Annotated in this window: 48 protein-coding genes (1 of these 48 cut by a window edge); 28 read left to right on the top strand and 20 right to left on the bottom strand. The window is 52.1% G+C overall.

What is annotated here, in order from left to right:
- Nucleotides 1–286 precede the first annotated feature (286 nt).
- Complete coding sequence (locus IEX86_RS21105) at nucleotides 287–1,582, top strand: MFS transporter (RefSeq protein ID WP_188868124.1); 1,296 nt, start codon at nucleotides 287–289, stop codon at nucleotides 1,580–1,582.
- A gap of 49 nt (nucleotides 1,583–1,631) precedes the next feature.
- Here IEX86_RS21105 and IEX86_RS21100 read toward each other — a convergent pair whose 3' ends face one another.
- From IEX86_RS21100 to ppsR, 6 genes are all read right to left on the bottom strand, one after another.
- Nucleotides 1,632–2,252, bottom strand: coding sequence for a phosphoadenosine phosphosulfate reductase domain-containing protein (locus IEX86_RS21100; RefSeq protein WP_188868123.1), 621 nt, complete (start codon nucleotides 2,250–2,252; stop codon nucleotides 1,632–1,634).
- A 23-nt stretch (nucleotides 2,253–2,275) separates the two neighbouring features.
- The gene (gene pabB, locus IEX86_RS21095; protein WP_188868122.1) at nucleotides 2,276–3,679 is read right to left on the bottom strand and encodes an aminodeoxychorismate synthase component I; all 1,404 of its coding nucleotides are present in this window, start codon (nucleotides 3,677–3,679) and stop codon (nucleotides 2,276–2,278) included.
- 6 nt (nucleotides 3,680–3,685) lie between these two features.
- The gene (locus IEX86_RS21090; RefSeq protein ID WP_188868121.1) at nucleotides 3,686–4,678 is read right to left on the bottom strand and encodes an alpha-L-glutamate ligase-like protein; all 993 of its coding nucleotides are present in this window, start codon (nucleotides 4,676–4,678) and stop codon (nucleotides 3,686–3,688) included.
- A 1-nt stretch (nucleotide 4,679) separates the two neighbouring features.
- Complete coding sequence (gene rloB, locus IEX86_RS21085; protein WP_188868120.1) at nucleotides 4,680–6,215, bottom strand: osmotic stress tolerance membrane protein RloB; 1,536 nt, start codon at nucleotides 6,213–6,215, stop codon at nucleotides 4,680–4,682.
- 16 nt (nucleotides 6,216–6,231) lie between these two features.
- Nucleotides 6,232–6,753 carry an ATP-dependent zinc protease family protein gene (locus IEX86_RS21080; RefSeq protein ID WP_188868119.1) on the bottom strand — a complete coding sequence of 174 codons (522 nt, stop codon included), beginning with the start codon at nucleotides 6,751–6,753 and terminating at the stop codon, nucleotides 6,232–6,234.
- A 128-nt stretch (nucleotides 6,754–6,881) separates the two neighbouring features.
- Nucleotides 6,882–7,700, bottom strand: coding sequence for a posphoenolpyruvate synthetase regulatory kinase/phosphorylase PpsR (gene ppsR, locus IEX86_RS21075; protein WP_188868118.1), 819 nt, complete (start codon nucleotides 7,698–7,700; stop codon nucleotides 6,882–6,884).
- A gap of 207 nt (nucleotides 7,701–7,907) precedes the next feature.
- Here ppsR and ppsA point away from each other — a divergent pair, with 207 nt between their 5' ends.
- The 9 genes from ppsA (at nucleotide 7,908) to IEX86_RS21030 (ending at nucleotide 16,145) form a co-directional block, all read left to right on the top strand.
- Nucleotides 7,908–10,277 carry a phosphoenolpyruvate synthase gene (gene ppsA, locus IEX86_RS21070; RefSeq protein WP_188868117.1) on the top strand — a complete coding sequence of 790 codons (2,370 nt, stop codon included), beginning with the start codon at nucleotides 7,908–7,910 and terminating at the stop codon, nucleotides 10,275–10,277.
- A gap of 55 nt (nucleotides 10,278–10,332) precedes the next feature.
- The gene (locus tag IEX86_RS21065; protein ID WP_188868116.1) at nucleotides 10,333–11,301 is read left to right on the top strand and encodes an alpha/beta hydrolase; all 969 of its coding nucleotides are present in this window, start codon (nucleotides 10,333–10,335) and stop codon (nucleotides 11,299–11,301) included.
- A 39-nt stretch (nucleotides 11,302–11,340) separates the two neighbouring features.
- Nucleotides 11,341–11,658: a Rieske (2Fe-2S) protein gene (locus IEX86_RS21060; RefSeq protein ID WP_308423909.1), complete on the top strand. Its 318-nt coding sequence runs from the start codon at nucleotides 11,341–11,343 to the stop codon at nucleotides 11,656–11,658.
- Between the two features lie 19 nt (nucleotides 11,659–11,677).
- A complete protein-coding gene (rraA, locus tag IEX86_RS21055) occupies nucleotides 11,678–12,169 on the top strand; it encodes a ribonuclease E activity regulator RraA (RefSeq protein WP_188868127.1) in 492 nt (163 codons plus the stop codon).
- 19 nt (nucleotides 12,170–12,188) lie between these two features.
- A complete protein-coding gene (gene cmaX / locus IEX86_RS21050) occupies nucleotides 12,189–13,190 on the top strand; it encodes a divalent cation transporter CmaX (protein WP_188868114.1) in 1,002 nt (333 codons plus the stop codon).
- A 55-nt stretch (nucleotides 13,191–13,245) separates the two neighbouring features.
- Complete coding sequence (locus IEX86_RS21045) at nucleotides 13,246–13,494, top strand: CrfX protein (RefSeq protein WP_188868113.1); 249 nt, start codon at nucleotides 13,246–13,248, stop codon at nucleotides 13,492–13,494.
- Between the two features lie 2 nt (nucleotides 13,495–13,496).
- A complete protein-coding gene (locus IEX86_RS21040) occupies nucleotides 13,497–14,321 on the top strand; it encodes a mechanosensitive ion channel family protein (RefSeq protein ID WP_188868112.1) in 825 nt (274 codons plus the stop codon).
- Nucleotides 14,322–14,400: 79 nt separating this feature from the next.
- Nucleotides 14,401–14,985 (top strand): RNA polymerase sigma factor SigX, encoded by a 585-nt coding sequence (gene sigX, locus IEX86_RS21035; protein WP_188868111.1) that lies wholly within the window; start codon nucleotides 14,401–14,403, stop codon nucleotides 14,983–14,985.
- Nucleotides 14,986–15,089: 104 nt separating this feature from the next.
- Nucleotides 15,090–16,145 carry an OmpA family protein gene (locus IEX86_RS21030; RefSeq protein ID WP_188868110.1) on the top strand — a complete coding sequence of 352 codons (1,056 nt, stop codon included), beginning with the start codon at nucleotides 15,090–15,092 and terminating at the stop codon, nucleotides 16,143–16,145.
- A gap of 94 nt (nucleotides 16,146–16,239) precedes the next feature.
- Here the strand turns inward: IEX86_RS21030 and gltA are convergent, their stop codons facing one another.
- Nucleotides 16,240–17,523 (bottom strand): citrate synthase, encoded by a 1,284-nt coding sequence (gene gltA, locus IEX86_RS21025; protein WP_188868109.1) that lies wholly within the window; start codon nucleotides 17,521–17,523, stop codon nucleotides 16,240–16,242.
- Between the two features lie 340 nt (nucleotides 17,524–17,863).
- Between gltA and sdhC the strand changes: the two genes are divergently transcribed.
- The 10 genes from sdhC to brnQ all read left to right on the top strand — a co-directional run bounded on the left by sdhC (nucleotide 17,864) and on the right by brnQ (nucleotide 30,732).
- Entirely contained in the window at nucleotides 17,864–18,250 is a 387-nt protein-coding gene (gene sdhC / locus IEX86_RS21020; RefSeq protein ID WP_188868108.1) for a succinate dehydrogenase, cytochrome b556 subunit, read from the top strand.
- Nucleotides 18,244–18,612: a succinate dehydrogenase, hydrophobic membrane anchor protein gene (sdhD, locus tag IEX86_RS21015; RefSeq protein ID WP_188868107.1), complete on the top strand. Its 369-nt coding sequence runs from the start codon at nucleotides 18,244–18,246 to the stop codon at nucleotides 18,610–18,612. Before sdhC ends, sdhD begins: the two co-directional genes overlap by 7 nt.
- Before the next feature lie 3 nt (nucleotides 18,613–18,615).
- The gene (sdhA, locus tag IEX86_RS21010) at nucleotides 18,616–20,388 is read left to right on the top strand and encodes a succinate dehydrogenase flavoprotein subunit (RefSeq protein ID WP_188868106.1); all 1,773 of its coding nucleotides are present in this window, start codon (nucleotides 18,616–18,618) and stop codon (nucleotides 20,386–20,388) included.
- 11 nt (nucleotides 20,389–20,399) lie between these two features.
- Nucleotides 20,400–21,104 (top strand): succinate dehydrogenase iron-sulfur subunit, encoded by a 705-nt coding sequence (locus tag IEX86_RS21005; RefSeq protein ID WP_010797804.1) that lies wholly within the window; start codon nucleotides 20,400–20,402, stop codon nucleotides 21,102–21,104.
- A 195-nt stretch (nucleotides 21,105–21,299) separates the two neighbouring features.
- Nucleotides 21,300–24,131 carry a 2-oxoglutarate dehydrogenase E1 component gene (locus IEX86_RS21000; RefSeq protein WP_188868105.1) on the top strand — a complete coding sequence of 944 codons (2,832 nt, stop codon included), beginning with the start codon at nucleotides 21,300–21,302 and terminating at the stop codon, nucleotides 24,129–24,131.
- A gap of 36 nt (nucleotides 24,132–24,167) precedes the next feature.
- On the top strand, nucleotides 24,168–25,391 hold the full coding sequence (odhB, locus tag IEX86_RS20995; RefSeq protein WP_188868104.1) for a 2-oxoglutarate dehydrogenase complex dihydrolipoyllysine-residue succinyltransferase: 1,224 nt from the start codon (nucleotides 24,168–24,170) through the stop codon (nucleotides 25,389–25,391).
- Between the two features lie 65 nt (nucleotides 25,392–25,456).
- Complete coding sequence (gene lpdA, locus IEX86_RS20990; RefSeq protein WP_188868103.1) at nucleotides 25,457–26,893, top strand: dihydrolipoyl dehydrogenase; 1,437 nt, start codon at nucleotides 25,457–25,459, stop codon at nucleotides 26,891–26,893.
- Between the two features lie 151 nt (nucleotides 26,894–27,044).
- Nucleotides 27,045–28,211, top strand: coding sequence for an ADP-forming succinate--CoA ligase subunit beta (gene sucC / locus IEX86_RS20985; RefSeq protein WP_188868102.1), 1,167 nt, complete (start codon nucleotides 27,045–27,047; stop codon nucleotides 28,209–28,211).
- Nucleotides 28,211–29,098: a succinate--CoA ligase subunit alpha gene (gene sucD, locus IEX86_RS20980; RefSeq protein WP_188868101.1), complete on the top strand. Its 888-nt coding sequence runs from the start codon at nucleotides 28,211–28,213 to the stop codon at nucleotides 29,096–29,098. Before sucC ends, sucD begins: the two co-directional genes overlap by 1 nt.
- A gap of 314 nt (nucleotides 29,099–29,412) precedes the next feature.
- Nucleotides 29,413–30,732 carry a branched-chain amino acid transport system II carrier protein gene (brnQ, locus tag IEX86_RS20975; protein WP_188868100.1) on the top strand — a complete coding sequence of 440 codons (1,320 nt, stop codon included), beginning with the start codon at nucleotides 29,413–29,415 and terminating at the stop codon, nucleotides 30,730–30,732.
- A gap of 55 nt (nucleotides 30,733–30,787) precedes the next feature.
- Here brnQ and IEX86_RS20970 read toward each other — a convergent pair whose 3' ends face one another.
- Nucleotides 30,788–31,072 carry a hypothetical protein gene (locus IEX86_RS20970; protein WP_188868099.1) on the bottom strand — a complete coding sequence of 95 codons (285 nt, stop codon included), beginning with the start codon at nucleotides 31,070–31,072 and terminating at the stop codon, nucleotides 30,788–30,790.
- A gap of 278 nt (nucleotides 31,073–31,350) precedes the next feature.
- On the opposite strand from IEX86_RS20970, the gene htpG reads away from it, so the two are divergent.
- Together htpG and IEX86_RS20960 are read left to right on the top strand one after the other, a co-directional pair.
- Entirely contained in the window at nucleotides 31,351–33,249 is a 1,899-nt protein-coding gene (gene htpG / locus IEX86_RS20965) for a molecular chaperone HtpG (RefSeq protein WP_188868098.1), read from the top strand.
- A gap of 62 nt (nucleotides 33,250–33,311) precedes the next feature.
- The gene (locus IEX86_RS20960; RefSeq protein WP_188868097.1) at nucleotides 33,312–34,046 is read left to right on the top strand and encodes a dienelactone hydrolase family protein; all 735 of its coding nucleotides are present in this window, start codon (nucleotides 33,312–33,314) and stop codon (nucleotides 34,044–34,046) included.
- A 91-nt stretch (nucleotides 34,047–34,137) separates the two neighbouring features.
- Here IEX86_RS20960 and bfr read toward each other — a convergent pair whose 3' ends face one another.
- The 4 genes from bfr to pyrC form a co-directional block, all read right to left on the bottom strand.
- Complete coding sequence (gene bfr, locus IEX86_RS20955) at nucleotides 34,138–34,614, bottom strand: bacterioferritin (RefSeq protein ID WP_019365389.1); 477 nt, start codon at nucleotides 34,612–34,614, stop codon at nucleotides 34,138–34,140.
- Between the two features lie 186 nt (nucleotides 34,615–34,800).
- Nucleotides 34,801–35,016: a bacterioferritin-associated ferredoxin gene (locus IEX86_RS20950; RefSeq protein WP_188868096.1), complete on the bottom strand. Its 216-nt coding sequence runs from the start codon at nucleotides 35,014–35,016 to the stop codon at nucleotides 34,801–34,803.
- Nucleotides 35,017–35,141: 125 nt separating this feature from the next.
- Entirely contained in the window at nucleotides 35,142–35,789 is a 648-nt protein-coding gene (gene rnt / locus IEX86_RS20945; RefSeq protein ID WP_373290470.1) for a ribonuclease T, read from the bottom strand.
- Between the two features lie 29 nt (nucleotides 35,790–35,818).
- Nucleotides 35,819–36,862 carry a dihydroorotase gene (gene pyrC, locus IEX86_RS20940; RefSeq protein WP_188868126.1) on the bottom strand — a complete coding sequence of 348 codons (1,044 nt, stop codon included), beginning with the start codon at nucleotides 36,860–36,862 and terminating at the stop codon, nucleotides 35,819–35,821.
- Nucleotides 36,863–37,106: 244 nt separating this feature from the next.
- Here pyrC and IEX86_RS20935 point away from each other — a divergent pair, with 244 nt between their 5' ends.
- On the top strand, nucleotides 37,107–38,057 hold the full coding sequence (locus tag IEX86_RS20935) for a flagellar protein MotY (RefSeq protein WP_188868094.1): 951 nt from the start codon (nucleotides 37,107–37,109) through the stop codon (nucleotides 38,055–38,057).
- Between the two features lie 109 nt (nucleotides 38,058–38,166).
- Nucleotides 38,167–39,384, top strand: coding sequence for an argininosuccinate synthase (locus IEX86_RS20930; protein WP_188868093.1), 1,218 nt, complete (start codon nucleotides 38,167–38,169; stop codon nucleotides 39,382–39,384).
- A gap of 72 nt (nucleotides 39,385–39,456) precedes the next feature.
- Here the strand turns inward: IEX86_RS20930 and IEX86_RS20925 are convergent, their stop codons facing one another.
- The 7 genes from IEX86_RS20925 to metG form a co-directional block, all read right to left on the bottom strand.
- Nucleotides 39,457–39,636, bottom strand: a complete 180-nt coding sequence (locus IEX86_RS20925) for a PA3496 family putative envelope integrity protein (RefSeq protein WP_188868092.1) — start codon at nucleotides 39,634–39,636, stop codon at nucleotides 39,457–39,459.
- 142 nt (nucleotides 39,637–39,778) lie between these two features.
- A complete protein-coding gene (gene nth / locus IEX86_RS20920) occupies nucleotides 39,779–40,417 on the bottom strand; it encodes an endonuclease III (RefSeq protein ID WP_188868091.1) in 639 nt (212 codons plus the stop codon).
- Between the two features lie 44 nt (nucleotides 40,418–40,461).
- Nucleotides 40,462–41,835, bottom strand: coding sequence for an electron transport complex subunit RsxB (gene rsxB, locus IEX86_RS20915; protein ID WP_188868090.1), 1,374 nt, complete (start codon nucleotides 41,833–41,835; stop codon nucleotides 40,462–40,464).
- Between the two features lie 141 nt (nucleotides 41,836–41,976).
- The gene (locus tag IEX86_RS20910) at nucleotides 41,977–42,759 is read right to left on the bottom strand and encodes an ABC transporter ATP-binding protein (RefSeq protein WP_188868089.1); all 783 of its coding nucleotides are present in this window, start codon (nucleotides 42,757–42,759) and stop codon (nucleotides 41,977–41,979) included.
- Nucleotides 42,759–43,832 (bottom strand): FecCD family ABC transporter permease, encoded by a 1,074-nt coding sequence (locus IEX86_RS20905; protein WP_188868088.1) that lies wholly within the window; start codon nucleotides 43,830–43,832, stop codon nucleotides 42,759–42,761. The genes IEX86_RS20910 and IEX86_RS20905 overlap by 1 nt, the downstream gene beginning before the upstream one ends.
- A complete protein-coding gene (locus IEX86_RS20900; protein ID WP_188868087.1) occupies nucleotides 43,829–44,977 on the bottom strand; it encodes an ABC transporter substrate-binding protein in 1,149 nt (382 codons plus the stop codon). The genes IEX86_RS20905 and IEX86_RS20900 overlap by 4 nt, the downstream gene beginning before the upstream one ends.
- Before the next feature lie 132 nt (nucleotides 44,978–45,109).
- On the bottom strand, nucleotides 45,110–47,155 hold the full coding sequence (gene metG, locus IEX86_RS20895) for a methionine--tRNA ligase (protein WP_188868086.1): 2,046 nt from the start codon (nucleotides 47,153–47,155) through the stop codon (nucleotides 45,110–45,112).
- Nucleotides 47,156–47,317: 162 nt separating this feature from the next.
- Here metG and apbC point away from each other — a divergent pair, with 162 nt between their 5' ends.
- The 4 genes from apbC (at nucleotide 47,318) to IEX86_RS20875 (ending at nucleotide 51,304) form a co-directional block, all read left to right on the top strand.
- On the top strand, nucleotides 47,318–48,412 hold the full coding sequence (apbC, locus tag IEX86_RS20890; RefSeq protein ID WP_188868085.1) for an iron-sulfur cluster carrier protein ApbC: 1,095 nt from the start codon (nucleotides 47,318–47,320) through the stop codon (nucleotides 48,410–48,412).
- A gap of 124 nt (nucleotides 48,413–48,536) precedes the next feature.
- Nucleotides 48,537–49,103, top strand: a complete 567-nt coding sequence (dcd, locus tag IEX86_RS20885) for a dCTP deaminase (protein ID WP_188868084.1) — start codon at nucleotides 48,537–48,539, stop codon at nucleotides 49,101–49,103.
- Nucleotides 49,104–49,468: 365 nt separating this feature from the next.
- On the top strand, nucleotides 49,469–50,404 hold the full coding sequence (locus tag IEX86_RS20880; protein WP_188868083.1) for a chemotaxis protein CheV: 936 nt from the start codon (nucleotides 49,469–49,471) through the stop codon (nucleotides 50,402–50,404).
- A gap of 93 nt (nucleotides 50,405–50,497) precedes the next feature.
- A complete protein-coding gene (locus IEX86_RS20875; RefSeq protein WP_188868082.1) occupies nucleotides 50,498–51,304 on the top strand; it encodes an MOSC domain-containing protein in 807 nt (268 codons plus the stop codon).
- A 44-nt stretch (nucleotides 51,305–51,348) separates the two neighbouring features.
- Here the strand turns inward: IEX86_RS20875 and rapA are convergent, their stop codons facing one another.
- Nucleotides 51,349–52,439: the 3' portion of an RNA polymerase-associated protein RapA gene (gene rapA / locus IEX86_RS20870; RefSeq protein WP_188868081.1), read on the bottom strand. 1,732 nt of this gene lie beyond the right edge of the window; the window shows 1,091 of its 2,823 coding nt (coding positions 1,733–2,823); the start codon falls outside the window, past its right edge; its stop codon occupies nucleotides 51,349–51,351.

Below are 52,439 nucleotides of genomic sequence, written 5' to 3'. Positions count from 1 at the left end.
TGAAACTCATGGTCCGGGATACCCTGGTTCTTCATCCAGCTGCGGTACATAAAGCCGTTCTTGTCGGCATTGCCAAACCACTGGGCCGAGCGCAGGGTGGTTTTCTTTTCAGGCATATTGTTGACTCTTATTTGTCATACTAAACGTAAGCATTGGTCAGAATTTAGACTTAATAAGCTTTTGTGTGAAGTGTTGTTGAGTAAAAAGTATTACTTTATAGTCCATATCACCCAGTGCGGCTGTTACTCTCAGGTCGTACATAACAAAAACAATCGGAGACTTGGCTATGAGCCCAGAAATGCGGCTGATCCGCCTCATTACACTCAAACTCATTCCTTTCCTTATCTTGTTGTATCTTGTGGCTTATGTAGACCGTTCCGCTGTTGGGTTTGCCAAGCTGCATATGGGTGCTGACATTGGCATCAGCGATGCAGCTTATGGGATGGGGGCAGGGTTGTTTTTTATTGGTTACTTTTTGTTCGAAGTACCCAGTAACCTGTTCCTGACACGGTTTGGGGCCCGCCGTTGGTTTGCCCGGATTTTGATTACATGGGGCGCGATTACCATTGGTATGGCGTTTATCCAGGGGCCGACTAGTTTCTATGTAATGAGGTTTCTGCTGGGTGTCGCCGAGGCGGGATTTTTTCCTGGGGTTCTGTTCTACATCACGCAATGGTATCCAATACGCCATCGCGGCAAGATCCTGGGCTTTTTCATTCTTTCCCAACCTATCGCCATGATGGTAACGGGGCCGCTTTCCGGGGCGCTCCTAGGCATGGATGGTGTGATGGGGCTGCATGGCTGGCAATGGCTATTCATCATTATCGGTACGCCTGCGGTTCTACTGGCATGGCCGACCCTGCGCTTTCTCCCGGATGATCCGGCCAAAGTGAAATGGCTATCTGCCGATGAAAAGAGCTGGCTGGCAAATGAGCTTGAAAAAGATTCGCAGGAGTATGGTCAGACCAGTCATGGCAATCCGCTTCATGCACTTAAAGACAAGCGCGTTCTGCTGCTAGCCCTGTTTTATCTGCCAGTGACTTTGAGTATTTATGGTTTGGGCCTCTGGCTGCCAACACTGATTCATCAGTTTGGCGGAAGCGATATCATGACCGGGTTTGTATCCTCAGTGCCTTACCTGTTCGGTGCCATCGGGCTTTTATTGATTCCACGCAGTTCGGATCGTCTGAATGATCGCTACGGGCACCTGGCCGTTCTCTATGCACTAGGTGCCATAGGGTTCTTTTTCAGCGCCTATTTGAGTGCACCGGCCCTGCAATTAGGTGCTCTGTGCCTGGCTGCCTTTAGTCTGTTTTCCTGTACAGCGGTCTTTTGGACTTTGCCGGGTCGCTTTTTCTCGGGTGCCAGTGCTGCCGCTGCTATTGCATTGATTAACTCGGTAGGAAATCTGGGTGGCTATATTGGGCCGTTTGGTATCGGTGCACTTAAAACCTACACTGGTACGCTATCGTCCGGCCTGTATTTCCTGGCAGGCGTACTGTGCATAGGCCTTCTGATGACATGGGTTGTGTATAACCAGCTAGAGCGCCGCCTCTCGCTCAAGACTGCCTCGTCCTCCTGAACCCTGCCGTATAAAAAAAGCCACTCCGCTGGAGTGGCTTTTCGCTTTATCAGTGCTGGGTATGCAAACCGCATTCACGATTCTCTTCGCCCTTGGTAGGGTCGAAGTAGTCGAAGTTGTTTGGCAGGTTATGCTCGACTAAATACTGGTACAGGTCTTTAGACGTCCAGCTCAGTAGAGGGGCAACTTTGATTAGACCGTCCTGATTGATGCTGACCGGCTGCATCTGTGCACGTACAGCGGTGTCGCTTGCGCGCAATGCAGTAAACCAGACGCTGGGAGCCATCTCACGCAGTGCGCGAGCAAACGGCTCAAGCTTTACTTCTTCGGTAAATGCGTCATGACGCGGGTCGTCCAGTCCAGGTACAGGACCGTCAATCGCTTCGCGATGAGCTCGGGACCGCTTGGGCAGATAAGTGATCAGGTTCAGGTCTAGTGCCCGGGTAACCTCATCGGCAAAGCGATAAGTCGCTTCGGTATTGTAGCCATTGTCCATCCATACCACAGGAATGTCGGGCTTCACCCGCGTTACCATGTGAAGAATAACCGCCTCAAACGGACGAAAGTTGGTTGTGCAGATAGCCGGCTTGCCAAGGCTCAATGCCCAGGCAACGAGCTGCTCTGGCTGATTGGCGAACTCGGCATTGATGCGGTCCAGATCAAGTGACATGACAAGGCTCCAGCGCTAATAAGTCAAGGCGAGCATGGTAACAAAGCCCCGTCTGGGCTGCACGGCGTAGCGCCATTCGTCAGCACCTGTGCTTCCAGGGTGCTCAACAGTACGCGTACTTTGGCAACCGACTCGTCGTATTCATCCTGCCACTCTGAATCCCTGACGATCGCTCCTCCCCCCCAACAACTGGCCATGCCATCTTTGATCAGAACACTGCGAATGGCGATGGAGCTATCCATTTCGCCTCGTACATCGATATAGAGCAGGGACCCACAATAGATAGAGCGACGAGTTGGCTCCAGCTCATCAATGATTTCCATTGCCCGGATCTTGGGAGCCCCCGTGATTGAGCCTCCTGGAAAACTTCCGGCCAACAGATCGAATACATCGCAATTAGCTGCCAACTCACCCGTCACGCTGCTAACCAGGTGATGCACATTGGGGTAGCTTTCCAAAGTAAATAACTCAGGAACCTTTACTGAGCCAACTCGACAGCTACGACCTAAATCGTTGCGCAAGAGATCAACAATCATCACGTTTTCAGCGCGGTCTTTGGGGCTGGCTAATAGCGCGTCTGCGAGTGCTGCATCCTCTGCTGGATTCAGGCTTCGTGGTCGTGTGCCTTTGATAGGCCGTGTTTCCACGTGTCCATTACGCACTTGAATGAAGCGCTCGGGCGAATGGCTGAGAATAGCGCCCCCTTCGATCGGCAGGTAACCGGAAAAGGGGGTAGGGCAGGCGGCTCGCAGTGCACGATAGGCATGCCAGTCTGAGCCTGAGCAGGGTGCCTGGAAGCGCTGGGTGAAATTGATTTGGTAGCAATCTCCAGCCGTGATATAGGCTTGAGTCCGCTCGATTTGCTTCCGATAGTGCTCTTTAGTCAGATTTGCCTGAAAAGGCCCTTCAAGACGGAACGGCACGCTTTGGCTTGAAGTAATCGGCTGGGTAAAGAGATCAGTCAGGCGCGAGCATTCAGCCTTACTTAATGTTGGGTGAAATACCAGCTGACTGGTCTGCAGTTCATGATCGGTAATTAACGCCCAGCCATACAAGCCTAACCGGGCATCAGGCAGCATCAGGTCATCCTGGGCCTGAGTGGGAAGACGCTCCAGGCGGCGGCCAAAGTCGTAGTTCAGATAACCCATGATACCGCCCGCAAAAGGCAGATCTACCCCGGCGGGAAGCTGTGCCTTGCCGAGCGTGGCAAGTGCTCGACGAAGGCGATCGAAAAAAGCATTGCCTGACTCTTGCGGTGCTGGAACGAGATTTTCCAGTGGCCAGGCGCTAAGCAGGTCATATCGTCCACGAGTGGCTACAGGTCTGCCTGAATCCAGCAGAATGGCGCCGTCCGCCTTACGGATACGCTCGAAAAAATCACCAGGATCCGCTTGATAGGGAAGAGAATAGAGCGTGCAGGTACACATGTCTGTCTAGAGAGTCGCTGTGGGTCGAGAGACGTGGCCAAACAAGCCTTGAGAAAAGGCCACGCGCTCTTCTGCAGTTTCAACGATACCCTGGGCCTGCATCTCGGCGAGGCGGGCTTCTACCGCTTGGGCCCGCAAGGTAAGACCGCTGTCATTGGCAATTTGAATATTCAGGCCAGGCCGTGCATTAAGCTCAAGAATCAAGGGGCCTTTATCCTTGTCGAGTACCATATCGACACCAATGTAACCTAGCCCAGACAGCTCATAGCAGGAAGCGGCCAGGCGCATAAACCCATCCCAGTCCGGCAGTTGTACACCGTCTACCGGGTGGGCTGTATCCGGATGCTTTTCGATCTTGGCATTCAGCCACGTACCACGAAGCGTGAGCCCGGTTGCCAGGTCTACGCCCACGCCAATAGCGCCTTGGTGCAGATTGGCCTTGCCCCCGGACTGCCGCGTCGGCAAGCGTAGCATGGCCATGACCGGATACCCCATCAGGACAATGATACGAATGTCCGGCACGCCCTCATAACTGATGTTACGAAACAGCTCGTCAGGAATGACACGGTATTCGATCAGCACCCGATCCCTGTGTCCGCCGAGTGAATAGAGGCCTGAAAGGATGCTGGAAATGTGATACTCCATATCCGATCGGCTGACGATCTTGCCGGACACTGTTTTCAGGCGGCCTTCGAAACGGTCGGCAATAACCAGGATTCCATCGCCGCCTGCACCTTGTGCCGGTTTAACTACAAAGTCCTGGTGCTGCTCGATAATAGTGTCGATCTTCCCTATATCGTGCTCCGTCGAGATGATCCCGTACAAATCGGGGACATTAATGCCTGCCTCGATTGCTCTCTGCTTGGTCAGGATCTTGTCGTCTACAACAGGATATAGGCTGCGCTTGTTGTACTTGAGTACATAATCGGCGTTACGCCGATTGATACCCATGATCCCGCGAGCTGAAAGCGCCTTCCATGTTTTGATCAGGCCGAACATGTCAGTCTTCCTTCAGCAGAGCCTTGAAACGAACAAGCTCGGTCAGGCGGTAGCCGCGATAACGGCCCATTGCCAGCATAAAGCCCACGAGAATCAACAAGACGGCTGGGAACGTAAATACAAAGTACACCAATTGTGGAATCTTCATTAGAAGATAAGCCAGCGAACCGGCGAACAGCGTGCCAATGGCGACCTTGAGAGCATGATTGGCGCCACGCTCCTCCCACGTAATCGAGAGTCGTTCGATAGTCATGGTCAGAATCACCATGGGGAAGAGTGCAACTGAAAGCCCGCTTTCCAGACCTAGTTTGTGACTGAACAGGCTAATGGCTGCAATCATTACGACTACGAACGTCAGCACAACGGACAGGCGCGGCAGCATCTGCAGGCGCAGATGCTCAAGGTAGGATCGCAGTGAGAGGCCCATTGCAGTGATTACTGTAAATAACCCAATGCCCCATTGCAGGCCTGTCTCGCGGAAAGCCAGTGCAATCAGTACAGGGGTAAAGGTGCCAAGTGTTTGCAGGCCGATCAGATTTCGCAGCACCAGAATCACGAGTACGCCAAGCGGAATCATAATCATCGTCTGGTAGGTCTGCTGTGTCTGAAGGGGCAGGCCGTACAAGGAGTAGTCCATGAAGGCCGTCTCGACACTTGAATTCGTCAGTTGAGCCAGACGAATAGCATTCATCTGGCTGCTGTCCAATGTGAAGGTCACGTTAGCCTTGCGACCGCCATCCAGGGTCAGTAGCTGGCCATCACCACTCCACCAGATCATGCGATCGGAAGGCAGTCCACGCTCACCTGTTTCGGGATTGAAATAAATCCAGTCCTTGCCGTTATAGCTGCGCAACCAAAGTTCCGGGTTTTGCTGGATATGCGCAGCAAGGCGCAGGGTGTGAACCTTTTCCAGTGGAACGCGTGCCAGTGAAACTAGTAGGTCAACAATCTGCGCGCGCTTGGAGGTGCTGGTATCGCCATTGAGTAGCAGCTTTACGTTGTCGTCGTTAACGTTATTGACGCGCCTGATGGCTTCGCTGATGAACGTTTCCACGTCGGCTGAGTGTTGGCGAATAGGTGCCACCAAAGCCTCGGCAGCCAGACGCTCAGGGCCCTCGGGAAGCACTATGGGGTCGCGAGTGATAGCCCCCTTTTCCTCGCGCGGCTTGTCGCTTCCAAACCGTTTTGTCATGACCAGGCGGTAGTACAGGGTCTGGTCACCTTTAGCGCGTCGTGCGGACCAGGTCAGCTGACGGTTGCCTTCAACGCGACTGACGTTAACGCCGTAATTATTTGAGACGAAGCTCTCATTAAGGCTGACGTAGCCTTGCGTCAAGGGTGGTACGAACAGTTGTACCTTGACCGGCACATGAGGCGTGGCAGTAAACGTTACCTTGGCATCGATACTCCATAACTCATCCGTTTCGTCTTGCGTGATCGGGATGCCCAGCCCAAAAATCTGGTAAGCAGTAATGGACGCGCCGAGTAGAACCAGAACGGCAATAAGTATCTTTAGATGCAGGTTGATGGAGCGCATGCAGGTTACTCGACTTTCAAATAGGGCATGCCGGAGTACCGGCTATATAAGAGCGGGAAACGTCGATCAGGGCGTCATAGCGCCTGAGCGCCTTGCTGCCAATCAGCAGGGGATAATCGAAGTGGCTACGATCCGTGAGATTGACCTCAATCGTATGCCTCTGCTTTCCCATGCAAATTACCATTGGAATAACAGGGCGACTGGTATGCATCTTGGGCTCGACCCCCGGTGTATGGTCTGCATGACGACGCTTAATGTGGCTTACGCGTAGCAACGGACGCTCCAGCGTAAGGTCATGTGCCTGATCAATGGCCAGGGAGAAGCGTACCCATTGCTCCCCGTTACGCGTAAACGTGTGGATACGATGTGCGCTCAGGGAAGCTGTCTCCGCACCTGTATCAAGTTTTGCCTTGAGATGTATATTCAACTCTGGCAAATACGCATGCTCGTGTAAGCCATAGATTCGCTTCTCTGCCGAAAAGCACAAGGTGCACCATAGCAGGGGCAAGCTAAACAGTAGATAAATTACAGATTTCATCAAGCTAATGCAGGGCCAGGCATGTGCCACCCATTACAGGTTTCTGGCACATCGCGTAAGTCAAAAGGGCGCATTCTAACATGGGCCCCTTTCTAAACCAGTAAGGTCTGCAAAGGTGCAGGGCTGAATTACTTCAGGCGACGCTCGACGCCTTTCTCTACCAGTATCTTGGCCGCTATTTCCTCAACGGAAAAATGGGTTGAGTCGATAGAGGGAATATTTTCCCGTCGAAACAGGCTTTCCACCTCCCTGACTTCAAATTCGCATTGGGCAAAGCTGGCATAGCGGCTGTTAGGACGGCGCTCGTGCCGAATTGCGGATAGGCGGTCTGGATCAATCGTTAGGCCGAACAGCTTGTTCTTATGTGCCTTGAGAGAGGCAGGGAGCTGCAAGCGCTCCATGTCTTCTTCCGTTAAAGGGTAGTTGGCTGCCCGAATTCCAAACTGGAGCGCCATGTAAAGGCAGGTGGGCGTTTTGCCGCACCTGGAAACACCGACCAAAATCAAATCGGCCTTGTCGTAGTGTTGCGTACGCGCGCCATCGTCGTTTTCCAGGGCAAAATTCACGGCCTCGATACGCTGCATGTAATTAGCGTTATGCATCATAGAGTGTGATTTACCGACCGAATACGACGATTCAGCACCTAACTCCTGCTCAAGCGGGGATAAAAAAGTAGAAAAGATGTCAATCATGAATCCATTCGACTGGTCGAGAATCGCACGTATTTCCCGATTGACGATGGTGTCGAAAATAATGGGTCGCGCGCCGTCCGAAACGGCGGCGTAGTTGATTTGCTGTACCATGGCCCGGGCTTTTTCAACGGTATCGATGTACGGCCGGGTAAGTTTTGTAAAGCTGATGTTCTCGAATTGAGCGAGTAAGCTTTGACCGAGGGTTTCGGCTGTAATGCCGGTACCGTCAGAGATAAAGAAGGCGGTTCGTTTCATCAGGGTGAAACTCCCGAGGCAGTGGTGTTTGGTCTTATCGTAAGGTGTGCTGTAAAGGCTGCCGGCAAACCGACAACCTTTCAATAATGCCTGGAGCTTATTAGTAGGCAGATAAATCGAATTCTACCGTTTCTGGAGTAAAGACCTAATGTAAACGTGCCAGTTGCGTACGAGCTTTCCCACAAATACAAATATGGAGAGATCACCTTGGACGAGTACGTAGTTTCCCTGGATAAACTCGGGGTGCACGATGTTGAGCACGTGGGCGGCAAAAACGCATCCCTTGGCGAGATGATCAGTAACCTGGCGAGCGCAGGTGTTTCGGTTCCTGGCGGTTTTGCTACAACTGCACAGGCTTACCGGGATTTCCTCGAGCAAAGTGGGCTGAACGACCGTATCCACGCTGCTTTGGACGCGCTCAATGTAGACGACGTAAACGCGTTGGCTAAAACGGGTGCTGAAATCCGACAATGGATCATGGATGCCGAATTTCCAACTCGACTGGACGCTGAGATCCGAACGGCCTTTGCACAGCTGTCAGCGGGAAACGACAATCTGGCTGTTGCCGTACGGTCTTCCGCTACAGCAGAGGATTTGCCGGATGCTTCCTTTGCCGGCCAGCAGGAAACCTTCCTGAATATACGTGGTGTAGATAACGTCATCCGGGCGACCAAAGAAGTGTTCGCTTCGCTTTTCAATGACCGTGCCATTGCTTACCGCGTACACCAAGGCTTTGATCATAAGCTTGTTGCGTTGTCGGCAGGGGTGCAACGCATGGTCCGCTCTGAAACAGGCGCGGCAGGCGTTATGTTTACGCTTGATACCGAGTCGGGTTTCCGGGATGTGGTCTTTATTACCGGCGCTTATGGCCTGGGCGAGACAGTGGTACAAGGGGCGGTCAACCCTGACGAATTCTATGTGCATAAATCCACGCTGGAAGCGGGGCGCCCTGCAATTCTTCGTCGAAATCTTGGTAGCAAGGCTATCAAAATGGTCTACGGCGAGGAGGCCAGGGCTGGGCGCTCTGTCAAAACCGTTGATGTTGACGCTGCTGATCGTGCCCGCTTCAGTATTACTGATGATGAGGTAGCTGAGCTTGCCAAGCAGGCTCTTATCATTGAAAAGCACTACGGCCGCCCAATGGATATCGAATGGGCTAAAGATGGAGACGATGGCAAGCTTTATATCGTCCAGGCGCGCCCTGAAACCGTCAAAAGCCGTGCCAGTGCAACCGTTATGGAGCGCTACCTACTCAAGGAAAAAGGTCAGGTTATCGTTGAAGGTCGTTCAATCGGACAGCGTATCGGCGCCGGTCCGGTCAAGGTTATTCGCGACGTCTCCGAAATGGACCGTGTTATGCCTGGTGATGTGCTGGTTTCCGATATGACCGACCCAGACTGGGAGCCAGTCATGAAGCGCGCCAGCGCTATCGTGACTAACCGCGGCGGCCGGACCTGCCACGCTGCCATTATTGCTCGTGAGCTAGGTATTCCGGCTGTGGTTGGATGTGGCAATGCCACAGAACGTCTTCGTGACGGACAAACCGTAACCGTTTCCTGTGCGGAAGGTGATGCCGGCCTGATCTATGAAGGCGAGCTGGACTTTGATATTCGTCAGAGCTCGGTAGACGCTATGCCTGATCTGCCGTTCAAGATCATGATGAATGTTGGCAATCCTGATCGTGCATTCGACTTTGCGCAGCTGCCCAATGCCGGGGTTGGATTGGCGCGTCTTGAGTTCATCATCAATCGCATGATTGGTGTGCATCCCAAGGCATTACTCAATTACGACAGCCTGCCGCTCGACATCAAGGAAAATGTCGACAAGCGTACGGCTGGCTACAGTGACCCGGTTGGGTTCTATGTCGAAAAGTTGGTCGAAGGCGTTAGTACGCTGGCTGCAGCGTTCTGGCCAAAGAAGGTTATCGTTCGCTTATCCGACTTCAAATCCAACGAGTACGCCAACCTGATTGGTGGCAAGCTCTACGAGCCTGAAGAAGAAAACCCGATGCTGGGGTTCCGCGGTGCTTCTCGTTATATCAGCGAGTCTTTCCGGGATTGCTTCGAGCTTGAATGCCGCGCCATGAAAAAAGTGCGCAACGAGATGGGGCTGACCAACGTCGAGCTCATGGTTCCTTTCGTTCGTACCCTCGAAGAAGCCGCTCAAGTCATTGATCTGTTGGGCGCTTATGGGCTTAAGCGGGGTGAAAACGGTTTGCGCGTCATTATGATGTGCGAGCTGCCCTCGAATGCCATTTTGGCGGATGAGTTCCTTGAGTACTTTGATGGCTTCTCCATTGGCTCCAATGACATGACTCAATTGACGCTGGGGCTAGATCGTGACTCTGGCATCATTGCTCATCTTTTCGATGAGCGTAATCCGGCGGTCAAAAAGCTCTTGGCTCAGGCCATTGCAGCCTGTAACAGGGCGGGTAAATACATTGGTATTTGCGGTCAAGGCCCCTCTGATCACCCAGACCTCGCCAGGTGGTTAATGGAGCAGGGAATCGAAAGCGTGTCGCTCAATCCAGACTCGGTGCTCGATACATGGTTCTTCTTGGCAGAGGGACAGGCTTAAAATAGCGCGTCATTCACAGGCGGGGGCAACCCCGCCTTTTTATGTAACGGTAATCATGCAAAGCAGTAGTCAGCTTTTCCCTGTTGCGCTCGTGCGCGCCGAGCTTTACGGGGACTTAATCGAAGACGTCTATCTTCTCAAACCCAATAACAGTCCTGACCATAGTGTTGAGCTGTCTCTAACGCGTCTAGGGCGGCTGCATCAGCAGACTCCTTACAGGCCTCCCGTCATTCTTGTTCATGGTGCCTTTGGTAACCGTTTTACTTGGTATGCCCCAAGAGGATCCGGGCTGGGCATTGAACTTGTTGATGCCGGGTTCGATGTCTGGATTGCCGAGATGCGCGGCCATGGTTGCTCACCGCGCAATCTTGAGTACAGGAATAATCAACTGTCTGATTATGCACACCATGATCTCCCGGCGATTGCTGCTTTTGTAGAAGAGCAGTCTGGGCTGGCCAGTCATTGGATAGGGCATGGCCAGGGCGGACTTGCTGTCATTTTAGGGTTGCTAAACGAATGGTTAACTGAGCGCTCAGTCAGGTCATTGGGATTGTTGGGGGTGGCGGCCTCTGATCGGCTTTGGAGTCTTCTGTCATGGCGCGAGAAGATGCGCGCGATTATCTCCGGCTGCGGAGTAGGCGTCGGTCCTGAAGATGAGCCAAAGGCTTTATTAAAGGGGCTTCAGGAGGAGCGGATATTTGGTAAAGATCGTTCTGAGCGAGAGCATTTATTATCACGACTATCTTCGCTTTCCATGCCTGTGCTTAGCCTGGCAGCCACCAATGATCCCCAGGTGAATGCTGAGGCATGCCAAGCATTATTTAACCGTTTCGGGGCCCAGCAAAAGGAGTTCATATCATTAGGTCATGCCCTTTCTCGCGAAGCCGTCATGAGCTATGGATCTCCCTTTATGGCTCGAGAGGCTCATCAACATTTTAGCGGACTGATTACGCAGTGGCTGAAGGCTATTGAAAACACTTCCCAGGGGCAGGACGTTGCACCTAGTATCGAGCTGATTGAATAATCGTCCTGGCCTCACTCAAGGCCCGATACGTAGCGGGTTATGGTGTTGGGAGAGCTTATGTTCGTTCCGCTTGAAAGGTTGTTAAATCTTGAAGAGGGGTATCGACAGCGTTTCCTTGTCAGGGGAGTGCCCGTCGTACTCGTTGTTGCTCATGGCAAACACATCCTGTTTGAAGATAGGTGTCCTCATCAGGGTGCATCGCTTTTTCAAGGCGCCATAACGCCAGACTTAGTGCGATGCCCGAAGCATGGTTTTGAGTTCGACTTGCATACAGGTAGAGCGGTTAACGCTCATTGCACCGGGTTGAGGCTGCTTGATCCTGCGTATGAGCAAGATCGTATCGGTGTTGACGTTTAATATTCTTGAGGGCTCCTTCATGCGCTACATAACGCCTGACCTCTGTGATGCTTATCCTGACCTGGTTCAGGTCGTAGAGCCGCTCTTTAGTAACTTTGGTAGCTACGATTCGTTTGGTGGTCAAATTGTCACGATTAAGTGCTTTGAAGATAATTCGCTCGTAAAAGAGAGAGTAGAAGAAGACGGCACCGGAAAGGTCCTGGTAGTAGATGGCGGCGGCTCCATGCGCTGTGCGCTATTGGGCGATATGCTGGCTGAGAAGGCTGCAGCCAATGGCTGGGCCGGTATTGTGATCTATGGGTGTGTCCGGGATGTGGATGTGTTGGCTGAGACGGGTTTGGGTATTCAAGCATTGGCTTCGTATCCTAAAAAATCTGAGAAGCACGGGGTAGGTCAGCGTGATGTTCCTCTTGCCTTTGGAGGGGTGACCTTTGAGGTGGGGCATTACCTATACGCTGACAATAACGGCATTGTTGTCTCGTCAAAGCGGCTGGAGATGCCGGGCGAATAAAGGGTAACGAGAGTCTGTAATGCAGGATTACGAAAGTGGTAACGAACGCGGTCTCGTATATGGCTATGTGTTAAATGGACGAGGTGGCGCCCGCCGTATTCAGCGCAACGAGCTGGATATTCTTGATCTCCAGCCCGAGGAGACCCTGTGGCTGCATTGGGACAGAGGCGTACCTGAGGCGCAGCAGTGGCTTCGTCAGTCCAGCGGTTTGAATGAGTTTGCCTGTGACCTTTTATTGGAGGAGGCAACCCGTCCTCGCATTGTTCCTTTAAGTAGCGAGAGCCTTCTTCTTTTTCTGCGTGGTGTAAATCTAAATCCCAATGCTGTGCCTGAGGATATGGTGTCGCTGCGTGTTTATGTCGAGGCCCAGCGTGTCTTTTCCATACGGTTAAGGCCTCTCAAGGCCGCCGCAGAAATTCAGGAGGATCTTGAAGCAGGTGTGGGCGCTGAAAACGCCCGAGCGCTCATTCTTCAGCTCGCGACCTACATGACGAGTCGCGTTGATACGCTGGTTGTTGAGCTTGCTGAACAGCTCGATGAGATAGAGGAGCGAGTAGAGGCAGACGAAACGGACTTGCCTGAGCATAATTTGATTCTAGGTTTACGCAGGCGCGTCGCCAGTCTCAAGCGCTATCTGGCTCCACAACGTGAAATTTATTCTGATCTGTTACGTCAGAAGCCAGCCTGGCTGGTAGCTGAGGGTGATGCAGAGTACTGGAGTGAGCTTCACAATAGTTTGACTCGAAACCTGGAGGAGCTTGAGCTTATGCGTGAGCGAGTAAGTTTCTTGCAGGAAGTGGAGCAGCGCAGTGTGGCTGAGCGGACTAATCGCACCATGTATTTGCTTGCCATCATTACCGGTTTCTTTCTACCTATGAGCTTCGTGACAGGTTTGCTAGGTATGAATGTGGGGGGAATTCCTGGGTCGGACTTTTCTCTGGGGTTTGTTGTGGCATGTGCCGGCATTCTATTGATTGCGCTGTTTCAGTGGTGGCTCTTCCGGCGGCTGCGATGGTTGTAAGTGTGACTTGCTGTTTTGGACAGCCGTCTAGCATGAAAGTGGTGAGAGGTGCGCTATGCCTGATCCTTTCGAAGAATCATTAAAAGATATGCTGAGGTCCAGAGCCGAGGCTCCGACTGAGTACGACAGACTGGACCGCGTCCTAAAGACCGCCAACCGGCAGGTGGGCGCAGGCGATCTGTTCGGGTTGATGGGGCGCTGGGGATCGGCTGTCCTGATGGCCATCAATAATGGCTCAGGACATGTTAAGCCTGTGTGTGGCTCTTCTCGTAGAGCTCGTTCTTCTTCCAAACAAGCCGAGTAATCATGGAATTTGATATCTGGACGCAAAGCCTGCTGTCAGCGATGACGACATTATGGAGCAAGGTGGCGGGCTTCATTCCCAACCTTCTGGGTGCTTTGCTGGTTGTCATCCTAGGGTTCTTTTTTGCGAAACTGCTTGATCATCTTCTTTCCAAGCTGTTAGCGAAATTGGGTCTGGACAGGCTGATGACCGGGACCGGGCTGACCAAGATGCTTGCCCGGGTAGGCATCAAGGTACCCGTTAGTACGCTTATTGGGCGTATCGTCTACTGGTTCATTCTGCTGGTGTTTCTGGTGTCTGCTGCAGAGTCGCTTGGTCTTCAGCGTGTTTCGTCTACGCTTGATGTCATGGCCTTGTATTTACCTAAGGTCTTTGGTGCCGCTCTGGTTCTGGTCATAGGTGTACTGCTGGCGCAGTTAGTCAACGGCATCGTCCATGGCGCTGCCGAGGGTGTCGGGCTTGACTATTCTGCCGGTCTTGGGCGGGTCGCTCAGGCGCTGGTCATTATTATCAGTATCTCTGTAGCTATCGGACAACTTGAAATAAAGACCGAGCTGCTCAATACCGTCATTGCTATTGTGCTGGGGTCGCTTGGCCTTGCAGCTGCATTGGCATTGGGTTTGGGTAGTCGTGATCTAGTCGGCCAGATTTTGGCTGGAATCTATGTACGAGAAATTTTCGAAGTGGGTCAAGTCGTACAGGTCGATGAGGTTGAAGGGGTTATTGAAGAGATAGGCACGGTGAAAACACTGCTGCTTACAGCGGATGATGAGCTAATATCGATTTCGAACAAACGCCTTCTCGATCAGCGTGTAAAGGCTCGCTAACAAGTGAAAAAGTTGCCGACAGCGAGCTGTGAGATGGATATCATGCCGCCCATTGAACGGCAGTCCGGCACCGTCCGCTTTGAACGAAACCTTGTCTACAGCCTATGACCCCCGCCAGCTCACCGATGAAGAGCTGGTGCAGCGTGCACATACTGAGTTGTTTCATGTGACGCGTGCTTACGAAGAGCTAATGCGGCGCTACCAGCGCACGCTGTTCAACGTATGTGCGCGTTATCTGGGGAACGACCGTGATGCAGATGATGTCTGTCAGGAGGTCATGCTAAAGGTGCTGTATGGACTTAAAAACTTTGAGGGTAAGTCAAAGTTTAAGACCTGGCTCTATAGCATTACGTACAATGAGTGCATAACCCAGTACCGGAAGGAGCGGCGTAAACGTCGTCTGGTAGATGCCCTGAGTCTGGAGCCGATTGAAGAGGCCTCGGATGAAAAGGCACCAGGGTTAGAAGAGCGGGGTGGTTTGGATCGCTGGCTGGCCCATGTGAACCAAATTGATCGTGAGATTCTGGTGTTACGCTTTGTGGCGGAGCTCGAGTTCCAGGAAATTGCAGACATCATGCATATGGGGCTCAGTGCTACCAAGATGCGTTATAAGCGGGCACTAGATAAGCTGCGTGGCAAGTTCGCAGAGGAAGTTGAGGGTTAGGTAACATCCTAGCCCCCTGTTTTTTATGAACTTCTGAAAAACTTGTTGTCAAAGCCTCCGGAGATTGCCGGAATACTAATATCATTAAGATGGGGATACATAGGATGAAATTGAAGAGCACCTTAGGCGTCGTCATTGGCTCCCTGGTCGCCGCTTCTTCTCTGAGCGCGATGGCTCAGGGTCAAGGCGCGGTAGAAGGCGAGCTGTTTGGCAAGCGCTACTTCACCGACAGCCAGCGTGACATGAGCAATGCCAACCTGTATGGCGGTTCGGTGGGTTACTTCCTGACTGACGACGTCGAGCTGGCGCTGTCCTATGGTGAGTACCACGACGTACGTGGTGATCGCGATGAAGGCCACAAGAAGATTCATGGTAGCCTCGCTGCTCTTGATGCCTACTACCACTGGGGTACTCCTGGTGTAGGTCTGCGTCCTTACGTTTCCGGTGGTTTCGCCCACCAGTCTCTGACTGATGCACATGCTGATCATCATGGCCGCAACCACACTACCTTCGCTAACGTAGGTGCAGGTCTGAAGTACTACTTCACTGAGAACCTGTACGCTCGTGGCGGCCTGGAAGGCAACTACAACATTGACGATGACCAGGGTGAATGGTCTGCTGTAGTTGGTGTGGGTGTGAACTTCGGCGGTTCTTCCCGTCGTCAAGAAGCTGCACCTGCACCGGAGCCGGTTGCTGACGTATGCACCGACTCTGACGGCGATGGTGTTTGCGATAACGTTGACCAGTGCCCAAATACTCCAGCTAACGTAACTGTTGATGCTAATGGCTGCCCGGCTGTTGCAGAAGTTGTTCGCGTTGAACTGGACGTGAAGTTTGACTTCGACAAGGCTGCTGTGAAGCCAGAAAGCTATGGTGATATTAAGAACCTGGCTGACTTCATGCAGCAGTACCCACAGACTTCTACTACTGTAGAGGGTCACACTGACTCCGTTGGTACTGATGCTTACAACCAGCGTCTGTCCGAGCGTCGTGCAAACGCTGTTCGTAACGTTCTGGTTAACCAGTACGGCGTTTCCGGCGATCGCGTAAATGCTGTAGGTTACGGTGAGAGCCGTCCTGTTGCTGATAACTCCACTGAAGCTGGCCGCGCTGTTAACCGTCGCGTAGAGGCTGAAGTTGAGGCTCAAGCTAAGCAGTAATTAATTACTGTCTAGTAAAAAGCCCGCATCTTACGATGCGGGCTTTTTTATGTTTATTGATTAATAAAAAAAGCCCCTTGCGGGGCTTTTTTTATTAGCGATTAGTAATGGGATCAATGTCGCGCTTAATTGGGCCGGTATAAAGCTGACGAGGACGTCCAATTTTATAAGGTCCAGAAAGCATTTCCTGCCAATGGGAAATCCAGCCTACTGTTCTCGCAAGAGCAAAGATAACAGTAAACATGCTGGTAGGGATGCCGATGGCTTTTAGGATAATGCCTGAGTAGAAGTCAACATTGGGGTAAAGATTTCTCTCAATAAAGTAAGGATCTTTACGCGCAAGTTCCTCTAATTGCATGGCGAGCTCAAGTTGTGGGTCATTAATGCCAAGTTCAGCAAGCACTTCGTCACACGTTTGCTTCATAACTTTGGCGCGAGGGTCAAAGTTCTTATAAACGCGATGGCCAAAGCCCATTAGTTTGAATGGATCATTTTTGTCTTTAGCCTTGGCCACAAACTTATCAATATTGCTAACGTCACCAATCTCATCCAGCATCCGCAATACTGCTTCGTTTGCGCCGCCATGGGCAGGGCCCCAGAGTGCTGCGATACCGGCTGCAATGCAGGCAAATGGGTTTGCACCCGAAGAGCCTGCCAGGCGAACCGTTGAGGTGGAAGCGTTTTGCTCGTGATCGGCATGCAGGATGAAGATTTTGTCCATCGCCTTCGCGAGAACCGGACTGATCGGCTTAACTTCACAGGGTGTATTGAACATCATGTGAAGGAAGTTTTCTGCGTATCCCAGGCGGTTGTCGGGATACATCATCGGTTGGCCCATGGAGTATTTATAAACCATGGCGGCTAGCGTTGGCATCTTGGCAATCAGGCGCATTGCGGAAATTTCGCGATGATGCGGGTCCTGAATATCCAGTGAGTCATGATAGAAGGCAGAAAGCGCACCGACTACGCCGCACATGATAGCCATGGGATGTGCGTCACGACGGAAGCCGTTGAAAAAGGTCTTGAGTTGCTCGTGAACCATGGTGTGGTTCTTGATAGTGCTTACAAACGTCTGCTTTTGTTCTTCATTAGGCAATTCACCTTTTAGCAAAAGGTAACAAGTCTCAAGGTAGTCAGACTTCTCTGCCAGTTGTTCGATGGGGTAGCCGCGATGCAGAAGAACACCGTTATCGCCATCAATGTATGTGATTTTCGATTCACAGGAGGCCGTCGACATAAAGCCTGGATCGAACGTGAAAACGCCTGCGTTCGTAAGGTTACGAACATCGACAACATCAGGTCCGAGTGTTCCAGACATTACGGGCAGCTGTACCGGGTCTGCGCCCTCAATGATTAGCTGCGCTTTCTTGTCAGCCATTAAGGCCTCCTTATTTATGCTTGAAATCATTTATACAACCCCCACGCAGGGCCATGGCCACTATAGAGGCAATCATTTGAAAGTCAATTTACGAACATATTGCGCCAATAATTACTTAGGTTTCAAATGTGCTCATAACTTACACTATTGAGCGCCGTTTAGGGCAGCGACATTAGTCTATTTGTATGGGATTGGTGCGTTGTCATGAGCAGCCTAACTGTCTATACTTCATGGCCGACCGCCTCAGGCTGTGTGCCTCTCCAGTGCGGTTGTCAATCCAGTAATGGATGTCTATTAAAGCAATTCCCAATAACTAGCCCGGCAACTTTGGGCTCTCAGTGTGAAAGAAGCCGTGAATAGTAAACGACCTGTAAATCTAGACCTCAGGACCATAAAACTCCCTATCACAGCTTACACCTCGATCCTTCACCGTATTTCTGGCGTTATCCTCTTCATCGGCCTTGCCGCGCTGCTTTATGGGCTCGACCTGTCGCTGAGTTCCGAAGATGGATTTGCTCGGGTGAAAGCGTTCCTGGCGTATCCGTTGGTTAAGCTCGTGATTTGGGCCGTGTTGTCCGCATTGCTGTATCACCTAGTAGCAGGCGTGCGCCATTTAATTATGGACATGGGTGTGGGTGAAACATTGCAAGGCGGCAAATTGGGCTCCCAGATCGTATTGATTGTATCTGCGGTGCTGATCGTTCTGGTGGGGGTCTGGGTATGGTAACTAGCGTCACTAACTTCTCGCGCTCAGGTCTTTATGACTGGATGGCTCAGCGCGTATCCGCTGTGATTCTTGCGGTTTATACGCTTTTCTTACTTGGATATGTCGTACTTCACCCCGATATGTCGTTTGAGCAATGGCATAGTCTGTATAGCAATGGCTGGATGCGAATTTTCAGCTTGCTTGCCTTGGTCTCGGTTGGAGTTCACGCCTGGGTAGGCATGTGGACCATTTCTACCGACTATCTGACTCCCATGGCCTTGGGCAAGGGCGCTACAACGGCGCGTTTCCTGTTCCAGGCTGTATGCGGTGTCGCCATGTTCGCCTTGTTTGTCTGGGGCGTCCAGATTCTTTGGGGTGTGTGAGTCATGTCCAGTATTCGTACTCTTTCTTTTGATGCCATCATTGTGGGTGGCGGCGGCGCAGGCATGCGTGCAGCGCTGCAGTTGGCCCAATCAGGTCACAAGACGGCCGTTGTCACTAAGGTTTTTCCAACTCGCTCGCATACAGTATCTGCCCAAGGCGGCATTACTTGTGCCATCGCTTCGGCTGATCCAAATGACGACTGGCGTTGGCACATGTACGACACCGTAAAGGGGTCGGATTACATTGGTGACCAGGATGCCATCGAATACATGTGCTCAGTAGGCCCTGAAGCGGTCTTCGAGCTGGAGCATATGGGGCTTCCGTTCTCTCGTACGGAAACAGGTCGTATCTATCAGCGTCCTTTTGGTGGGCAGTCCAAGGACTATGGTAAGGGTGGCCAGGCGGCTCGTACGTGTGCCGCGGCTGACCGTACGGGTCATGCCCTTCTGCATACCCTTTATCAGGGCAACCTGAAGAACAATACGGTCTTCCTGAACGAGTGGTACGCAGTTGATCTGGTAAAGAATCAGGATGGCTCCATTGTTGGAATCATCGCGGTCTGTATCGAAACGGGTGAGACTGTCTATATCCGCTCCAAGGCTACTGTTCTAGCTACCGGCGGTGCTGGGCGCATCTATGCCTCTACCACCAACGCGCTGATCAATACCGGCGACGGTATCGGTATGGCACTGCGTGCAGGCGTACCGGTTCAAGATATCGAGATGTGGCAGTTCCACCCGACAGGTATTGCCGGTGCAGGCGTGCTGGTGACTGAGGGCTGCCGTGGTGAGGGTGGTTACCTCATCAATAAGCATGGCGAGCGCTTCATGGAGCGTTATGCGCCTAATGCTAAAGACTTGGCTGGACGAGACGTTGTTGCTCGGTCCATGATCAAGGAGATCATTGCGGGCAATGGCTGTGGTCCAGACGCCGATCATGTACTGTTGAAGCTTGATCACCTGGGCGAAGAAGTACTCCATGGCCGTTTGCCAGGCATTTGTGAGCTGTCCAAGACATTTGCACACGTGGATCCGGTCAAGGCGCCTATTCCGGTTATTCCAACCTGTCACTATATGATGGGTGGTGTCGCTACCAATATTCATGGTCAGGCCATCACGCAGGATGCTAATGGTAATGACACGATTATTGAGGGGCTGTTCGCTGTAGGCGAAGTAGCCTGCGTGTCAGTTCACGGTGCAAACCGTCTGGGTGGCAACTCCCTGCTTGACCTTGTAGTCTTTGGTCGTGCAGCAGGACTGCACCTGGAAAAAGCATTGAAAGAGGGCGTTGAACATCGTGACGCCAGTGCTAGTGATATCGAGCAGTCTTTGGCTCGTATTTCTGGCGTTAATGAGCGCAGCACTGGAGAGGACGTTGCGCCTCTGCGTAAAGAGCTTCAGAGCTGCATGCAGAACTTCTTCGGTGTATTCCGCACGGGCGAATACATGCAGAAGGGTATCGCACAGCTCGCTGAGCTGCGCGAGCGAATCGCAAACGTGAAGATTGCAGACAAGAGCCAGGCATTCAACACGGCCCGTATCGAAGCACTCGAGCTACAGAACCTTTTGGAAGTTGCTGAAGCCACTGCTATTGCAGCGGAAACCCGCAAGGAAAGTCGTGGAGCGCATGCTCGCGAAGATTTTGAAGAGCGGGACGACGAGAACTGGCTCTGCCATACCTTGTACTTCCCAGAAGACAAGCGTGTCACTAAACGCGCTGTCAACTTCTCTCCGAAGACAGTTCCTACGTTCGAACCTAAAGTTCGTACATACTGAGGTTTGCCGTTATGTTGCAAGTCAGTGTTTACCGCTACAACCCTGAGAAGGATGAACTTCCTTTCATGCAGGAATTTCAGATCGAGACCGGTGGTAAGGATCTGATGGTTCTCGACATTCTGGCTCTGATCAAAGAGCAGGATGTTACATTCTCCTACCGTCGTTCTTGCCGTGAGGGCGTTTGCGGCTCCGATGGTATGAATATCAATGGTCAAAATGGCCTGGCATGCATTACACCGCTGTCGAGCGTTGTCAAAGGCAATAAGCTGGTTGTTCGGCCTTTGCCCGGCTTGCCTGTTATTCGTGACCTTGTTGTAGATATGAGCATCTTCTATAAGCAGTATGAGAAGGTTCAGCCCTATCTACAAAATGAGACGCCTGCACCTGCTATCGAGCGCCTACAAACGCCTGAAGAGCGCGAAAAGCTTGATGGTCTGTATGAGTGTATCCTGTGTGCATGCTGCTCTACGTCTTGCCCGTCCTTCTGGTGGAATCCTGACAAGTTCCTAGGCCCTGCAGCACTGTTGCAAGCCTATCGTTTCTTGGCAGACAGCCGTGATACACATACGCAGGAGCGCCTTGCTGCCATGGATGATCCCTTCAGTGTCTTCCGTTGCCGTTCTATCATGAACTGCGTAACGGTGTGCCCGAAGGGATTGAACCCAACGAAAGCAATCGGTCATGTTCGTAGCATGCTGCTCCAGAGCGGTACTTAATAGCGGTTTGCACCGGCAAAGGAACAGAATCCTTTGTCGGTGCTCTAAAGCGACCTGCAAGGCTTGGGCTCTGCTGGTTGATTGAATATATATTAGGGGCAACCGGGCTGGTGCCCGGACATCAATGAATGCTGTATTGCTTTCTGGCGCGCAGTATGACTCGATGGTGTTGTCCCTGACCGAGGGGTGACTTAAATGCACGAAAGCGTTATGCAGCGGATGTGGGAAAGCGCTCACCTATCAGGTGGGAATGCCTCCTATGTCGAAGAGCTCTATGAGCTCTATCTGCACGATCCCAATGCCGTTCCAGAGGAATGGCGCTCCTATTTCCAGAAGCTTCCTGCGGACGGTAATTTCTCCCCTGACGTATCGCACTCAGCGATTCGCGATCACTTTGTTCTCTTGGCAAAGAATCAACGTCGTGCTCAGCCTGTTTCAGCAGGTACAGTCAGTAGCGAGCATGAGAAAAAGCAAGTCGAAGTTTTGCGCCTTATTCAGGCCTATCGTATGCGCGGCCATCAGGCTGCAAGTCTGGATCCGCTGGGGTTATGGCAGCGCCAGGCGCCTGCCGATCTATCACTCAATCATTATGGATTGACTGAAGCAGATCTCGATACGACGTTCCGTACCGGCGAGTTGTACCTCGGTAAAGAAGAGGCAACTCTGCGGGAAATACGGGATGCTCTGCAAGAGACATATTGCCGCACTGTTGGCGCAGAGTTCATGCATATCGTGGATTCTGAAGAGCGTCGCTGGTTCCTCCAGCGTCTGGAGAGTGTTCGTGGGAGCCCCCAGTATTCTACTGAAGCCAAGACACATCTGCTTGAACGCCTAACGGCTGCAGAAGGGTTGGAAAAGTATCTGGGTACTAAGTATCCAGGCACTAAGCGCTTTGGTTTGGAGGGTGGAGAAAGTCTGATCCCCCTGATTGATGAGATCATTCAGCGCTCTGGATCTTACGGTGCTCAGGAAATCGTAATCGGTATGGCCCACCGTGGCCGCTTGAATGTACTGGTTAATACGCTTGGTAAGAACCCGCGCGATCTTTTTGATGAGTTCGAAGGTAAGAAAATCGTTGAGCTGGGCTCTGGCGATGTGAAATACCATCAGGGGTTTTCCTCTAACGTAATGACTGAAGGTGGAGAGGTTCACCTGGCGCTGGCTTTCAACCCATCTCATTTGGAGATCGTTTCTCCAGTGGTCGAAGGGTCGGTACGTGCGCGTCAAGATCGCCGTAGCGATAAGTCCGGCGATAAGGTGGTTCCGATCTCCATTCATGGTGACGCGGCATTCGCTGGCCAGGGTGTGGTAATGGAAACCCTGCAGATGTCCCAGACCCGGGCTTACAAGACCGGTGGTACGCTGCATATCATCATCAACAACCAGGTGGGCTTTACCACCAACCGCCAGGAAGACGCTCGTTCCACCGAGTATGCGACCGATGTTGCAAAAATGGTGCAGGCGCCTATCTTCCATGTGAATGGTGATGATCCAGAAGCGGTGCTCTTCGTGACACAGCTGGCCGTTGATTACCGTATGCACTTTAAGCGTGACGTGGTAATTGATCTCGTTTGCTACCGTCGCCGTGGTCACAACGAGGCTGACGAACCTAGCGGTACTCAGCCGCTGATGTATCAGCAAATTGCCAAGCAGCGTACAACGCGCGATCTCTATGCCGATTCGCTAGTACAGGCTGGGGTAATGAGCGCCGAGCAGGTGCAGGCTCAGTTCGAAAACTATCGCAGTGCACTGGACGAAGGTCGCCATGTGGTAGAAAGTCTGGTCAAAGAGCCTAACAAGGGCTTGTTTGTTGATTGGCGTCCTTATTTGGGCCATGCCTGGACGGCACGTCATGACACTCGCTTTGATCTAAAGACGCTGCAGGAGTTGTCCAACAAGTTGCTGCAACTGCCGGAAGGCCTGGTTGTGCAACGTCAAGTTGGCAAGATTCTGGAAGACCGTCAGAAGATGAGTGCCGGTGGGCTTCCAATCAACTGGGGCTACGCAGAGACCATGGCCTATGCAACGTTGTTGCATGAAGGTCATCCAGTGCGTATTACTGGTCAGGATGTTGGTCGCGGTACGTTCTCGCATCGTCATGCTGTTCTTCATAATCAGAAGGATGGTGTGCCGTACGTTCCGCTGCAGCACTTGAGTGAAGAGCAGCCAAGCTTTGAAATATATGACTCTTTGTTGTCTGAAGAGGCTGTGTTGGCCTTTGAGTATGGCTATGCCACTACTACGCCAAATGCCCTGGTTATCTGGGAAGCGCAGTTTGGTGACTTTGCCAACGGAGCTCAGGTTGTAGTCGACCAGTTTATTACCAGCGGCGAAATCAAGTGGGGCCGCCTCTGTGGCCTGACAATGCTGTTGCCTCACGGTTACGAAGGGCAAGGTCCTGAGCATTCGTCCGCTCGCTTGGAACGTTACCTGCAGCTATGTGCCGAGCAGAATATTCAGGTCTGCGTACCAACCACGCCAGCCCAGATCTATCATCTGCTTCGCCGTCAGGTTATTCGTCCACTGCGTAAGCCGCTCGTAGTTCTGACGCCTAAGTCGTTGCTGCGCCACAAGCTTGCCATTTCGACCCTGGAAGATTTGGCTGAAGGCTCTTTCCAGACGGTCATTCCGGAAATCGATGCAATCGATCCGCAGAAGGTAACGCGTCTGGTCATGTGTAGCGGCAAGGTCTATTACGACCTCCTGGATAAGCGTCGTACTGAAGGCCGTGAGGACACTGCGATCGTGCGCATCGAACAGCTCTATCCGTTCCCTGAGGATGACCTGACAGACGTCATGTCTGCCTATAGCAATCTAACGGATATCGTCTGGTGTCAGGAAGAGCCCATGAACCAGGGTGCTTGGTATTGCAGTCAGCATCATATGCGTCGTGTCATTTCAGCGCTTAAGCCTGAGATTGGCCTTAAGTACGCAGGACGTGATGCCTCCGCTGCACCGGCAGTTGGTTATGCTTCGATGCATGCCGAGCAGCAGGAAAAACTGCTGAACGATGCTTTTAATGGTTAACGCGCGCGCATAAAACGAATTAAGGAATCCAATAGAATGGCTATCGAGATCAAAGCCCCAACCTTTCCAGAGTCGGTTGCAGATGGCACCGTCGCTACATGGCACAAGAAGCCTGGTGAAGCAGTAAAGCGGGACGAACTGCTGGTAGATATCGAGACCGATAAGGTTGTTCTGGAAGTTGTGGCTCCCGCTGACGGTGTTTTGGCCGAGGTTCTGAAAAACGAAGGCGACACTGTACTGAGCGAAGAAGTCATCGCACGCGTTGAAGAGGGCGCTGCAGCTGCTGCGCCGGCTGCCAGCGCTCCGGCAGCTACTCCGTCCGCTGCACCTGCTGCCGCAGCTCAGGATGAAGAAGATCCAATTCTGGCACCAGCTGCTCGTAAGCTGGCAGAAGAGAACGGTCTGGATCCGGCTAGTATCAAGGGCACGGGTAAGGGCGGGCGCGTAACCAAGGAGGATGCCGTAGCCGCTATCGAAGCCAAGAAGTCTGCTTCTTCCGCGCCGGCAGCCAAGCCCGCTACAGCGGCAGCGCCGACCCAGGCCTTCGCAGCAGGCGATCGCGTTGAAAAGCGTGTGCCGATGACTCGCTTGCGTGCCAAGGTAGCTGAGCGTCTGGTTGAAGCTCAATCCAGCATGGCCATGTTGACTACGTTCAACGAAGTGAATATGAAGCCGATCATGGACCTGCGCTCAAAGTACAAGGACATGTTTGAGAAGAAGCACAACGGCGTACGCCTGGGCTTCATGTCCTTCTTTGTCAAGGCTGCGACCGAGGCGCTGAAGCGTCAGCCAGGCGTCAATGCCTCCATCGACGGTGGCGATATCGTTTACCACGGTTACCAGGATATTGGTGTAGCGGTTTCCAGCGATCGTGGTCTGGTTGTTCCCGTGTTGCGCAATGCCGAGCTTATGAGCCTGGCTGAAATCGAAGGCACTATTTCTGATTTCGGCAAGAAAGCCAAAGCTGGCAAGTTGACGATGGAAGATATGCAGGGCGGTACGTTCACCATTTCCAATGGTGGGGTTTTCGGCTCGCTGCTATCTACGCCAATTGTTAACCCGCCACAGACTGCCATTCTCGGTATGCATAAGATCCAGGAGCGGCCTATGGCTGTGAATGGCCAGGTTGTCATCCTGCCGATGATGTATCTTGCTCTTTCCTATGATCATCGCCTGATCGATGGCAAAGAGGCCGTGACGTTCTTGGTGACCATGAAGGACCTGCTGGAAGACCCGGCCCGTCTGCTGCTGGACATCTAATCTAGTCCATATATAGAGACGGCTTCGCAAGAAGCCGTCCGGTTTATCGAAATAGGATGAAACTTATGAGCGAAAAATTCGACGTAGTCGTGATCGGTGCCGGCCCTGGCGGCTATGTGGCTGCCATTCGCGCTGCGCAGCTCGGCCTGAAGACTGCCTGTATCGAACGATACAAGGGTAAGGAAGGCAAGGTCTCTCTGGGTGGTACCTGCTTGAACGTAGGTTGCATTCCTTCTAAGGCGCTGCTGGATAGCTCTTACAAGTTTCACGAAGCTCATGAAGGCTTCAAGGTTCATGGTATCGATGCACCCAACGTGACTATTGATGTGCCTGCAATGATCGGTCGTAAAGATCAGATTGTTAAGAACCTGACTGGTGGTATCGGCACGCTATTCAAGGCCAACGGTGTAACGCTGCTGGAAGGCCATGGCAAGCTGTTGGCCAACAAGCAAGTTGAGGTGACGGGTCTGGATGGTCAGACTCAGATTGTCGAGGCTACAAACGTTATCCTGGCTTCAGGCTCGCGTCCAATTGAAATTCCTCCGGCTCCGCTTGTTGAGGGCATCGTTGTTGATTCCACGGGTGCACTTGACTTCACTGAAGTTCCAAAGCGCTTGGGTGTTATTGGCGCTGGAGTTATCGGTTTAGAGCTGGGTTCTGTATGGGCTCGCCTGGGCGCCGAAGTGACTGTATTGGAAGCCCTGGACAAGTTCCTGCCGGCTGCCGATGAGCAGATCGCGAAGGAAGGCCTCAAAATTATGACCAAGCAGGGCCTGAACGTTCGTCTAGGGACTCGCGTAACAGGTTCGGAAGTCAACGGTAACGAAGTAACTGTAACGTTTACTGATTCTACTGGTGAGCAGAAGCAGACCTTCGATAAGTTGATCGTAGCGGTAGGCCGTCGCCCCGTAACTACCGATCTGCTGGCATCTGATTGCGGCGTAGAAAGCGATGAGCGCGGATATATCTACGTTGATGACTATTGCGCTACCAGCGTGCCGGGCGTTTATGCCATTGGTGACTGCGTGCGTGGTCTGATGCTGGCTCACAAGGCTTCCGAGGAAGGCGTTATGGTGGCCGAACGTATCGCTGGTCACAAGGCTCAGATGAACTATGATCTGATTCCTTCGGTTATCTACACCCATCCGGAAATGGCATGGGTTGGTAAAACTGAACAGGCTTTGAAGGCTGAAGGCGTTGAAGTGAACGTTGGAACCTTCCCGTTTGCTGCAAGCGGCCGAGCCATGGCAGCAAATGATACGGCTGGTTTGGTAAAAGTAATTGCTGATGCCAAAACTGATCGTGTGCTAGGTGTCCATATTATTGGCCCAAGTGCAGCGGATCTGGTTCAACAGGGCGCCATTGCCATGGAATTCGGTACTAGTGCCGAGGACCTGGGTATGATGGTGTTCTCGCACCCGACACTGTCTGAAGCGCTGCATGAAGCGGCCCTGGCCGTGAATGGTCATGCCATTCATATTGCCAACCGCAAGAAGCGTTAAGACGGTAGACCAACGGTGAGCAGCCCGCCGCTACTCCAGGGGAGGGCCGCAGGAACGCTCACCGGACTGCCAGAGGGCAGTTACAGGTGGCGCGGCGCCAATGAGCGCAGCGCCGAAAATGCGCAATACCTAACGAAGACGGTAGATAAGCATGAATCTCCACGAGTATCAGGGTAAGCAGCTGTTCGCTGAGTACGGCCTGCCTGTATCCAAGGGCTTCGCTGTAGACACCCCCGAAGAAGCGGCGGAAGCCTGCGACAAAATCGGCGGCAGCGAATGGGTCGTTAAAGCACAAGTTCATGCGGGTGGCCGTGGTAAAGCCGGCGGTGTGAAGCTGGTCAAGAGCCGTGAAGACGCCAAGGCGTTTGCTCAAAACTGGCTAGGTAAGAATCTGGTAACGTATCAGACTGATGCCAACGGCCAGCCAGTTAGCAAGATCCTGGTTGAGTCCTGCACGGACATCGATAAGGAATTGTATCTCGGTGCGGTCGTTGACCGTTCTAGCCGCCGTATCGTTTTCATGGCTTCCACCGAAGGTGGCGTAGACATTGAAAAAGTTGCGCACGACACGCCTGAAAAGATTCTGAAGGCGACCATTGATCCTCTGGTAGGCGCTCAGCCTTATCAAGGCCGCGAGCTGGCTTTCCAGCTTGGCCTGACCGGTAATCAAATCAAGCAGTTCACCCAGATCTTTGTTGGTCTGGCCAAGTTGTTCCAGGACTATGACCTGGCACTCCTGGAAGTGAACCCGCTGGTCATCAAGAAAGACGGTGATCTGCACTGCCTGGACGCCAAGATCAACATCGACAGCAATGCCATGTATCGTCAGCCCAAGCTGCGTGCAATGCATGATCCTTCCCAGGATGACGCGCGTGAAGCTCATGCGCAGAAGTGGGAGCTGAACTATGTTGCGCTTGAAGGCAATATCGGCTGCATGGTGAATGGCGCGGGTCTGGCCATGGGCACCATGGATATCGTCAACCTGCATGGCGGCAAGCCGGCTAACTTCCTGGACGTAGGTGGTGGCGCGACTAAAGAGCGCGTGACCGAAGCGTTCAAGATCATCCTGTCCGACAACAACGTCAAAGCCGTGCTGGTTAATATCTTTGGCGGTATCGTTCGTTGCGACATGATTGCAGAAGGCATCATCGGCGCGGTGAAAGAGGTAGGCGTTAAAGTTCCTGTCGTTGTGCGCCTGGAAGGCAACAACGCAGAACTGGGTGCCAAGGTCCTGGCCGAAAGCGGTCTGAATATCATCGCGGCAACTAGCCTGACCGACGCTGCCCAGCAGGTCGTCAAGGCCGCGGAGGGTAAGTAATGAGCGTCCTGATTAATAAAGACACCAAAGTTATCTGCCAGGGCTTTACCGGTAGCCAGGGTACTTTCCACTCTGAACAAGCTATTGCCTACGGCACCAAGATGGTCGGTGGTGTAACACCTGGCAAAGGTGGTACTACTCACTTGGGCCTGCCCGTTTTCAATACGGTCAAGGAGGCGGTAGAGGCGACAGGTGCTGAGGCTTCAGTCATCTATGTCCCGGCTCCTTTTTGTAAAGACTCCATCCTTGAAGCCGCATTGGGCGGTATCAAGCTGATCGTTTGCATTACCGAAGGTATCCCGACGCTGGATATGCTGGATGCCAAGGTCAAGTGTGATGAGCTAGGCGTACGTCTGATTGGCCCGAACTGCCCAGGCGTCATTACACCCGGCGAGTGCAAGATCGGTATCATGCCTGGTCACATTCATCAGCCGGGCAAGGTTGGTATCGTTTCCCGTTCCGGTACCCTAACGTACGAAGCGGTCAAGCAGACTACTGACGCAGGCTTTGGTCAGTCCACGTGTGTGGGCATCGGTGGCGATCCGATTCCAGGTTCCAACTTCATCGATATCCTGAAGCTGTTCCAGGAAGATCCTCAGACTGAAGCGATTGTCATGATCGGCGAAATCGGCGGTTCTGCTGAAGAAGAGGCTGCAGCCTTTATCAAGGAAAACGTGACTAAGCCTGTCGTATCCTACATTGCCGGTGTGACTGCACCTCCTGGCAAGCGCATGGGTCATGCGGGCGCGATCATCTCTGGCGGTAAAGGTACTGCTGACGAGAAGTTTGCAGCACTGCAGGATGCAGGCGTTAAGACTGTACGTTCCCTGGCGGATATTGGTAAGGCCTTGGCCGAACTGACCGGTTGGGAAGTCAAGAAGGCGTAAGCTTTATCTTGATTTAAAGGCCACCTTTTAAGGTGGCCTTTTTTATGGGCGCGATAAATATTTTAGCCATGTAAACCTATAGCGGATCGGCAATACTGTATTCAGTAGCCCAATTTCGGCTCGTTTAATCGGCGTACAGGACGTTTTTGCTGCCTTTGGCTGCAGATTTCGTTAGGATGTGCACCCTTCATAGCGACCATCTCCAAAAGAGGTATGGTAGCCATTAGTGGTCCGCTTTAGCCAAGTGGGCGTCGTTCCTAATAAGCAACGGGAACCCTTCGCGATCAATCTGTCTGAATCCGGTATTCCCTGAAATGAAATCTTTGAAAGGCCAGGATATCCTGGCACTTGGCTTTATGACTTTCGCTCTCTTTGTGGGAGCGGGTAACATTATTTTCCCACCTATCGTAGGTTTGCAGGCTGGCCCCCATGTCTGGGCTGCTGCTATTGGCTTCCTCATTACAGCAGTAGGCTTGCCTGTGTTAACAGTCGTCGCCTTGGCCCGTGTAGGCGGAGCCATGAACGCGCTAAGCTCTCCAATCGGTCGGGTAGCTGGTGGTTTGCTGGCAGCGGTCTGCTATCTGTCAGTCGGCCCGTTGTTTGCTACTCCGCGTACTGCAACTGTTTCGTTTGAAGTTGGACTTGCTCCACTTACAGGCGGTGGAGCATTGCCACTATTTCTTTATAGCCTCGTCTATTTCTGCGTTGTACTGGTAGTGTCACTGTATCCAGGACGATTGCTGGATACAGTCGGACGCTTCCTGGCACCGCTTAAAATTCTGGCGCTGGCTATTCTGGGCGCGGCAGCGTTTCTATGGCCGGCAGGCGGGACGGGCGAATCTGTCAAGGCCTATCAGGCACAGGCGTTTTCTCAAGGGTTCGTCAATGGTTATTTGACCATGGATACGCTGGGCGCTTTGGTCTTTGGCATTGTGATCGTAAATGCGATCAAAGCCCGTGGCATTGAATCATCGACCCTGATTACGCGTTACGCTGTAATTGCGGGTTTGATTGCGGGCGTAGGACTTGCCTTGGTTTATGTCAGTCTGTTCCAGTTAGGCTCTACCAGTCACTCATTGGTGCCCACCGCTACTAATGGTGCAGAGGTGCTACATGCTTATGTTCAGCATACCTTTGGCGAGCCAGGGAGTATTTTTCTGGCCTGCTTGATCTCTCTTGCTTGTCTGGTCACGGCTGTTGGTCTGACCTGCGCCTGTGCAGAATATTTTAGCGAAGCCCTGCATTTACCTTATAAGGTTCTGGTTGTTGCCTTGGCGCTCTTCTCTCTGCTTGTTTCGAATCTGGGTTTGACTCATCTGATCCAGATATCGGTACCTGTGCTGACGGCTATTTACCCGCCCTGTATTGTCCTGGTCGTGCTGAGCTTCTGCTCTAGGCTTTGGCATTCATCCACACGTGTTGTGGCACCAGTCATGCTCATCGCGTTCCTGTTCGGGGTTGTGGATGGCATAAAGGCTGCTGGTTTTGAAGTCAGTTGGATCAATTGGCTAGAAGCCAAACTTCCGCTTGTAGATCAAGGGTTGGCTTGGTTGATCCCATCGCTTGTAATTGGCGTACTTGCTACTCTTTGGGATAGACAACAGGGTCAGCCTCAGGCCATACGAGCTTCATAAGAGCTTTGTGTTGGCAATAAAAAAGCCCGCTATTGCGGGCTTTTTTATTATCAGCTTACTGCTGTTTGGTATTCGGATCACCGCCTTGCAGAGGCTGATCCGGATTTCCCTGTGGGGAGCTGTTAGTGGCGGTATCTTGAGCTTCTTTAGCTTGTTCTTGAGCAGCTTCAGTGCGTTCCTGAGCAGCCTGATTGCTTTCTTTGGCTGCTTCATTCATGTGTTCTTGAGCTTTCTGCTCGGATTGCTGTGCGTCTTGAGCCTTTTCTTCGGAAGGCTTATCGCAGGCAGCTAAGCCAAGGGCTGCAGCGAGCAGCAGGGCATAAGCGAAAGGTTTTTGCATGGTCTTCTCCTTGTTTAATTCACGGCAGCACTTCGAGCATACGTATACAGCGAAGTTCCACGTCGACCTTTGTAGCGTCTATGACGGTGTGCGCACCTGACGGGCACGGCTGCCAGGCCTATTGGCAGCGATCATGACCAAGTAGTTCCTGACGTTTAAATAAATACGTCATATATGAGACCTGTAATCTGTTTCGGGTTGAAAAATAAGGACTTGCCCCCATTTTTGCGTCCATCACCGCTATCGCGGCTCAACCGTCATCTGTGGAGTTCGTAACCATGAGTGTGGAGACTCAGAAAGAAACATTAGGTTTTCAGACTGAAGTGAAGCAGCTGCTTCATCTCATGATTCATTCTCTGTATTCCAATAAGGAAATTTTCCTTCGAGAGCTGGTTTCCAACGCATCCGATGCAGCGGACAAGCTTCGTTTTGAAGCCTTGGCCAAGCCTGAGCTCCTTGAGGGTGGCGACGCGCTCAAGATTCGTATCAGCTACGACAAAGACGCCCGTACCGTCACGATTGAGGACAATGGCATTGGCATGAGCCGTGAAGATGTCATTACGCATCTGGGCACGATTGCCAAGTCAGGTACAGCTGATTTTCTTAAGAACCTGTCGGGCGACCAACGCAAGGATTCTCATCTGATCGGCCAGTTCGGGGTTGGCTTTTATAGCGCCTTTATCGTCGCAGACAAGGTAGAAGTCCTTACGCGTCGTGCTGGACAGCCTACCGGGGAAGGCGTTTATTGGAGTTCGAAAGGTGAGGGCGAATTCGATGTTGCGACTATTGAGAAGCCTGAGCGCGGCACCCGCATTGTTCTTCATCTGAAGGCAGGTGAAGAAGAATTTGCCGATGGTTGGCGGCTACGTAACATTATCAAGAAGTACTCTGATCATATTGCTCTGCCGATTGAGCTACCAAAAGAGCAGCATGGAGAGGAAGCACCTGCGGAGCAGGAGTGGGAAACGGTCAATCGTGCGAGCGCGCTGTGGACACGACCACGCACTGAAGTCAAGGAAGAGGAATATCAGGAGTTTTATAAGCACGTCTCTCATGATTTCGAAAATCCTCTGACCTGGAGTCATAACAAGGTAGAGGGCAAGCTTGAATACACCTCGCTGCTTTACGTGCCTGCACGTGCGCCGTTTGATCTGTATCAGCGTGAAGCACCACGCGGGCTGAAACTCTACGTGCAGCGCGTCTTCATTATGGATCAGGCTGATGAGTTCCTGCCTCTCTATCTGCGCTTTATCAAGGGTGTAGTGGATTCCAATGATCTCTCGCTTAACGTGTCTCGTGAAATTCTCCAAAAGGATCCAGTGATTGACTCCATGAAGTCAGCGCTGAGCAAGCGGGTCCTGGATATGTTGGAGAAGTTGGCCAAGAGCGAGCCGGAACAATATAAGCAGTTCTGGAGTGCGTTCGGGCAGGTTCTTAAAGAAGGCCCTGCAGAAGACTTTGCCAATCGTGAAAAGATTGCAGGTTTGCTGCGTTTTGCTTCGACTCAGGGCGATGCGGGTGAGCAGGATGTTGCACTTGCCGATTATATCGGCCGCATGAAGGAAGGGCAGGACAAGATCTATTACCTGACCGGTGAAAGCTACAATCAAGTCAAGAACAGTCCACACCTCGAAGTATTCCGTAAGAAGGGCATTGAAGTTCTTTTGTTGACTGATCGTATCGATGAATGGCTGATGAGCTATCTCACCGAGTTCGATGGTAAAGCATTCATCGATGTTGCTCGTGGCGATCTGGATCTGGGCAAGCTTGACTCTGAAGAGGATAAGAAAGCTCAAGAGGAGATAGCCAAGACGAAAGAGGATCTTGTTGGTCGCATTAAGAAAGCGCTGGAGAGCGAGGTCAGTGAGGTCCGGGTATCTCATCGCCTGACGGATTCCCCAGCAATTCTTGCGATTGGAGAGCAGGACTTAGGGCTACAGATGCGTCGTATTCTTGAGGCGAGCGGGCAAAAAGCCCCTGAATCCAAGCCTATCTTCGAGATTAATCCACAGCATCCGCTAATTGAAAAACTGGACATGGAGCAGGACGAAGATCGTTTCGTGGATTTGGCTCATGTTCTGTTCGACCAGGCGGCTCTGGCTGCGGGTGATAGTCTTAAAGATCCGGCTGCCTATGTGCGCCGTCTCAATAAGCTTCTGGTAGAGCTTTCTGCCTAATGCACTTAAAAAGCCCGCTTCTGGCGGGCTTTCTTTTAAACCCAACGATGAAGAGGTAACCCATGGCCGAGATGACGGTTAAGGCAATCCAGTATGAAATCGATGGACAGCCGTTCGAGGGACAACTGGTATACGGCGCTAATCAGAGTCAAAAGCGGCCAGCAGTACTGCTTTCGCCTAATTGGATGGGCGTATCGCAGGGGGCAATCGATTTAACCAAGCGTCTTGCGAGCGAAGATGGATTGGTTTATTTCATCGTGGACTTTTATGGGCAGAGCGTGCGTCCCAGCAATGCAGATGAAGCATTGGCGGCCATGATGCCTATTCGTAATGATAGAGCTTTACTGCGTAAGCGTTTGCAGGCTGCTTATCAGGCACTTGTTGCGCAAGCGGACGATGTTGCCATAGATACTAGGCAGATTGCTGCTATTGGTTTCTGCTTCGGTGGCTGTGCGGCGCTTGAGCTGGCGCGCGATGGTGCGGAGCTTTCTGCTGTCGTCACCTTCCATGCGAACCTGGATACGCCAAATCCTGCAGATGCCAGCAACATCAAAGCGCCTGTTCTAGTCTTGCATGGTGCTGCTGATCCGCTAGTGCCCAGCGAGCAAATTTCTGCCTTTGAAGCCGAAATGACCGACGCTAATGTCGATTGGCAGGTTGTCAGTTACGGTAACGCTGTTCATTCCTTTACTGATCCTGAAGCTAATAACCCAGGTAAGCAGCAATATAATCCTACCGTTGCTAAGCGTGCCTTCCTGGCTATGCACAATCTGTTTGATGAAGTTATGCCGCGCTGAGTGATAGCGTACAAGAGAGGGTGTATTTATTTCTCTTGCCGCGTTTATAAAAAAGCCCGTCAATTAGGCGGGCTTTTTTCATCATGGCTATTCAGTCATCATCATGCATATTGGACTGCAGGTAGTTTTCAATACCTACCTTGTCAATCAGACCCAATTGAGTTTCCAGCCAGTCAATATGCTCTTCTTCCGACTCCAGGATATCTTTGAGCATGTCACGACTGACATAGTCCCGGACACTCTCACAATACACGATGGCATCTCGTAGATCGGCAACCGCTGCGATTTCAAGGCGCAAATCACACTCAAGCATTTCCTTGGTATTTTCACCAATCATCAGTTTGCCCAGATCCTGAAGATTAGGAAGACCTTCAAGGAAAAGGATTCGCTCGATCAAACGATCCGCATGCTTCATCTCATCAATGGACTCATGATATTCGTGGTGCCCAAGTTTTTTCAGGCCCCAGTCGTTATACATGCGTGAGTGGAGGAAATACTGATTGATGGCAACAAGCTCGTTTCCAAGTATCTTGTTGAGATGCTGAATGACTTTAATGTCGCCTTTCATGACGGCTCCGCCCAAGGATTATGTAGCACAAGTCTGGGCGTGAAGTAGAACCTTGTCAAACGTAAGTTATTGAATTGATTATGAAAAACATCTGCTAATAACAAGCTTTCGCAGTTGATTCGTAACCCGCTGATTTCTAGGCATAAAAAAACCGGGCTAAATGCCCGGTTCTTGAAATTATGCCAATCAGGCCTGGGATAATCCCGCAGGATAAGCCAGGCTTTGAGCGGCTTGAAGCTCGCCAAGGGTCTCCCTAACCACAGTTTTAGCCAGACAGGCGCATTTACCGCACTGTGTGCCTACTCCTGTGCACTCCCTTACTTCCCGATAACTACAGCATCCCTCATAGATAGCTTCACGGATTTGTTTGTCGGTGACACCTCGGCACAAACATACATACATGGCGATTCGTCTACGGCTAAAAAGGTATATCGGCAGACTAATCGTAGTGAGAATGATTGTCAAAGCGTTCTGGGAGGAGATTGTTCCTAACCTGCTGAGCGGCACGTCGGCCGCTCATGACGAGTTTATTCAGGATCCATCCAGCCGCCTAGCTCACGCCAGCGATTAACGATGCCGCAGAATAGATCAGCTGTTTTCTCAGTATCGTACCGAGCGGAATGTGCTTCCCGGTTATCGAACTCAATTCCGGCGCTTTGGCACGCCTTGGCCAGTACCGTTTGACCATAGGCCAGGCCGGCCAATGTGGCTGTATCAAAGCTTGAGAAAGGATGGAAAGGGTTGCGCTTAATGCCGCAGCGCAGGACGGCAGCGTTGAGAAACGCAAGGTCAAAGCTACTGTTGTGGCCTACTAGTATCGCTCGCTTGCAACCATTGGCTTTTAAGGACTTACGCACACCTCGAAAGATTTCTGTAAGCGCGTGCTCTTCTTTAACAGCCATTCTCAACGGGTGATCAAGTTTGATCCCAGTAAACTCGAGTGCTGCGGGTTCTACATTGGCACCCTCGAAAGGCTCGACCCGGAAGAAATGAGTGTGCTCGGGAAAGAGGAAGCCTTTTTCATCCATACCAATGATGGTTGCAGCTATTTCCAGCAACGCATCAGTAGCGGCATTAAAGCCCCCGGTTTCAACGTCTATAACAACAGGCAAATAGCCACGAAAGCGACGTGCCATTGGTACACGTGAGTCGGACATTGGAGCGGAGTTTTCCATTTCTTCCGCGAACAGTTCTTCATCATCACTCATGCAGAGGTCTCCAGACGCCAACGCAACGTTTCTCCGGCACGCAGCGGCACAACTTCAAAATCGCCAAAAGGCAGTGTAGTAGGTGCTTTCCATTCTTCCCGCACCAGCGTTACTGTATCGGTATTGTGCGGTAGACCGTAAAAGTCAGCGCCAAACAGGCTGGCGAAGCCTTCAAGTTTGTCCAGAGCACTGCGGCTCTCGAAGGCTTCAGCATAGAGCTCAAGTGCAGCATAGGCGGTGTAACATCCAGCGCAGCCGCAGGCAGACTCTTTTGCATGCTTGGGATGGGGCGCCGAGTCAGTGCCTAGAAAAAACTTTGAGTTTCCACTGACGGCTGCGTCCAGTAGTGCTTCCTGATGCGTATTGCGCTTAAGGATAGGCAAGCAGAAGAAATGCGGACGGATACCGCCTACTAACATATGGTTGCGGTTGTAGAGCAAGTGATGTGCCGTGATGGTAGCGGCTACATTGTCTGCCGCATCGCGTACAAATTGTGCAGCATCGCCTGTCGTTATGTGCTCGAGCACTACGCGAAGGGTAGGGAAGCGTTTGACAATAACGCTCAGCTGCTCATCAATAAAGCGCTTTTCCCGATCAAATATATCCACTTCCGAACGTGTTACTTCACCATGTACCAGCAATGGCAAATCGACCTCTGCCATTGTCTCAAGTACCGGAAAGACATTCTCAAGCGCGGTAACACCTGAGTCAGAGTTCGTGGTAGCTCCCGCAGGATAAAGCTTGACGGCATGTACCAAGCCGCTCTCTTTAGCCGTACGGATCTCATCTTTTGTCGTACGGTCCGTCAGGTAAAGTACCATCAGCGGTTCAAATCGACTGGCGGCCGGGCGGGCAGCCAGAATGCGCTCGCGGTAAGCAGCAGCTTGTTCTGCATTGCGCACCGGCGGTACCAGGTTGGGCATGATGATGGCGCGGCCAAAAGTGCGTGCAACATCGGCTACGGTTTGACTCAGGGCCGCACCATCACGAAGGTGTATATGCCAGTCGTCGGGACGGCGAAGCGTTATCCGGTCGGACATGCTGATTTCCAGGCGAATAAATGTAATAGGAATGCTACCGGAAAAGGTGGGCTCGGGCACGTCGCCTAGCCTAGAAGTATTCCAGAATAGCCAAGCGATCAGCTGCAACGGGCGTAATTGCTTACGAAGAGGGGCGTCCAGAGAATGCTGATGTGCTGCGCAAGTGCTGATTGAATTCAAGTTTTCAGGGTAATTAACCGATATCACGAAGGTATGATTCTTCTATTGGACTCGGAGCCTCCCTGTGCGCCTTCGTTACTTGACCCTTCTACCGCTCTTGGCCAGCCTGCCGGCAATGGGCATCACATTCCAGGACCGTATTGAAAAAGCGGGATGGAAAGTGGAGGGCGACCAGTTTGAGTGCCGGCTTTCCCAAGACGTACCACGCTTTGGCACGGGCGAGTTTGTTCGTCGCGCCGGAGAGCAACCTGTTTTCAGGCTTAAAACGTCTGAAAACTGGCTTTCCCATGGATCTGCAACCCTGTTGGCTGCCGCTACACCATGGCAGCCAGGCCGTGGCGATGAATCGCTGGGGTCTGTCAGAATTCAAGGCGGGGCTACTCCGCTCAATACGAGCGAGAGCCAGGGACGACGTTTGTTGACCGGGTTGATGGAGGGACGTAGTCCGTTGGTTAAAGCCCGCAGTCGTAACGGCGATCCGCTTGAGGTTCGTATTTTGCCTGCCAAGTTTGAGTCGGCGTATCAGAATTTCCAGTTGTGTGCTGCCAAGCTTTTGCCAGTCAACTTTGATCAGATTCGTCATTCCATGGTTGGCTTTCCCAAGGGGGGAAGTGACCTGGATGAGGTGGCGCGTAACAAGCTGGACATTATTCTTCAGTATCTGAAAGCCGATCCCACCGTCAATCATGTGGTGATTTCCGGGTTTACGGATAATTCTGGTAATCGACTGGATAACCGCCAGGAGTCGCGCTTACGCGCTATGGCTGTCATGCAGTATCTAAAAGCCAGCGGTGTGCCTGAAGAGCAGATGGAAATTCGCTTCTTTGGCGAACAGTATCCTTTGGTTGCCAATAACAGCAAGGCAAACCGAGCCAAGAATCGACGGGTTTCAATGGTTTTTACTCGTGAACCTGTGGCTGCTGAGCCCAAGTCTGAGTCTTCTACAGACGCTCCGGCTGAAGCGCCTGCCGCTATACCGGCAACAGCTTCACAGGGAGGCAAACCTAGCAGTTAAGTGCGTACCGGGTGTCGCTTGAGCAACTTCTTGTGTCGCGCCCCTGTAAATAGCTATGCTTGGCAAGTAGAATCATCTTCTTTCTAAGCAATGCGTGGGAGCGAGTGGCATGACGGACGTCAAGAAGGTAGTCCTGGCATATTCAGGCGGCCTGGACACTTCGGTGATCCTCAAATGGCTGCAGGACACCTATAACTGTGAAGTCGTAACATTTACAGCAGACCTCGGCCAAGGGGAAGAAGTAGAGCCCGCTCGCGCTAAAGCCAAGGCTTTAGGCGTCAAGGAAGTCTTTATTGAAGACCTGCGTGAAGAATTCGTACGCGATTTCGTTTATCCGATGTTCCGAGCCAATACGGTATACGAAGGCGAATATCTGCTAGGGACCTCAATTGCTCGCCCGCTTATTGCCAAGCGATTGATCGAAATCGCCAACGAAACGGGCGCTGATGCCATCTCCCACGGCGCAACTGGCAAAGGCAACGACCAGGTACGTTTCGAGCTGGGTGCTTATGCGCTTAAGCCTGGCGTAAAGGTCATTGCCCCATGGCGTGAGTGGGATCTCCTGTCCCGCGAAAAGCTCATGGACTATGCTGAAAAGCACAATATTCCGATTGAGCGTCACGGCAAGAAAAAGTCTCCTTACTCCATGGATGCTAACCTTCTGCATATCTCTTATGAGGGCGGTGTGCTGGAAGATACATGGACTGAGCATGAAGAAGACATGTGGCGTTGGACCAAGTCCCCAGAGGCCGCGCCGGACCAGCCAACTTACATCGAATTGACTTACCGTGCCGGCGACATCGTTGCTATCGATGGCAAGGACATGACACCTGCTCTGGTGCTGGCTGAGCTCAATCGTATTGGTGGTGAGAACGGTATCGGCCGCCTGGATATCGTTGAAAACCGCTATGTAGGCATGAAGTCTCGTGGCTGCTACGAGACACCCGGTGGCACCATCATGCTTAAGGCGCACCGTGCTATTGAGTCGATCACTCTGGATCGTGAAGTGGCGCACCTCAAAGATGAACTCATGCCTCGCTATGCGAGCTTGATTTACACGGGGTATTGGTGGAGTCCAGAGCGTCTAATGCTGCAACAGATGATCGATGCCTCCCAGTCCAACGTAAACGGTGTAGTCCGTTTGAAGTTGTACAAAGGCAACGTGATTGTTGTAGGACGCAAATCTGACGATTCGTTGTTTGATGCGAACATTGCCACGTTTGAAGAAGACGGCGGTGCCTACAACCAGGCCGACGCAGCGGGATTCATCAAACTCAACGCATTGCGTATGCGCATCGCTGCCAACAATGGGCGCAAATTGTTCTAAAGAATAGGTTCCAGGCCCAAGCGGCCTTTAGCTCCCAAGCCCAAATAAAAAAGCCCGAAAGGGCTTTTTTATTTACAGGTCGAAGTCGTATTCCGAGATCTGACGCTTCAAGCGGCGTTCTTCAAGCATGTTATCTATCAAGCGGCGCTTGGTCAGGTTAGTTTTGCTGACAGGCACATCAGCAGCCTCAACGTCACCCTCGGTTTCTACGAAGTCATCATCAAGTTCGATATCACTTTTCTCAGTCGCCATGAGAAAACTCCTAGCATGGGGTGGTCAAGGAGCGAGTGCAGCCGGGGAGCTACACGGGCCTTTTGGCGCACCTTATAGCGACAAAGTGATGAGTCGTAAAAAAGATTTTTTTAATCGATTCGCTCGAAAGTTACGGTACTAATCAATTATCCGATGTCTTGGCCTTGTATTCGCACAAGTCTTCGATACGGCAGCTCCCACAGCGTGGTTTTCGCGCCTGGCATACGTAGCGCCCATGCAGAATCAACCAGTGGTGTGCATCTAGCAGATATTCCTTTGGAACCACCTTGAGCAGCTTTTGCTCCACCTCAACCACATTTTTCCCCGGGGCAAGGTTGGTCCGGTTGCTAACGCGAAAAATATGCGTGTCAACGGCCATCGCAAACTGCCGAAACGCTGTATTTAAAATGACGTTTGCAGTTTTACGGCCTACGCCGGGAAGTGCTTCCAGCGCTTCGCGCGTTTGCGGTACTTCGCTGTTATGCTGTTCAATCAGAATACGGCAGGTTTCGATAACGTTTTTGGCTTTTGTGTTATAGAAATTAATTGTATTGATGTATTGGGAAATCCCCTCTACACCTAGGGCATAGATGCTCTCTGGGGTGTTGGCAATTGGGAATAGCTTTGCAGTTGCCTTGTTTACACCTTTATCAGTGGCTTGGGCCGATAACATTACTGCAATCAACAGTTCGAATGGTGTCGTATAAGACAGCTCAGTCTTGGGATCAGGATTGTCTTCGTGGAGACGACGAAAGATTTCCAGACGCTTGGCAGCATTCATTGTGGTAATAGCTCGGCTTTCACGGTGTAAGGGCTAGCGTGTTATCACGAAGCCAAATGGTCTGACAGCTTATCTTCAAGCTCGATCAAGTGATTGCGTGCATCCAATAAGGCAGCGGTGGAAGCACCATTCTCACGCTCAAGGCGTTTTACTTCCGCTTTTGCATAGGCAATTTGCGTCTTGAGAGTTCGTGTTACGAGGTCGACAGGCATTTTTTGCAAGCGAATATGCTCTGGTAAAGGCCTGTCGGAAGTAGCCTCGGCTACATTCAAGGCCTCCTCAGCCTGGCGAAGCGCTTGGCGCAGGCAAGCGAGCTCATCGTGTGTTGCACCATTACGCTCTGCCGATTGCAGGGCAGCGCGTGCGCCTATCAAGTCCAGTTTGGCCTTTTTCAACGCATCTGCAGGTGCTGATGGCTTTTGGTGCTCAAGGCTTATAAGTGTTTTTGCAGCATGGTCTGCTGACTCGCGCAGTGCTTTCAACTGCTCTTGCTGCTCTGGCGTTGGCTCGTGCCCGAATGCCTTTTCGGCCTTGCTCAGTTGAGCACGAGCCATGGCCGCGTTGATTTTTGCGCGCTTTATCGCTGCTGTGGTGTCTGCAAGTTGTTCCGGACTCTGATTTTTCTTAAGCGCCTCGTCTAATGCGCATTGAGTGGCTTGAGCGGCCTGCTTAAGCACTTTAACTTGTTCTTCCAGTTGCGGTGTAGCCCGCTGCGCTAACTGCTTTTCAGTCTTTTTTAGTGCCATTTGGGCTGTAGATGCACTGATCTTAAGCTTTTTGATTATGGCATCATGATCGGTGGAATCGTTTTTCTGCGTTTTAATGCGCGATATCGCTGCTTGAATAGGATCTACTGGCGTCGCGGTTTGAACCGCTTCAGCTGCCTCTCTAGAGCGTATCAAGCGTGCATTCCGCTCAGTCTGCTTACGCTGCTCTTCACGGGAAAGGCGTGTATTACGAGCTTCATAGCGAAGGCGGTAGTGAACAGCATCTTGTCGTTGCTGTTCACGGGAAGGCTGCACAGGTAATGGATTGAGGTCAATGCAGTCAACAGGGCAGGGCGCAATGCACAACTCACAGCCAGTGCATTCAGCGGCTATAACCGTATGCATGAGCTTTGCCGCGCCTACGATCGCATCGACCGGACAGGCCTGTATACACTTGGTGCACCCAATACACTCCGCCTCACGAATAAATGCAACCTGGGCAGGCGTTGGCGGATAGGGTGAATCGAGAGGTACTGATTCAACGCCCAGCAACTCTGCCAGTTCGTGGATGGTTTCATCCCCGCCAGGGGGGCATTTATTAATAGCTTCGCCTGCCGCGATGGACGTGGCATAAGGAAGGCAGCCGGGATGTCCGCATTTACCGCACTGGGTTTGCGGTAGAAGTGCGTCGATTGCATGTATCAGGCTCATGCGCATGTACCTAGTAATGCGCAATCAGCGCCAAAAACAAGTTCAAACATGGTCAGCAGACAAAAGCGGATAGCCAAACGGGGGCTTATTATCCGAGATATGCGCATGAATGAACACCTGCCGCCAGCCGGCGGCAGGTTGCTAGACCAACGATGTGCTGTGAAGACCGTCAATCAGGACTTGCGGGTGACCTTTGGAGCAGCATTCAATCCGGGCACGAACGCCGTAAACCTCTGCTAGGCTGTTTGCATCAATGACCTTCTGTGGCGTGCCATGAGCGGCTAACCGGCCATTCTTGAGCATTACAATATGGTCGGTCTGCCTCAAGGCAATGTTGATATCGTGCAATACGATAAGGGTAACCATATTGCGCTGGCGTGTTTCCTGTGCAATCACGTCCATTACATGGAACTGGAAATTCAAGTCCAAGGCGCTCAGAGGCTCATCAAGCAGGAGCAAGGTAGGTTTACGTATAAGGGCCTGTGCAAGACCTACCAGTTGTTTTTGTCCCCCCGAGAGCTGATCGAGGTAGTGCATACCTAGATGCTCGATTTCGAGACGTCTGAGCAGGGTAAGTGCATCCTCAGTATCCTGGGCATGCGGTTGACCAGAAGCCCGACGTGCTACTAAAAGGGATTCGTATACACGCAGATGGACGCTGGCGGGTAGCGTTTGAGGAAGATAGACAACCTTCTCGGCACGCTTGGCGAAGCTTAGGCTTGTTAGTGCTTCTCCATCCAGCTCGACCGTGCCTTTGGCCGGCGTCAGGCCTGCGATGGCCTTGAGCAGGGTTGATTTCCCACTCCCGTTCGGCCCAAGCAAGGCGGTTACCTTGCCATGGGCGATCCCGTCAAGGGTAAGGTCCTGAATGATTGTTTTCTTCCCATAGCCAACATTCAGGCCCTGTAGGGATAGTGCATGCATTACAGCCCCCCTTTGTTACGCAAGACTACTGTAAGGAAGAAGGGAATACCGACAAGGGCCGTCACGATACCAACCGGGATCAACACGCCTGGTAGCAGGTTCTTGGAAGCCACGGATGCAAGGGAAAGGATCAGTGCACCCGCCAAGGCGCTGGCAGGTAGATAGAATCGGTGATCCTCGCCAAATATCAGGCGAGAGATATGAGGGCCGACCAAGCCAATAAAGCCAATAGTGCCTACAAACGCGACGGCTAAGGCAGTAAGAATACTGACCCTTAGCAATGTACCTAATCTCAAGCGTTTGACGTTGATACCAAAGCTGGCTGCGCGGTCCTCACCTAGTCGCAAGGCTGTGAGCTGCCATGCTCGACGAAAGGATAAAGGCAGTGCAATAGCCAGTGCTAACGCCAGAATGCCGAGCTTAAGCCACGTGGCACGGGCAAGGCTGCCCATGGTCCAGAAGACAAGCCCGGAAAGCGTGTCCTCACTGGCCACAAACTGAACCAGCGATACCAATGCCTGAAAGGTAAAGCCTAAAGCGATTCCAAACAGCACAATGGCACTGGTCGTGGCCTGACGAAGCCGTGCGACCACATCGAGCAGCAGGGTTGCGGCCAGCACAAATATAAAAGCATTGACCGAGATAAGCCATTCGCTAGGTACGCCCGGGATACCCAGGTCGAGTACGATGGCTAGAGCGGCGCCAAATGCAGCAGCGTGTGAAAGCCCAAGAGTAAAAGGGCTGGCCAGAGGGTTATTTAATATTGTCTGCATTTCCGCCCCTGCAAGGCCTAGTGCAGCACCAACACAAACAGCCATGAGCGCTTGTGGCAGACGAATATTCCAGACAATAACCGCCTGGCTGGGGCTTACTGACTCGCGATGAACCAGAGTTTGCCACAGATCGCTTACGCTTAGGCCGGCGGGCCCAAGCGTAAAGTCCAGCAATAGCGAACAGCCAATCGCGATTACAAAGATCGCCAGAATAAGGAGTCGCTTACTCAGGAGCGAGTGATAATCGTGATAGAGAGAGGCATCCAGGGCCGGATGCTCAATCGGTTGCTTGGCGTTCATGGAGTACTCTTGGCTTGCGTCCAATAGGCGCCACGGATATCAACCGGAAGGAATTGCTTGTTCAGCTCGTCCAGTGTTTGCTTAGGGTCGACATCCTTGAACGCTTCTGGATAGAACCACTTGGCGAAGGCCTCAATGGCCAGAATGTTATAAGGCGAATTATAGAAATTATGCCAGATACCATAGGTGCGGCCTTCATGCACAGCCTTGAGTGGTGCTATTTCCTGACGCTTAAGCAACCCTTGCAGGCTGGCTGACGAAGCGGCATCGGTAACACCGGCCCCTGATTTGAGGCCATTAGTGGTGGCAGTCATATCGGCTGTACCACTTGCGATATAGATATCAGGGTTAACGCTTAGAAGCGTTTCGGCATTGATGTCGCCAATCACGCCTGGCAGTAGGGGCGCTGCCAGATTATTACCTCCAGCCGCTTCGATAAATTCGCCAAAATTACCTTTGCCAGCCGTATGGCAGCAGGCTGCACCGGGCCAAATGCCTGCTAGCATCTCAATGAACACGTTAGGGCGCTTATCGTTGGGGATAGTAGATACAGTCTTCTGGATTCTATCCAGATGCTGCTGATAGAAGGCAATGTAATCTTCGGCTTGTTTCTCCCGATGCACAGCCTTGCCTAGCACGCGCATGCTAGGAATAGTGTTTTGCATGGGGTGCTGGCGGAAGTCAATGAAAACAACCGGAACACCCGCAGCATGAAGCTGCTCTACCAACTCATTCTTAACACCTGGACCATGACCTGCAATACCAAAGATCGCGATATCGGGTCTTAAGGAGATCGCTTTTTCGCCGCTGACACTGGCTTCAGAGGTTTTGCCAATGGTCGGGATCTTGTCAATCTGAGGATATTTAGCCTTATAGGCTGCATAACCCTGCTTATCCACGGTGGTGAGTTCGCCTTGCCAACCTACAATACGGTCGAGTGGCTTGTCGCCTTCAAGTAGAGCCAGAGCATAAAGCATTCGACCTTCACCCAAGAGGATACGGTCTACGTTGGCAGGAATTTCTACTTGGCGGCCCGCGATATCAGTGATCGTTTCGGCATGAGCGCCGCTTGACATGATCGCAGCCAACGAGAGGCTCGATAGGAGGCCAAGCCAGCGCTTGGTAGACAACATAGAATTAAACATTACTCGTCCTGCAAATGAGATGCTTTATTATTAGGCGACTAATGCTCCTTCTTTTTCAAGTCTCTTCTTAATATTTAGCTGTTATTACCCAACGACTTACAAGAAAACGGCCGCATATAGCGGCCGTTTTGATTACTTCACTCGCTGCCCTGGCAAGGCACCCGCGTCCGGGCTCAAAAGGAAAATATCCTTTCCGCCGGGACCCGCCGCCAACACCATGCCTTCGGAGATACCAAAGCGCATCTTGCGTGGCGCAAGGTTAGCGACGTATAGCGTTAAGCGACCTTCAAGCGTGGCCGGGTCATAGGCGCTTTTGATGCCTGAAAACACATTACGCAGTTCGTCGCCAATATCGAGCGTAAGTTGCAAAAGCTTGTCTGCACCGGCTACAGCTTCCGCTTTGACGATACGAGCCACTCGTAGATCTACAGCGGAAAAGGCATCGAAATCGATGGCTCCTGCAATAGGTTCTTTGGTCAGTTCACCATTATTGGATGCCTGAGGCGCGGTGCTATTAGCAGCCAGATCTTCTTTTGATGCTTCGATCATGTCGGTCACTTTTGCAGATTCGATCCGTGTCATGAGTGGAGTAAACGGGTTGAGCTGATGATTAGTCAGTGCCACTGGGAGATCATCCCAGCACAGCGGAGCAACATTCAGGAACGTCTCGGCTGCCTGGGCCAGCTTGGGAAGTACGGGCTTCAGGAAAATGACCAGCTGACGGAACAGGTTGATACCCAGCGCGCAGATTGCCTGGACTTCATCCTGCTTACCTTCCTGTTTGGCCAGCGCCCAGGGCGCCTTTTCAGCAATCCAGGCGTTGGCCTGGTCGGCCAAGGCCATGATCTCACGCATGGCTCGCCCAAACTCACGGCCTTCGTAGGCTTCGGCAATGCTGGGAGCAGCAGCCTGAAAGGCTTGCCAAAGCTCAGGTGCAGGGTTGGCATCAATCAAAAGACCGTTATTGCCCTTGTGAATGAAGCCGGCACAGCGACTGGCAATATTGACAACCTTGCCCACTAGGTCAGAGTTGACCTTCTGGACGAAGTCTTCGAGGTTCAGATCAAGGTCGTCCACGCCACGACCTAACTTAGCTGCGTAGTAGTAGCGCAGGTACTCAGGCGACAGATGCTCAAGGTAGGTGCGCGCTTTAACGAAAGTACCACGCGACTTGGACATCTTTTGGCCGTTGACTGTAACGTACCCGTGGACGTTGACAGCGGTAGGCTTTCGGTAGCCTGCGCCTTCCAGCATGGCAGGCCAGAACAAGGCATGGAAGTTGACGATGTCCTTGCCGATAAAGTGATAGAGCTCGGCAGTTGAATCCTTGCCCCAGAACGCATCGAACTCAAGCCCCAATTCTGGGTGATGGGTAATCAGATTCTGGAAACTGGCCATATAGCCAATCGGCGCGTCTAGCCAGACGTAAAAATACTTGCCAGGGGCATCAGGGATTTCGAATCCGAAATAGGGTGCATCACGGCTGATATCCCACTCCTGCAAACCGGAATCGAGCCATTCAGCTATTTTGTTCGCTACTGATTCCTGCAAGGCACCGCTACGCGTCCAGCTTTTAAGCATGGCGTCGAAGTCAGGCAGTTTGAAGAAAAAGTGTTGAGATTCCTTGAGGACAGGCGTGGCGCCAGAGATTGCTGATTTAGGATTGATCAGATCCGTGGGCTCGTACGTGGCGCCGCACTTCTCGCAGTTATCACCATACTGATCCTCAGTGCCGCATTTAGGGCAGGTGCCCTTGATGAAGCGATCTGCCAGGAACATATTCTTGTCAGGGTCGAAGTACTGGGTTACCGCGCGCGTAGCAATGTGGCCGGCGTCGCGCAGTTTCAGGTAAATCTGGCTTGCCAGCGCACGGTTTTCTTCTGAGTGGGTCGAGTAATAATTATCGAAATCCACAAAGAAGTCGGCGAAATCCGCCATGTGCTCGGTGCGTACGCCGTCGATCAGCTGTTGAGGTGTAACGCCCTCACGCTCAGCACGCAACATAATGGCGGAGCCATGGGCATCATCCGCGCAAACGTAGATGCACTGGTTACCACGCAGTTTTTGAAAGCGCACCCAGATATCGGTCTGGATGTATTCCAGCATATGGCCAAGGTGAATCGAACCGTTGGCATAGGGGAGGGCGCTAGTGACAAGAATCTTCCGGGGCTCGGACATAGGGCTCGACTGTCAATTAAGGCTAAAAATAATTGAACACTATAAAGGCCGAACCGTTTTTTTTCACGCTTGGTCCAATGTCTGAGTATTCGGGTAGGTTTTATCCTGTCTGACCGGTAGCATAGTGACTACGATTACACCGTACCTTTGTTTGGAGCTGTTATGAGCGCACTTACCCGCGAAGTGGTAGAAACCACTCTGCGCCAATACACCGACCCCTATCTCAACCAGGATCTGGTCAGCGCAGGCTGCCTGCGTGACGTCACCCTCAACGGTGGACATGTTGCCGTTAATATTGAGCTGGGCTATGCGGCAGCGCTGTTCAAAAACGGCATGGCACAGGTGCTCAAGAATTCCCTGGAAAATCTGCAAGGCGTTACTCAGGCAGATGTGCAGATTCACTGTGTCATCAAGCCCCACGCCGCTCAGCCTCAGGTTGAGGCAATGACGAATGTAAAAAACATCGTTGCAGTTGCATCTGGTAAAGGTGGTGTCGGTAAATCCACGACAGCAGCAAACCTTGCGCTGGCCTTGGCTCGCGAAGGTGCCCGTGTTGGCATTCTGGATGCTGATATCTACGGCCCTAGTCAGGGCATTATGTTTGGGCTACCTGAGGGTACACGCCCTAAGATTCAGGATGAGAAGTGGTTCATACCCCTGGTATCACACGGGGTTGAAGTCATGTCTATGGCTTTCCTGACCGATGAGCGTACACCTGTGGTCTGGCGTGGCCCGATGGTGTCAGGCGCCTTGCTGCAACTGATCACTCAAACCGCCTGGAACAACCTGGACTATCTTGTTATCGACATGCCGCCAGGTACTGGTGATATCCAGCTTACGCTGGCGCAAAAGGTCCCGGTGGCAGGTTCCGTCATTGTGACGACTCCTCAGGATCTAGCCCTTTTGGATGCTAAAAAGGGCGTGGAAATGTTCCGTAAGGTCAACATCCCTGTGCTGGGTGTGGTCGAGAACATGGCCGTGCACATCTGCTCCAACTGCGGCCATGCCGAGCACTTGTTTGGCGAGGGTGGCGGTAACAAGCTAGCGACCCAGTATGGCGTTGATCTGCTAGCCTCGTTGCCGCTGTCGATGACTATTCGTGAGCAGGCAGACCAAGGCCGTCCTACGGTCATCGCAGACCCGGACAGCCAGATTGCCATGATCTATCAGGACATGGCGCGTCACGTTGGCGCACGTATTGCCCAAGGCGGGAAGAAGGCTGCAATCATGCCTACTATTACGGTTTCGGACGACTGATACCCTAATAGGCGAGGGGCTGAATACCGTTAGCCCTTCGCTTTCTCATTGTTTAGGTCTTTGATGCGCGCCGCCGTACCGGTAAGATGCGCGGTCATGTTTTTACCCCTGACAGGACAGTGCCATGAGCATCAAAGCAGATAAGTGGATTCGCCGCATGGCCCAAGAACACGGCATGATCGAGCCGTTCGTTGAGCGGCAGATGCGTGGTGAAGGAGCAGACCGGTTAATCTCTTTCGGCGTGTCCAGCTACGGCTACGATGTGCGCTGTGCTGATGAATTCAAAGTGTTCACCAATATTCATTCGGCAACAGTCGACCCCAAGAACTTCGATGAGAAGAGTTTCGTTGATATCAAAGGCGACGTCTGCATCATTCCCCCGAACTCTTTCGCACTGGCGCGTACAGTTGAATACTTCCGTATTCCACGGAATGTTCTGACTATCTGTCTAGGCAAAAGTACTTATGCGCGCTGCGGTATTATTGTTAACGTCACACCGCTTGAGCCAGAGTGGGAAGGGCATGTGACGTTGGAATTTTCCAACACTACAACTCTGCCCGCCAAAATCTACGCCAATGAAGGCGTGGCCCAAATGCTGTTTCTAGAGTCTGATGAACCGTGCGAAGTGTCGTATAAGGACCGTGGTGGGAAATATCAAGGCCAACGCGGTGTGACGCTGCCTAAAGCCTGATCGAGTCGATATTGGTGTGCGAAAAAAGCCGGGCGTGTCCCGGCTTTTTCATGTCTGCTGTAGCTCTTAGGTTGGTCGGTCCAGATCTCGGCCAACTTGAGGTATCAAATACATATCCAGGCTTTACTTTTTGGTCTTCAAAAGGCTTGCCTAACAGAGGAGTCAGGGTTTTATTCTATTGAGAAGGCAGCTGATTAGGCCTGTTAATAGTAAATGCTGTTCAAGCGAGCCCTTTACAGGCCGATAAGCTTAAACCTGTCGCACCATTTGTCGTGGCCGAGCGGGTGGGCTTTTCCGGGGTTTCGCTTCAAGGTCTTTGCAAGATGGCCGATACCTAGGAAACGCTATTCTTAGGAGAATTTAGCATGGCCAGCATTCTTGACTCGGTCGACCAGCGCACGCAGCTGGTGGGCGAGAACCGTCTGGAAATTCTGATGTTTCGTCTGTCCAGCCGGCAGATGTTTGCCATCAACGTATTTAAGGTGCAGGAAGTACTGCATCTGCCCAAGCTGACCTTGATGCCCAAGCGTAATCCGGTTGTTTGTGGTGTTATTCATCTGCGCGGACAGACACTACCGGTTATCGACTTGGCATGCGCCATTGGGATGAAGCCGATTGTGCCTGATCAGAACAGCACGATTATCGTGACGGAGTATAACCGTACTGTTCAGGCATTCCTTGTGGGCGGCGTAGATCGCATTATCAACCTCAATTGGGACAGCATTCAGCCGCCTCCTGGCGGGGCTGGTCGTCAGCATTACCTGACCGCCATTACCAAGTTTGAAGACAAACTGATAGAAGTCATCGACGTGGAAAAGGTACTGGCTGAAATTGTACCTTACAGCGTCAGGGTCTCCCGTGAGCGTCTGGATGACTCATTACTGAGCAAGGCCAAGGCGCGCGAAATCATGCTGGTGGACGACTCCAGTACCGCGCTTAATCAGATGCGCGAGACGTTAACGCAGCTCGGTTTGACGTTCCATATCGCTACAGATGGTCTTAAGGCGTTGCAAAAGCTTAAGCAGTGGACCCAAGAGGGTGTCGATGTTTCTCAAAAACTGCTAATGCTTATTACTGATGCAGAAATGCCGGAAATGGATGGTTATCGTCTGACGACTGAAATTCGCCAGGACCCTCAGCTTAGTAGCCTTTACGTTGTGCTTCATACATCCTTGTCAGGTAGCTTCAATGAAGCGATGGTCAAGAAGGTAGGCTGCAATGCGTTTCTGTCCAAGTTTCAACCTGACTTGTTGGTTGAGGCCGTACGGACTCGGCTGAGCTTGTTAGAAAAGGACGCGTAAGGTCTGTGTGACGACTTTATAGTCGTCAAGCCTGCACATTAACGCGGATCTTTTCTAGACTCACGGCTTCTTTGGTCGACAGGAAGCCGTGCCATGCTCCATCTCAGCGGACTTTATCGCTACCCCGTCAAATCCACCGCGCCTGAGCCTCTTGAGCGTGCCTTTATTGATCGCCTGGGTGTAGCGGGTGACCGACGCTGGATGGTGGTTGATGCTTCGACAGGGCGTTTCCTGACTCAGCGGTTGTTGCCTACCATGGGGCAAATTGTTGCCCGTTGGGCAAGTGACACCTGTCTCTTGCTCAATGCGCCTGGAATGCCGGAACTTCAGGTTTCCGTTCCTCCTGCTAATGAGGCCTTGCAAGGTGTTACGCTCTGGCGAGATACGTTTCAAGTGCCAGATGCAGGAGAAAAGGCAAATACGTGGCTAAGTACCTTCCTGGCCAGACCCTGCCGTCTGGTCTATATGCCTGAAAGCCGTGCACGCCAGGTAGACACTGCTTATGCCAAGCCAGGCGATCACGTTAACTTCGCAGATGGGTTTCCGTTACTCCTGATTGGCCAGGCTTCTCTGGATGACTTGGCTCGGCGTGTAGGAATGCCTCTAGATATGAGGCGTTTCAGACCAAACCTGGTTGTCAACGGTAGTGAGGCGTATGCAGAGGACCATTGGAGGCACATACGGATCGGTGAGGTTGAGTTCCAAGTTGTGAAACCTTGCTCACGCTGCGTGCTGATTACGGTAGATCCGGTTACCAGCGTGCGCAGCCAGGACCGCGAGCCTTTAGCGACACTAAAAACCTACAGAGAGCATGAGGGCGCCGTTTACTTTGGCCAGAACCTTATTCAGCTCAGCCCGGGTACAGTGAGTGTCGGTATGCCGATTGAGCTATTGGCTTAATGCAGCAGAAACGAAAAGGCCCTTCCTGAGAAGGGCCTTTTACATTAGCCGGCTACCAGAACCCGTATGGCTTCGAGGCGAAGCGATGCTTTGTCCAGGTGGTTGATTCCGTCTTCACGCTGTTGGCGCAAGGTATCAATTTCCGTATCCCGAACACTTGGATTGACTGCCTGCAAGGCTGTCAAACGAGCCAGCTCTTCGTCCATGTTGGCGATAAAGCGCTGACGTGCCTGCTCGACACGCTCATTATGGCGAGGCAATACTTTGCCTTCTCCGGCAGCAACCACCTTGCTAAGAGCGTCGCGCTGAGCCTGAACAAACTTGTTTGCACTACCGCGCGGCACACTTTCCAATTGATCATTGAGTGTCTCGAACGATACACGCGCTGCCAGATCATTACCGTTTGCATCCAGCAGGCAGCGAATGGCAACAGGAGGCAAAAAGCGAGTCAGCTGGAGTGAGCGGGGCGCTACGGCTTCGCTGACATAAAGCAGCTCAAGCAGCACAGTGCCGGGCTTGAGTGCCTTGTTTTTGATCAACGCTACTGCCGTATTGCCCATCGAGCCGGAAAGCACGAGATCCATGCCACCCTGTACCATCGGATGTTCCCAAGTAAGGAACTGCATGTCCTCTCGGGCTAATGCCAAGTCACGATCATATGTGATCGTCACACCCTCATCGTTACCCAGAGGGAAGCCTGCATCGAGCATTTTCTCGCTGGGCTTGAGGATGAGTGCATTGTCAGAATGGTCTTCGCTGTCAACGCCAAAGGCATCAAGCAGCTTTTCCATATAGATTGGCAAGGCAAACTGGTCATCCTGCTCCAGAATCGCTTCCTGAAGCTCCTCACCTTCACCAGATCCGCTGGAGTTGAGTTCAAGCAGGCGGTCACGACCAGTGTGCAGTTCTGCTTCAAGCGTTTCGCGGGTACGGCGACCCTCTTCCAGCAGGGCTTGCCAGCTTTCTTCATCGCCTCCTGGAAGTAGCGTACTGAGCTGCTCGCCAAAGCGCTGCTCCAGCGTGTTACCTGTAGGGCACGTTGAGAGGAATGCATTAAGTGCCTGGTGATACCACTGGAACTTGCGTTCCTGGGCGCTGGCTTCCAGATAGGGAACATGCAATTGAATAGTGTGGC

The sequence above is a fragment of the Pseudomonas asuensis genome, from assembly GCF_014646755.1.
In the GTDB taxonomy this organism is placed as follows: domain Bacteria; phylum Pseudomonadota; class Gammaproteobacteria; order Pseudomonadales; family Pseudomonadaceae; genus Chryseomonas; species Chryseomonas asuensis.
The sequence above is the reverse complement of the archived record's forward strand: the minus strand, read 5'-3'. Positions and strand labels throughout refer to the sequence as shown.

Excerpts from the sequence above, each read along its gene's own strand:
- IEX86_RS21105 (WP_188868124.1), top strand. The coding sequence starts at position 287 with ATGAGCCCAGAAATGCGGCTGATCCGCCTCATTACACTCAAACTCATT.
- sdhD (WP_188868107.1), top strand. The coding sequence starts at position 18,244 with ATGGTAACTAGCGTCACTAACTTCTCGCGCTCAGGTCTTTATGACTGG.
- IEX86_RS21005 (WP_010797804.1), top strand. The coding sequence starts at position 20,400 with ATGTTGCAAGTCAGTGTTTACCGCTACAACCCTGAGAAGGATGAACTT.
- IEX86_RS21045 (WP_188868113.1), top strand. The coding sequence starts at position 13,246 with ATGCCTGATCCTTTCGAAGAATCATTAAAAGATATGCTGAGGTCCAGA.
- rnt (WP_373290470.1), bottom strand. The coding sequence starts at position 35,789 with ATGGAAAACTCCGCTCCAATGTCCGACTCACGTGTACCAATGGCACGT.
- pyrC (WP_188868126.1), bottom strand. The coding sequence starts at position 36,862 with ATGTCCGACCGGATAACGCTTCGCCGTCCCGACGACTGGCATATACAC.
- bfr (WP_019365389.1), bottom strand. The coding sequence starts at position 34,614 with ATGAAAGGCGACATTAAAGTCATTCAGCATCTCAACAAGATACTTGGA.
- IEX86_RS20970 (WP_188868099.1), bottom strand. The coding sequence starts at position 31,072 with ATGCAAAAACCTTTCGCTTATGCCCTGCTGCTCGCTGCAGCCCTTGGC.
- IEX86_RS21090 (WP_188868121.1), bottom strand. The coding sequence starts at position 4,678 with ATGTTCGGCCTGATCAAAACATGGAAGGCGCTTTCAGCTCGCGGGATC.
- IEX86_RS21000 (WP_188868105.1), top strand. The coding sequence starts at position 21,300 with ATGCACGAAAGCGTTATGCAGCGGATGTGGGAAAGCGCTCACCTATCA.
- ppsR (WP_188868118.1), bottom strand. The coding sequence starts at position 7,700 with ATGAAACGAACCGCCTTCTTTATCTCTGACGGTACCGGCATTACAGCC.
- IEX86_RS20925 (WP_188868092.1), bottom strand. The coding sequence starts at position 39,636 with ATGGCGACTGAGAAAAGTGATATCGAACTTGATGATGACTTCGTAGAA.
- IEX86_RS20950 (WP_188868096.1), bottom strand. The coding sequence starts at position 35,016 with ATGTATGTATGTTTGTGCCGAGGTGTCACCGACAAACAAATCCGTGAA.
- IEX86_RS21065 (WP_188868116.1), top strand. The coding sequence starts at position 10,333 with ATGCAAAGCAGTAGTCAGCTTTTCCCTGTTGCGCTCGTGCGCGCCGAG.
- brnQ (WP_188868100.1), top strand. The coding sequence starts at position 29,413 with ATGAAATCTTTGAAAGGCCAGGATATCCTGGCACTTGGCTTTATGACT.
- sucC (WP_188868102.1), top strand. The coding sequence starts at position 27,045 with ATGAATCTCCACGAGTATCAGGGTAAGCAGCTGTTCGCTGAGTACGGC.
- odhB (WP_188868104.1), top strand. The coding sequence starts at position 24,168 with ATGGCTATCGAGATCAAAGCCCCAACCTTTCCAGAGTCGGTTGCAGAT.
- IEX86_RS20905 (WP_188868088.1), bottom strand. The coding sequence starts at position 43,832 with ATGAACGCCAAGCAACCGATTGAGCATCCGGCCCTGGATGCCTCTCTC.
- IEX86_RS21060 (WP_308423909.1), top strand. The coding sequence starts at position 11,341 with ATGGTGTTGGGAGAGCTTATGTTCGTTCCGCTTGAAAGGTTGTTAAAT.
- gltA (WP_188868109.1), bottom strand. The coding sequence starts at position 17,523 with ATGGCTGACAAGAAAGCGCAGCTAATCATTGAGGGCGCAGACCCGGTA.
- nth (WP_188868091.1), bottom strand. The coding sequence starts at position 40,417 with ATGAATGCTGCCAAGCGTCTGGAAATCTTTCGTCGTCTCCACGAAGAC.
- IEX86_RS20900 (WP_188868087.1), bottom strand. The coding sequence starts at position 44,977 with ATGTTTAATTCTATGTTGTCTACCAAGCGCTGGCTTGGCCTCCTATCG.
- IEX86_RS20880 (WP_188868083.1), top strand. The coding sequence starts at position 49,469 with ATGGCCAGCATTCTTGACTCGGTCGACCAGCGCACGCAGCTGGTGGGC.
- lpdA (WP_188868103.1), top strand. The coding sequence starts at position 25,457 with ATGAGCGAAAAATTCGACGTAGTCGTGATCGGTGCCGGCCCTGGCGGC.
- cmaX (WP_188868114.1), top strand. The coding sequence starts at position 12,189 with ATGCAGGATTACGAAAGTGGTAACGAACGCGGTCTCGTATATGGCTAT.
- rraA (WP_188868127.1), top strand. The coding sequence starts at position 11,678 with ATGCGCTACATAACGCCTGACCTCTGTGATGCTTATCCTGACCTGGTT.
- sdhA (WP_188868106.1), top strand. The coding sequence starts at position 18,616 with ATGTCCAGTATTCGTACTCTTTCTTTTGATGCCATCATTGTGGGTGGC.
- IEX86_RS21080 (WP_188868119.1), bottom strand. The coding sequence starts at position 6,753 with ATGAAATCTGTAATTTATCTACTGTTTAGCTTGCCCCTGCTATGGTGC.
- IEX86_RS20930 (WP_188868093.1), top strand. The coding sequence starts at position 38,167 with ATGACGGACGTCAAGAAGGTAGTCCTGGCATATTCAGGCGGCCTGGAC.
- IEX86_RS20910 (WP_188868089.1), bottom strand. The coding sequence starts at position 42,759 with ATGCATGCACTATCCCTACAGGGCCTGAATGTTGGCTATGGGAAGAAA.
- IEX86_RS20875 (WP_188868082.1), top strand. The coding sequence starts at position 50,498 with ATGCTCCATCTCAGCGGACTTTATCGCTACCCCGTCAAATCCACCGCG.
- htpG (WP_188868098.1), top strand. The coding sequence starts at position 31,351 with ATGAGTGTGGAGACTCAGAAAGAAACATTAGGTTTTCAGACTGAAGTG.
- IEX86_RS21030 (WP_188868110.1), top strand. The coding sequence starts at position 15,090 with ATGAAATTGAAGAGCACCTTAGGCGTCGTCATTGGCTCCCTGGTCGCC.
- dcd (WP_188868084.1), top strand. The coding sequence starts at position 48,537 with ATGAGCATCAAAGCAGATAAGTGGATTCGCCGCATGGCCCAAGAACAC.
- sucD (WP_188868101.1), top strand. The coding sequence starts at position 28,211 with ATGAGCGTCCTGATTAATAAAGACACCAAAGTTATCTGCCAGGGCTTT.
- IEX86_RS21040 (WP_188868112.1), top strand. The coding sequence starts at position 13,497 with ATGGAATTTGATATCTGGACGCAAAGCCTGCTGTCAGCGATGACGACA.
- rsxB (WP_188868090.1), bottom strand. The coding sequence starts at position 41,835 with ATGAGCCTGATACATGCAATCGACGCACTTCTACCGCAAACCCAGTGC.
- rloB (WP_188868120.1), bottom strand. The coding sequence starts at position 6,215 with ATGCGCTCCATCAACCTGCATCTAAAGATACTTATTGCCGTTCTGGTT.
- pabB (WP_188868122.1), bottom strand. The coding sequence starts at position 3,679 with ATGTGTACCTGCACGCTCTATTCTCTTCCCTATCAAGCGGATCCTGGT.
- IEX86_RS21100 (WP_188868123.1), bottom strand. The coding sequence starts at position 2,252 with ATGTCACTTGATCTGGACCGCATCAATGCCGAGTTCGCCAATCAGCCA.
- IEX86_RS20960 (WP_188868097.1), top strand. The coding sequence starts at position 33,312 with ATGGCCGAGATGACGGTTAAGGCAATCCAGTATGAAATCGATGGACAG.
- apbC (WP_188868085.1), top strand. The coding sequence starts at position 47,318 with ATGAGCGCACTTACCCGCGAAGTGGTAGAAACCACTCTGCGCCAATAC.
- metG (WP_188868086.1), bottom strand. The coding sequence starts at position 47,155 with ATGTCCGAGCCCCGGAAGATTCTTGTCACTAGCGCCCTCCCCTATGCC.